59 protein-coding genes and 2 pseudogenes (2 of these 61 cut by a window edge) are annotated in these 55,748 nt (G+C 58.2%); 37 read left to right on the forward strand and 24 right to left on the reverse strand.

Annotation, left to right across the window (positions count from 1 at the left end; translation table 11 throughout):
- Together NKI21_RS23720 and NKI21_RS23725 are read left to right on the forward strand one after the other, a co-directional pair.
- Positions 1–273, forward strand: the end of a protein-coding gene (locus NKI21_RS23720; protein WP_245273103.1) for a hypothetical protein. The gene continues 372 nt to the left of window position 1, outside the view; only the last 273 of its 645 coding nucleotides appear in the window; its start codon lies beyond the left edge, outside the window; the stop codon is at positions 271–273.
- Between the two features lie 102 nt (positions 274–375).
- A complete protein-coding gene (locus tag NKI21_RS23725; RefSeq protein WP_245273105.1) occupies positions 376–699 on the forward strand; it encodes a tyrosine-type recombinase/integrase in 324 nt (107 codons plus the stop codon).
- A gap of 832 nt (positions 700–1,531) precedes the next feature.
- Here NKI21_RS23725 and NKI21_RS23735 read toward each other — a convergent pair.
- The 6 genes and pseudogenes from NKI21_RS23735 to NKI21_RS23760 form a co-directional block, all read right to left on the reverse strand.
- Positions 1,532–2,267: pseudogene (locus tag NKI21_RS23735) on the reverse strand (CNNM domain-containing protein); the annotation flags it as partial.
- A gap of 129 nt (positions 2,268–2,396) precedes the next feature.
- A complete protein-coding gene (locus tag NKI21_RS23740) occupies positions 2,397–3,110 on the reverse strand; it encodes a HoxN/HupN/NixA family nickel/cobalt transporter (protein WP_023809575.1) in 714 nt (237 codons plus the stop codon).
- Between the two features lie 21 nt (positions 3,111–3,131).
- Positions 3,132–3,776, reverse strand: coding sequence for a DUF1007 family protein (locus NKI21_RS23745; protein WP_502896768.1), 645 nt, complete (start codon positions 3,774–3,776; stop codon positions 3,132–3,134).
- Positions 3,777–3,870: 94 nt separating this feature from the next.
- The gene (locus NKI21_RS23750; protein ID WP_127292005.1) at positions 3,871–4,305 is read right to left on the reverse strand and encodes a YqaA family protein; all 435 of its coding nucleotides are present in this window, start codon (positions 4,303–4,305) and stop codon (positions 3,871–3,873) included.
- 24 nt (positions 4,306–4,329) lie between these two features.
- Positions 4,330–5,658 carry a cation diffusion facilitator family transporter gene (locus NKI21_RS23755; protein ID WP_127292003.1) on the reverse strand — a complete coding sequence of 443 codons (1,329 nt, stop codon included), beginning with the start codon at positions 5,656–5,658 and terminating at the stop codon, positions 4,330–4,332.
- Between the two features lie 8 nt (positions 5,659–5,666).
- Positions 5,667–5,948 (reverse strand): metal-sensing transcriptional repressor, encoded by a 282-nt coding sequence (locus NKI21_RS23760; RefSeq protein WP_127292000.1) that lies wholly within the window; start codon positions 5,946–5,948, stop codon positions 5,667–5,669.
- Positions 5,949–6,156: 208 nt separating this feature from the next.
- Here NKI21_RS23760 and NKI21_RS23765 point away from each other — a divergent pair, with 208 nt between their 5' ends.
- From NKI21_RS23765 to NKI21_RS23775, 3 genes are read left to right on the forward strand one after another with little or no spacing between them, the layout of a single operon-like run.
- Positions 6,157–6,441 (forward strand): hypothetical protein, encoded by a 285-nt coding sequence (locus tag NKI21_RS23765; RefSeq protein WP_127291998.1) that lies wholly within the window; start codon positions 6,157–6,159, stop codon positions 6,439–6,441.
- Between the two features lie 48 nt (positions 6,442–6,489).
- Positions 6,490–7,224 carry a HupE/UreJ family protein gene (locus NKI21_RS23770; RefSeq protein ID WP_127291996.1) on the forward strand — a complete coding sequence of 245 codons (735 nt, stop codon included), beginning with the start codon at positions 6,490–6,492 and terminating at the stop codon, positions 7,222–7,224.
- Positions 7,225–7,260: 36 nt separating this feature from the next.
- A complete protein-coding gene (locus NKI21_RS23775) occupies positions 7,261–7,908 on the forward strand; it encodes a transmembrane anchor protein (RefSeq protein ID WP_352442498.1) in 648 nt (215 codons plus the stop codon).
- A 157-nt stretch (positions 7,909–8,065) separates the two neighbouring features.
- On the opposite strand, the gene NKI21_RS23780 is transcribed toward NKI21_RS23775, so the two are convergent.
- From NKI21_RS23780 to NKI21_RS23805, 6 genes are all read right to left on the reverse strand, one after another.
- Positions 8,066–9,082, reverse strand: a complete 1,017-nt coding sequence (locus NKI21_RS23780) for an ABC transporter ATP-binding protein (protein WP_127291993.1) — start codon at positions 9,080–9,082, stop codon at positions 8,066–8,068.
- Positions 9,079–10,074, reverse strand: a complete 996-nt coding sequence (locus NKI21_RS23785; RefSeq protein WP_127291991.1) for an ABC transporter ATP-binding protein — start codon at positions 10,072–10,074, stop codon at positions 9,079–9,081. Before NKI21_RS23785 ends, NKI21_RS23780 begins: the two co-directional genes overlap by 4 nt.
- Positions 10,067–10,975, reverse strand: coding sequence for an ABC transporter permease subunit (locus NKI21_RS23790; protein WP_031212634.1), 909 nt, complete (start codon positions 10,973–10,975; stop codon positions 10,067–10,069). The genes NKI21_RS23785 and NKI21_RS23790 overlap by 8 nt, the downstream gene beginning before the upstream one ends.
- A complete protein-coding gene (locus tag NKI21_RS23795; RefSeq protein WP_023809586.1) occupies positions 10,966–11,901 on the reverse strand; it encodes an ABC transporter permease in 936 nt (311 codons plus the stop codon). Before NKI21_RS23795 ends, NKI21_RS23790 begins: the two co-directional genes overlap by 10 nt.
- Before the next feature lie 12 nt (positions 11,902–11,913).
- Entirely contained in the window at positions 11,914–13,491 is a 1,578-nt protein-coding gene (locus tag NKI21_RS23800) for a nickel ABC transporter substrate-binding protein (RefSeq protein WP_127291988.1), read from the reverse strand.
- A 122-nt stretch (positions 13,492–13,613) separates the two neighbouring features.
- Positions 13,614–14,834, reverse strand: coding sequence for an amidohydrolase family protein (locus NKI21_RS23805; protein WP_352442496.1), 1,221 nt, complete (start codon positions 14,832–14,834; stop codon positions 13,614–13,616).
- 169 nt (positions 14,835–15,003) lie between these two features.
- Here NKI21_RS23805 and NKI21_RS23810 point away from each other — a divergent pair, with 169 nt between their 5' ends.
- Positions 15,004–15,684: a GntR family transcriptional regulator gene (locus NKI21_RS23810; RefSeq protein ID WP_352442495.1), complete on the forward strand. Its 681-nt coding sequence runs from the start codon at positions 15,004–15,006 to the stop codon at positions 15,682–15,684.
- Between the two features lie 39 nt (positions 15,685–15,723).
- Positions 15,724–16,416: a flavin reductase family protein gene (locus NKI21_RS23815; RefSeq protein WP_127291983.1), complete on the forward strand. Its 693-nt coding sequence runs from the start codon at positions 15,724–15,726 to the stop codon at positions 16,414–16,416.
- Between the two features lie 138 nt (positions 16,417–16,554).
- Here NKI21_RS23815 and NKI21_RS23820 read toward each other — a convergent pair whose 3' ends face one another.
- Positions 16,555–17,625, reverse strand: a complete 1,071-nt coding sequence (locus tag NKI21_RS23820; RefSeq protein WP_127291980.1) for an NAD/NADP octopine/nopaline dehydrogenase family protein — start codon at positions 17,623–17,625, stop codon at positions 16,555–16,557.
- 232 nt (positions 17,626–17,857) lie between these two features.
- On the opposite strand from NKI21_RS23820, the gene NKI21_RS23825 reads away from it, so the two are divergent.
- From NKI21_RS23825 to NKI21_RS23860, 8 genes are all read left to right on the forward strand, one after another.
- Positions 17,858–18,829, forward strand: coding sequence for a LysR family transcriptional regulator (locus NKI21_RS23825; RefSeq protein WP_127291977.1), 972 nt, complete (start codon positions 17,858–17,860; stop codon positions 18,827–18,829).
- Positions 18,826–20,295, forward strand: a complete 1,470-nt coding sequence (locus NKI21_RS23830) for an NAD(P)-binding domain-containing protein (protein ID WP_352442494.1) — start codon at positions 18,826–18,828, stop codon at positions 20,293–20,295. Before NKI21_RS23825 ends, NKI21_RS23830 begins: the two co-directional genes overlap by 4 nt.
- 8 nt (positions 20,296–20,303) lie before the next feature.
- Positions 20,304–20,774 carry a CMD domain-containing protein gene (locus NKI21_RS23835; RefSeq protein ID WP_206535270.1) on the forward strand — a complete coding sequence of 157 codons (471 nt, stop codon included), beginning with the start codon at positions 20,304–20,306 and terminating at the stop codon, positions 20,772–20,774.
- Positions 20,771–21,334 (forward strand): peroxidase-related enzyme, encoded by a 564-nt coding sequence (locus NKI21_RS23840; protein ID WP_023809595.1) that lies wholly within the window; start codon positions 20,771–20,773, stop codon positions 21,332–21,334. Before NKI21_RS23835 ends, NKI21_RS23840 begins: the two co-directional genes overlap by 4 nt.
- Before the next feature lie 56 nt (positions 21,335–21,390).
- The gene (locus NKI21_RS23845) at positions 21,391–22,131 is read left to right on the forward strand and encodes an amino acid ABC transporter ATP-binding protein (RefSeq protein WP_023809596.1); all 741 of its coding nucleotides are present in this window, start codon (positions 21,391–21,393) and stop codon (positions 22,129–22,131) included.
- Positions 22,132–22,155: 24 nt separating this feature from the next.
- Positions 22,156–22,983 carry a transporter substrate-binding domain-containing protein gene (locus tag NKI21_RS23850; RefSeq protein ID WP_023809597.1) on the forward strand — a complete coding sequence of 276 codons (828 nt, stop codon included), beginning with the start codon at positions 22,156–22,158 and terminating at the stop codon, positions 22,981–22,983.
- A gap of 66 nt (positions 22,984–23,049) precedes the next feature.
- Entirely contained in the window at positions 23,050–23,766 is a 717-nt protein-coding gene (locus tag NKI21_RS23855) for an amino acid ABC transporter permease (RefSeq protein ID WP_352442493.1), read from the forward strand.
- A gap of 17 nt (positions 23,767–23,783) precedes the next feature.
- Positions 23,784–24,476, forward strand: a complete 693-nt coding sequence (locus NKI21_RS23860; protein WP_023809599.1) for an amino acid ABC transporter permease — start codon at positions 23,784–23,786, stop codon at positions 24,474–24,476.
- Positions 24,477–24,963: 487 nt separating this feature from the next.
- Here the strand turns inward: NKI21_RS23860 and NKI21_RS23865 are convergent, their stop codons facing one another.
- Positions 24,964–25,374, reverse strand: coding sequence for a helix-turn-helix domain-containing protein (locus NKI21_RS23865; protein WP_023809600.1), 411 nt, complete (start codon positions 25,372–25,374; stop codon positions 24,964–24,966).
- Positions 25,375–25,812: 438 nt separating this feature from the next.
- Here NKI21_RS23865 and NKI21_RS23870 point away from each other — a divergent pair, with 438 nt between their 5' ends.
- The 6 genes from NKI21_RS23870 (at position 25,813) to NKI21_RS23895 (ending at position 31,437) form a co-directional block, all read left to right on the forward strand.
- The gene (locus NKI21_RS23870; RefSeq protein WP_127291972.1) at positions 25,813–26,736 is read left to right on the forward strand and encodes a hypothetical protein; all 924 of its coding nucleotides are present in this window, start codon (positions 25,813–25,815) and stop codon (positions 26,734–26,736) included.
- A complete protein-coding gene (locus tag NKI21_RS23875; protein ID WP_127291969.1) occupies positions 26,733–27,110 on the forward strand; it encodes a hypothetical protein in 378 nt (125 codons plus the stop codon). Before NKI21_RS23870 ends, NKI21_RS23875 begins: the two co-directional genes overlap by 4 nt.
- Before the next feature lie 301 nt (positions 27,111–27,411).
- Positions 27,412–28,791 (forward strand): site-specific DNA-methyltransferase, encoded by a 1,380-nt coding sequence (locus NKI21_RS23880; protein ID WP_352867571.1) that lies wholly within the window; start codon positions 27,412–27,414, stop codon positions 28,789–28,791.
- Complete coding sequence (locus NKI21_RS23885) at positions 28,788–29,234, forward strand: DUF5681 domain-containing protein (protein WP_127291965.1); 447 nt, start codon at positions 28,788–28,790, stop codon at positions 29,232–29,234. Before NKI21_RS23880 ends, NKI21_RS23885 begins: the two co-directional genes overlap by 4 nt.
- Positions 29,231–30,685 carry a phage terminase large subunit gene (gene terL / locus NKI21_RS23890; protein ID WP_127291963.1) on the forward strand — a complete coding sequence of 485 codons (1,455 nt, stop codon included), beginning with the start codon at positions 29,231–29,233 and terminating at the stop codon, positions 30,683–30,685. The genes NKI21_RS23885 and terL overlap by 4 nt, the downstream gene beginning before the upstream one ends.
- Positions 30,686–31,137: 452 nt before the next feature.
- Positions 31,138–31,437 (forward strand): hypothetical protein, encoded by a 300-nt coding sequence (locus NKI21_RS23895; protein ID WP_127291960.1) that lies wholly within the window; start codon positions 31,138–31,140, stop codon positions 31,435–31,437.
- A 95-nt stretch (positions 31,438–31,532) separates the two neighbouring features.
- Here the strand turns inward: NKI21_RS23895 and NKI21_RS23900 are convergent, their stop codons facing one another.
- Positions 31,533–31,883: a response regulator gene (locus NKI21_RS23900; protein WP_245273111.1), complete on the reverse strand. Its 351-nt coding sequence runs from the start codon at positions 31,881–31,883 to the stop codon at positions 31,533–31,535.
- 490 nt (positions 31,884–32,373) lie between these two features.
- On the opposite strand from NKI21_RS23900, the gene NKI21_RS23905 reads away from it, so the two are divergent.
- Positions 32,374–33,120, forward strand: a complete 747-nt coding sequence (locus tag NKI21_RS23905) for a Crp/Fnr family transcriptional regulator (protein WP_023809607.1) — start codon at positions 32,374–32,376, stop codon at positions 33,118–33,120.
- Positions 33,121–33,580: 460 nt separating this feature from the next.
- Here the strand turns inward: NKI21_RS23905 and NKI21_RS23910 are convergent, their stop codons facing one another.
- Together NKI21_RS23910 and NKI21_RS23915 are read right to left on the reverse strand one after the other, a co-directional pair.
- A complete protein-coding gene (locus NKI21_RS23910; protein WP_023809609.1) occupies positions 33,581–33,823 on the reverse strand; it encodes a DUF982 domain-containing protein in 243 nt (80 codons plus the stop codon).
- Positions 33,823–34,053 carry a hypothetical protein gene (locus NKI21_RS23915; RefSeq protein ID WP_023809610.1) on the reverse strand — a complete coding sequence of 77 codons (231 nt, stop codon included), beginning with the start codon at positions 34,051–34,053 and terminating at the stop codon, positions 33,823–33,825. Before NKI21_RS23915 ends, NKI21_RS23910 begins: the two co-directional genes overlap by 1 nt.
- Before the next feature lie 1,457 nt (positions 34,054–35,510).
- Between NKI21_RS23915 and NKI21_RS23920 the strand changes: the two genes are divergently transcribed.
- Together NKI21_RS23920 and NKI21_RS23925 are read left to right on the forward strand one after the other, a co-directional pair.
- On the forward strand, positions 35,511–35,810 hold the full coding sequence (locus NKI21_RS23920) for a hypothetical protein (protein WP_127291957.1): 300 nt from the start codon (positions 35,511–35,513) through the stop codon (positions 35,808–35,810).
- Between the two features lie 407 nt (positions 35,811–36,217).
- Complete coding sequence (locus NKI21_RS23925) at positions 36,218–36,391, forward strand: hypothetical protein (RefSeq protein ID WP_023809614.1); 174 nt, start codon at positions 36,218–36,220, stop codon at positions 36,389–36,391.
- A 488-nt stretch (positions 36,392–36,879) separates the two neighbouring features.
- On the opposite strand, the gene NKI21_RS23930 is transcribed toward NKI21_RS23925, so the two are convergent.
- Complete coding sequence (locus tag NKI21_RS23930; RefSeq protein ID WP_023809615.1) at positions 36,880–37,068, reverse strand: DUF3606 domain-containing protein; 189 nt, start codon at positions 37,066–37,068, stop codon at positions 36,880–36,882.
- A 135-nt stretch (positions 37,069–37,203) separates the two neighbouring features.
- On the opposite strand from NKI21_RS23930, the pseudogene NKI21_RS23935 reads away from it, so the two are divergent.
- Both NKI21_RS23935 and NKI21_RS23940 read left to right on the forward strand, forming a co-directional pair.
- A pseudogene (locus tag NKI21_RS23935) lies at positions 37,204–38,042 on the forward strand (ATP-dependent DNA ligase).
- A complete protein-coding gene (locus tag NKI21_RS23940) occupies positions 38,042–38,269 on the forward strand; it encodes a hypothetical protein (RefSeq protein ID WP_023809616.1) in 228 nt (75 codons plus the stop codon). The pseudogene NKI21_RS23935 and the gene NKI21_RS23940 overlap by 1 nt, the downstream one beginning before the upstream one ends.
- On the opposite strand, the gene NKI21_RS23945 is transcribed toward NKI21_RS23940, so the two are convergent.
- Positions 38,266–38,511, reverse strand: a complete 246-nt coding sequence (locus NKI21_RS23945; RefSeq protein WP_023809617.1) for a hypothetical protein — start codon at positions 38,509–38,511, stop codon at positions 38,266–38,268. The two genes, NKI21_RS23940 and NKI21_RS23945, sit on opposite strands and share 4 nt — an antisense overlap.
- 11 nt (positions 38,512–38,522) lie before the next feature.
- Positions 38,523–38,756, reverse strand: coding sequence for a hypothetical protein (locus tag NKI21_RS23950; RefSeq protein ID WP_023809618.1), 234 nt, complete (start codon positions 38,754–38,756; stop codon positions 38,523–38,525).
- A gap of 80 nt (positions 38,757–38,836) precedes the next feature.
- Between NKI21_RS23950 and NKI21_RS23955 the strand changes: the two genes are divergently transcribed.
- On the forward strand, positions 38,837–39,556 hold the full coding sequence (locus NKI21_RS23955) for an SOS response-associated peptidase (protein WP_023809619.1): 720 nt from the start codon (positions 38,837–38,839) through the stop codon (positions 39,554–39,556).
- Here NKI21_RS23955 and NKI21_RS23960 read toward each other — a convergent pair.
- On the reverse strand, positions 39,553–39,741 hold the full coding sequence (locus NKI21_RS23960; RefSeq protein ID WP_023809620.1) for a hypothetical protein: 189 nt from the start codon (positions 39,739–39,741) through the stop codon (positions 39,553–39,555). The two genes, NKI21_RS23955 and NKI21_RS23960, sit on opposite strands and share 4 nt — an antisense overlap.
- Before the next feature lie 167 nt (positions 39,742–39,908).
- Between NKI21_RS23960 and NKI21_RS23965 the strand changes: the two genes are divergently transcribed.
- Together NKI21_RS23965 and NKI21_RS23970 are read left to right on the forward strand one after the other, a co-directional pair.
- A complete protein-coding gene (locus NKI21_RS23965) occupies positions 39,909–40,094 on the forward strand; it encodes a hypothetical protein (RefSeq protein ID WP_245273113.1) in 186 nt (61 codons plus the stop codon).
- Complete coding sequence (locus tag NKI21_RS23970) at positions 40,091–40,378, forward strand: hypothetical protein (RefSeq protein ID WP_023809622.1); 288 nt, start codon at positions 40,091–40,093, stop codon at positions 40,376–40,378. The genes NKI21_RS23965 and NKI21_RS23970 overlap by 4 nt, the downstream gene beginning before the upstream one ends.
- Positions 40,379–40,700: 322 nt before the next feature.
- Here the strand turns inward: NKI21_RS23970 and NKI21_RS23975 are convergent, their stop codons facing one another.
- Together NKI21_RS23975 and NKI21_RS23980 are read right to left on the reverse strand one after the other, a co-directional pair.
- Positions 40,701–41,423, reverse strand: coding sequence for a Crp/Fnr family transcriptional regulator (locus NKI21_RS23975; RefSeq protein ID WP_023809623.1), 723 nt, complete (start codon positions 41,421–41,423; stop codon positions 40,701–40,703).
- 561 nt (positions 41,424–41,984) lie between these two features.
- The gene (locus NKI21_RS23980; RefSeq protein ID WP_031212654.1) at positions 41,985–43,427 is read right to left on the reverse strand and encodes a LuxR C-terminal-related transcriptional regulator; all 1,443 of its coding nucleotides are present in this window, start codon (positions 43,425–43,427) and stop codon (positions 41,985–41,987) included.
- A 192-nt stretch (positions 43,428–43,619) separates the two neighbouring features.
- Here NKI21_RS23980 and NKI21_RS23985 point away from each other — a divergent pair, with 192 nt between their 5' ends.
- Both NKI21_RS23985 and ligD read left to right on the forward strand, forming a co-directional pair.
- Positions 43,620–43,994, forward strand: coding sequence for a hypothetical protein (locus tag NKI21_RS23985; RefSeq protein ID WP_031212655.1), 375 nt, complete (start codon positions 43,620–43,622; stop codon positions 43,992–43,994).
- A 424-nt stretch (positions 43,995–44,418) separates the two neighbouring features.
- Positions 44,419–46,191, forward strand: coding sequence for a DNA ligase D (ligD, locus tag NKI21_RS23990; RefSeq protein ID WP_023809626.1), 1,773 nt, complete (start codon positions 44,419–44,421; stop codon positions 46,189–46,191).
- Between the two features lie 50 nt (positions 46,192–46,241).
- On the opposite strand, the gene xth is transcribed toward ligD, so the two are convergent.
- Complete coding sequence (gene xth, locus NKI21_RS23995) at positions 46,242–47,039, reverse strand: exodeoxyribonuclease III (protein WP_023809627.1); 798 nt, start codon at positions 47,037–47,039, stop codon at positions 46,242–46,244.
- Positions 47,040–47,590: 551 nt separating this feature from the next.
- Here xth and NKI21_RS24000 point away from each other — a divergent pair.
- The 6 genes from NKI21_RS24000 to NKI21_RS24025 all read left to right on the forward strand — a co-directional run.
- The gene (locus NKI21_RS24000; RefSeq protein WP_352443095.1) at positions 47,591–48,760 is read left to right on the forward strand and encodes a fasciclin domain-containing protein; all 1,170 of its coding nucleotides are present in this window, start codon (positions 47,591–47,593) and stop codon (positions 48,758–48,760) included.
- Between the two features lie 914 nt (positions 48,761–49,674).
- The gene (locus tag NKI21_RS24005) at positions 49,675–51,312 is read left to right on the forward strand and encodes a methyl-accepting chemotaxis protein (RefSeq protein WP_023809629.1); all 1,638 of its coding nucleotides are present in this window, start codon (positions 49,675–49,677) and stop codon (positions 51,310–51,312) included.
- Between the two features lie 23 nt (positions 51,313–51,335).
- Entirely contained in the window at positions 51,336–51,803 is a 468-nt protein-coding gene (locus tag NKI21_RS24010) for a chemotaxis protein CheW (protein WP_023809630.1), read from the forward strand.
- Positions 51,800–53,038, forward strand: coding sequence for a CheR family methyltransferase (locus tag NKI21_RS24015; RefSeq protein WP_023809631.1), 1,239 nt, complete (start codon positions 51,800–51,802; stop codon positions 53,036–53,038). Before NKI21_RS24010 ends, NKI21_RS24015 begins: the two co-directional genes overlap by 4 nt.
- The gene (locus tag NKI21_RS24020) at positions 53,038–53,742 is read left to right on the forward strand and encodes a chemotaxis protein CheW (RefSeq protein ID WP_127297588.1); all 705 of its coding nucleotides are present in this window, start codon (positions 53,038–53,040) and stop codon (positions 53,740–53,742) included. Before NKI21_RS24015 ends, NKI21_RS24020 begins: the two co-directional genes overlap by 1 nt.
- Positions 53,739–55,748, forward strand: the 5' portion of a protein-coding gene (locus NKI21_RS24025; RefSeq protein WP_352630559.1) for a hybrid sensor histidine kinase/response regulator. It continues 264 nt past the right edge of the window; only the first 2,010 of its 2,274 coding nucleotides appear in the window; its start codon is at positions 53,739–53,741; its stop codon lies beyond the right edge, outside the window. The genes NKI21_RS24020 and NKI21_RS24025 overlap by 4 nt, the downstream gene beginning before the upstream one ends.

A 55,748-nucleotide genomic window follows, 5' to 3' on the forward strand; every position in this document is an offset into this window, starting at 1 on the left:
AAGCTCTTGTGGGTGGGGATCGAAATTGAGAAATGGATCAAACCGCAGAACGAATCCTCACTGTCGATCCACGTCCGGATTCCTAATCGACCGCCAATCCCGCGTGGCGGGTCCCCATTCGGGAAAAGTTCGAGGCGCGCCATCCGATTGGCTCCCCGCCCCGCACCTGCTACGCGCTCGCGTTCTGGCTCGGCAACCGTCGAGGCGATATCGCCTCGTTGGAATGGGACGATTTGGTTTTCGAGGAGATCGAACTGTTCGACGGGTCTCTAGAGGTGATCGAGGCCTTCGATTTCCGGCAGAAGAAAAACCGCAACCATCACGGCGGGCGCGAGATGTTTATTGGCGCCGCTTGATCGTTCGAAAGGCGGCACGGTGCTGAAGAATGCCTATGGGCACCCATTCGCGGAAAAGAGTCTCACCGGCATGATGGCACATTGGCACAAGCAGGCCGGCATTCCGGAGGGCTACACTCTGCACGGGCTACGCCGTACCTTCGGCACGTATCTCGCCGAATGCAACATCCAAGCGCGCGCTATCATGGAGGCGATGGGGCATTCTTCCATGACGGTGACGGACGAATATGTCCGAGAGGCCAACAAGAAGCGAATGGCTGTCGACATAGCCCGCGCCATCAATGAGCGCGAGGCCAAACGCGATGCGATGAAGCAGCGAGCGGCCCTGCGCGTCGTCAAGTAAGTGAAATCAACCGACCATGCGCAGCGTGGCCATATCAGCGGCCCTTTTTTTGGGGCCCACAATGGGTCCAAAACGTTTTGGACCGAGGCATATTTTTATCAATGAAATCAATGGTTATGGTGGTGCAGGCAGTCATTGGCGAACCAATCTCTGTCTGATTTTCCCTATTAGAGCCCGAAAAACAGCGAATTTCTGGCGATTTTGAGCGGCCGAGCCAATTCCGGCCTGAAATCTCACAGTAGTTTCAACGCGTTGTCCAGGAATTCCCTATTCGCCCTAACAGGGAAATGAAAGTAGTCCAACAGGGAAACGCCACGTGCGTCAGGCGCGGGAAATGCGCATCGCTTGCTTGACTTTGAGCGGCCTAGCGACTGGGTTGTCTCACCCACCGAATCCGTCCCCAAGCCAAAAATGCCGCACACCTTCACCCGCCAAGAATTGTATGACCTCGTTTGGTCGACCCCTATCGTCACGCTTGCTGAGCGGTTCGACATATCGGACGAGGGCTGGCGAAGACTTGTGCTCGCTATCAGATACCCGTTCCCGGCCGCGGCTATTGATCGAATGGGCCAAACAGCGGCTGGCTCACATCGAAGCGCAGAACCAACTTGATGTGCTGACTTCGAACCTGCGCGAGCAAAATCTCTTTCCCGACCCAGACGATTTGGATAATCCTGAGGGTGATCCGCCACCGCCAAAGACCCTGTGGGGCTAGCAACGCATTGCAAACGACCTGCTCAGACGGTGGGCCAGCGCCCTGCATCCCGTCGGCCCAATTGAGTTGCAGGTTCGAGGTGAGCTGTGCCTTGCGAAACAGGTCTTTACCTTCCGGGCTGTTTGCGGACGACACGCCGATCCAGTCGATATCGCGCCGCGGCGTCATGATATCGGCGATGCGCCGATCGCCAATGTTGAAGACGCGCTCGACGAGCTCCTGCTGGGTCTGGTGAAGCAGCCCTGCCTCCTGGCTCGCCGCGACAAGCAGCTTCAGCTCTAAGCGAATGCAGGGACTCCTCGCCCGTCCCTAGCCGCAATCCTCAGAGACGCAACACCAGATTGCCAAGACCGTTCAAAGCGAGGATCGCCGGCCTGAGCAGGAACAGGAACAGGCCTAGCGGCCGCACCACCCAGAGTGCCGTGCCCTCGCTACGCTGAAGCGCCAGGCTTTTCGGCGCCAACTCGCCCAGAACGATGTGGAGAGCAGTGATGATAATAAAAGCAATTGCTACGGCGATTATATGGGATCCGGCGGTGGCAAGAGACCCCATCGCTCCGACCAGCAGTGGCTCGATCAGATGGGCGAGTGCAGGTTCGCCAACCCAGCCAAGCGCCAGCGACGAAATGGTGATACCCAGCTGGGTCGCGGCAAGATTGGCATCGAGATTCGCCAAGGCTCTTTGAAGCAGCCCGGCATTCAAGCGTCCAGCGGTAGCAAGTTCGTCGACTCGGCTCCGCCTGACCGCCATCAACGCAAATTCCGCAGCGACAAAGAAGCCATTTGCGCCAACGAGTACTAGAACCAACAGAATTCCAAGAATGTCGCGTAGACTACCATCGTCCGCCGGCATGATATCCTCTGCTGGATCTGACTGGCGGGATCTGTGAAGCGTATTTGGCGCTATTGCGCAACCGCATTGGGCTCAGAATTATCACGCGGAGCTGCTGCCCCGACGCGGGGACTCTGGCTTTGGACAGCGTTAGGAAGAAGTGATTTGCCAGACCGCTACGCCGGCTAGAACAATTCCGGCAGCGCCTTCGATCGTCCGCGAAATGGCATCGAACAGGCGTGGCCGGCTGTCGAAGAAATGCACTAGGCGCTCCCGAAACAGGATCGACAACACCGCAACGCAAGACAGCGTCAGCGCCACGCCGGCCATCATGGTGATTGCAAACAGGATACCGGCGAGCGGAACGCCTCTGGATATTGCGAAGGTCATCACGAAAAGCGTCAGCGGGCATGGGATCAAGCCGGCCATGACGCCGACGGCCTCGCCCTCATGCTTGTGGTGATGGCCGTGGCTCAATGCGCGCCAGAGCATCCAGACGCCTATGAGTCCAAGCAGCCCGCGACTGACGTCTTCTAGTAGCGGCGCGCGGCCAACACTGCCCAGGGCAATAGACACCAACGGTAGCGAGAGCGCCGCGATCAGCACGGCAATCGTCACATGCGTGAAGGAAAGTGTCAGTGATACCCGAAGACCGCGCGAAACCTTTGCGTCCGAACCGGCCAAATACGTGGCCAGTAGGGCTTTGCTGTGACCCGGCGTCAGCGCATGCGCTGCACCGAATAACACGCCCATCGGCAGAAAGGCCGTGAAGGCCAGCCAATCGCCGCCGGCCGAAAGCAGTTTGATCTGCTCGGCCAGCGCCAGGTAGATCGTGCGTTGGAAGTCGACCAGCGTCTGGAACATGGCCATCGAACCGGCTCCGGGTCAGCCGCAGGTCAATTCGAGGCGTGTCGCGAAAATCTTGCCGAGATCGGTCCCTGTTGGGTCACTGAAGAACGCGTCTGTCAGGCTTTTCTGGTTCTGTGCGATGGCCGTGTCCGGATCTGGACGGACGACCGCGCGTGAGCAGCCTACAGGCAGGCCAGCCACAGCAATCTTGTCGTCGTCGGTAAAATCGATCGCCGTGTAGAAGGTCGGGTCATATACGCCGATGCTGACTTTTCCAGCAAGAGCCAACGGGTCCTTCGGCTGCGTTTCGAACTGGACAACGAGCTGATCATTCTCAAAGCTGACGCTGAACTTCGGTGGCGGCGCCATCGTCACGTCCTTGCCGTTCAAGGTCACCATCTGAAAGTAGTTGTACCCGGCCAGCGACGCATGGACGGTGAGAGCAACCTCATCGAGTTCTTTTGTATCAAGAACAAGGTCGGAATTCTTGTCGAATTCCATCAGCACAGTGCTGGAAAAGAGGTCGTCGAAACGCCAGAGATGCCGAAGTGATTTGACCGTGCGGTATTGACCGACGGTCATGTCCAGCTTCGCTTCGGCAAAGACATGGGGATGGGCACTCGCCGCCGCGGCGGAAGCGAGCAACAGCGCGACGCCTGATACCATGCCCGTCAGTCGCATTTTCACTCGCACTTCATCGTTTCCGGTCAGGCAGCACGTCTGGCATTGCAAGCAGGCCGAAATGGGACATGCGGTTAAGGTGGGCCGCTCAAGATCAAATCACGCTCAGCGTCATGGCGGCAAGAACAAGATAACGGCCGACCTTGGCCGCAGTGACCAGCAAGAGGAAAACCCGAAAAGGCTCGCGCAGGACGCCCGCGACGACGGTCAGCGGATCACCGACAATTGGCAGCCAACTCAGCAGAAGCGACCACTTCCCGTAACGGCGATACCACACTTGTGCGCGGTTTAGTTGCGTTTGGTTCGCCGGAAACCACCGCCGGTCCCGAAAGCGCTCAATGCCTCGGCCGAGCAACCAGTTAATCACCGACCCAAGCACGTTGCCGACGCTCGCGACTCCGACTAGCAACCAGGGCGAATAATCCGCAAGCAAGAGCCCGATCAGCACCGCTTCCGATTGCATCGGCAAGATCGTCGCGGCGATGAAGGCTGCCAGGAAAAGACCAGCGTAGGCTGCGAGATCGGTCATTGAACAGCGTATCTGTCTGTCGACCTAATGATGGTGACCTTCGGGTTCGACCATCTTGAACGGTAGCACCTGTTCGCGATCCTTGGCCTTCAGGACCAGTCTTGCCTCGAATTCATGCGGCTCGGCAGGGGTGACTGTGCTCTCAAGGCGATGATGATTGTCGGCGACAGGATCGAGGTGCAACGTCTCCGGCCCCTCTGGCCGGTCGATGATCACCGTCGCCGTCAAATCGTCGGCATGCCGGTCGATCGTCAGACGCATCCGCTCGCCAGCCGGTGTATCGACGATTTCCAATGTCCCTTCAGCCAGATCACAGGCGACCTTGAAGGGCTCCGGCGCATGATGGTGAGCATGAGAGGTTTCCGCGCCAGTGACGGCCGGGCTCACCAAGCGAACGTTGGCTTCGGCCAACGCCGGCAAGTGGGCGAACAGCTCCTGTTTGAGGGCTTCAGTTACACCCAGCACGTCGTTGGCCGTCGCCATCTCCGGAACACTGATGGCCACGTCGGCATGCAGGCGGTGGCCGATCCAGCGCGCCTGCACGCTTTGGACACGCTCGATGCCGGATACATGCTTGGCGGCATGATGGATTTCATCGACGATGCCAGGCTCGACGCCGTCGAGCATGCGGGTCAACACGGCTTTCGACGACTGCCATACGATGGCGAAGATCGCCAGCGTGATCAACAGTCCGATGATCGGATCGGCAAGCGGAAAGTCTAGCCACACGCCAATAGCGCCAAGCACGACCGCCAGACTGGTAAAGCCGTCGGTGCGGGCATGGTAACCATCCGCGATCAGCGCCGCGCTGTTGATCTCGCGGCCGACACGGATACGGAACACAGCGACGGCCTCGTTGCCTAAGAAACCTATGATGCCGGCTATGGCGACCCAGCCAAGAAATGCGATCGGCTGCGGATTGATCAACCTGTCGATCGCCTCGTAGCCGGCAACGATGGCGCTGAACAGGATGATGAGGACAATCAGAATGCCGGCCAGATCCTCGACGCGGCCCAGCCCGTAGGTGAACGTCTCGCTCGGTTTGCGACGGGCCAGCATGAAGGCGACCCACAATGGGATAGCGGTGACCGCGTCGCCGACATTGTGGATCGTGTCGGCCAGCAGTGCCACGCTGCCGGAGAGGAACACGACCACGAGCTGAAGCGCCGCCGTGATGGCCAGAACGACGAATGACCATTTGATCGCCCAGATGCCGCGCGTCGTCGTGGCGATCGTCGGGTCGATGACGCCATGGGTGTGACCATGGCCGCCCTCGCCGTGATCATGTCCGTGGCCGCCCATGCCGTGCGTCATCGGGCCGAATCCGAACCAATCGCGAACTTTGTCCATCATGGCGCTTCTCACAGGTATTTGGTGATATCCTTGAACTCGTCGATCGAGCGGCGCTGCTCGAGCGCCAGCGGTCCGACGACGTCCTCAAGGCAGTGGTTGAGGTGGTCTTGGATCAGCGTCTTCTTGGCCTGGGCGATGGCCCTCTCCACGGCATGAAGTTGCTGGGCGATGTCGAGGCACGGTCGACCGGCCTCGATCATCTCGACGATCCCGCGCAGATGGCCGTCGGCGCGCTTCAGCCGCTTGATGATGGCAGGATGGGTTTCGTGGACGTGGGGACGCTCATTCATACCTTGATGCTATCCCCCCAGAGAGGATATTCCAAGCCTCAAAGTGGCCTCGATTCTGGTGCACGCAACCATTCGTTAGGATTTTAGAGAATAATCGTTAAGCATGCCGAATTGGATCCATAGCATAGCCTTTCGTCTCATCGTCGCTTTCGCGATGACTCTCGGCGTGCTGGTCTCCCCAATGGGTGGTTCGGCCTCGCATAGCCCGATGGCGCTCGCTGCCGCCGAGGCAGCGCGTCACGCAGAGCTGGCAGCACAGATCGAAAAACACGGCCACAGCCATGACGATGGCGAAGCCGATGAGCAGAGCTTTGGTCATACCCACGGCCACAATCCGGCCGACCACACCCATGAGACGGCGAGCACGCTTCCGGGCTTCGCGCAGCCAGCACCGCCGATAGGCCGGAGCTGGCTGGTTTACCCGCCTTCGTTTGCCGACCTCAAAATCCGTTTCCGGCTTGAGCGCCCTCCCAGGCAGATCGTCATCGCATGATCGCGGCCGCACGCGCGGCCATCCTCAACGACGACGATTGGAATTCTCATGCAAGGATCCTTCTACGAGGGTCCGCCACGCACGCCTTGCGCGCGCTGGCGGTTGGCCCTTCCTATGCTCATTGCTCTCCTGACCCTTCCATTGCTTGGGGCGGTTGCCCTCGCCCATGCCGTTGCCGAAGGCGACAAGGGCTATATCCAGGAGATCACGGGCATCAATCTGCTGCCCTTCATCTATCTCGGCGCCAAGCACATGGTGACGGGATACGACCACATCCTGTTCCTGTTCGGCGTGATCTTCTTCCTCTACCGGATGAAGCACATTGGCATCTATGTGAGCCTGTTCGCGCTCGGCCATTCCACGACCATGCTGCTTGGCGTCTATTTCAAGGTGGGCATCAACAGCTACATCATCGACGCGATCATCGGCCTGTCGGTCGTCTACAAGGCGCTCGACAATATGGGCGCTTTCCAGAGGTGGCTCGGTTTCCAGCCGAACACCAGGATCGCGACGCTGATCTTCGGCTTTTTCCACGGCTTCGGCCTGTCGACGAAGATCATCGAATACAACATCTCGCCCGACGGGCTAGTGCCAAATCTTCTTGCCTTCAACGTCGGCGTTGAGATTGGCCAGCTTTTGGCGCTCGCTGCCATCCTTATTGTCATGGGCTACTGGCGCCGGACCGACAGTTTCTGGCGCCACGCATACACCGCCAACACCATCATGATGACCGCCGGGTTTGTGCTGATCGGCTATCAGCTCACCGGCTGGGTCGTCTCCTGAGCCTCCAAGTAAAGATCCCAAAAAAGGAATTCTCCTATGTACAATACCGACATCCCGACCCGCGCCGAGCTGCCGACATCCATGCAACTCCTTCGCTCTACCGTCATCGCAATTCTCGCGGCAGCTGCCATCCTTGTGACCATCGTGCTGCCGGCCGAATACGCCATCGATCCCACCGGCGTTGGGCGAGCGCTCGAGCTCACCGAGATGGGCGAGATCAAGACACAACTGGCCGAAGAGGCCGAGCATGACCGCCTTCGCGAACTGCAAAACGGCACTCCGATCGCCGTGCCAGCCCGAGATCAGCAGTCGAGTCTTCTGGAGCGCGTCTTCGCTGAACTGGTGATGGGTTCCGCCTCTGCCCAGGAACTCCGGACAGACGAAATGTCGGTCACCCTGAAGCCCGGCGAAGGAGCTGAGATCAAGCTCGTCATGGCCAAGGGCGCACAGGCACAATACTCTTGGACGGCCAATGGCGCGGCGGTGAACTTCGACACCCATGGTGACGGCGGCGGCGAAAACATTTCATACGAGAAGGGCCGCGGGGCTGCAGAGGACGAGGGCGTACTTGAGGCAGCGTTTGACGGCAATCACGGTTGGTTCTGGCGTAACCGCACCGATGCCGACGTCACCGTGACGCTGAAGACGAACGGTGCCTACACCGACATCAAACGGATGATGTGAACGATACGTCAATTTTATCCGGCGCCGTTTGGCGCCGGAGTGACGCGCTGTTCATTGCCACGACCTCACTGTTTGGCGCACCACCGTCCCGTGAGCATTCGTGTCGAGGTAGGCGGCGGCGTGGTGAATTGGTGCGCCGCTAGGCTGTGTCAACGTGTCATGCCGCATTGGCTGTTGGCGAAATCAGCGCCGAACGTTTGCCGCGATGGAGATCCTTGGCAAACACGCAAGCCGAACTGTGCCCAGGAGATAGCTTCAAGGCCGGTGGCATCTGTTGTTTGCATTCTTCGACCACCAAGGGGCAGCGAGTCCGGAACCTGCAGCCGGATGGTGGATTCGTAGGGCTCGGCACCTCCCCGATCATGACCGGAACCCTGCGCTGCTTTTCGGCGATCGGATCCACCTCCGGTGTCGAGGCCAGCAACATCTGCGAATAGGGATGGCCTGGGTGATCGTAGAGTTCCTGCGATGGCCCGTGCTCCACGATCTTGCCGAGGTACATCACGTAGACGCGCGATGCAGCCTGCCTGACCAACGCAAGGTCGTGGGCAATGAACAGGCACGCCACCCCAAAATCTTTCTGCAGGTGCAGGAAAAGGTTCATCACTTGGGCTCGGATGGACAAATCCAGTGCGCTAACTGGTTCATCGCAGATCAGCACTCTTGGATTCACGGCGAGGGATCGGGCAATCGCAACGCGCTGGCGCTGCCCTCCGGACAGTTCCCGCGTGTGCCGATCCTTCAAAGCGTCCGCCAGTCCGACCTGATCCAGGAGCGCCTTGGTACGATGGTTGCGGTCGGATTGTGATTTCAACCCGCTGATCAGCAACGCTTCATCGATCGTCTCACCGACCGTCTGTCTGTCGTTCAGGGACGAATATGGATCCTGAAACACGTATTGGAGCGCCCTGCGGCTTTCGCGCAGTGCTGCACCGGAGAGTGTGGTGAGGTCCACTCCATCAAGCAGGACTCGTCCCGCGCTCGCCTTTTCGAGACCCACAATGGTGCGGCCCAGCGTCGACTTTCCGCAACCGGACTCGCCTACCAGACCGACGATCTCGCCCGGATAGAGCTCGATCGAGACGTCGTCGACGGCATGGATGAACTTGCCTCGCTGAACGCTTTTGAAGCGCGTCTGCAGGTTTTCGACTTTCAGAACAGGACCGTGCGTCATGCTGCTGCCTTCCTTTGGTTGACAACCGCGCAGGCCACGACAACAGCGCTGTCGACCGACCGCGCAAGTGGAGGGCGGCTTGCGGTGCATGCGGGAATTGCGAGCTCGCAGCGCGGGGCAAAGGCACAGCCTTTGAATGGCGCGCCCAGCGTTGGCGGTATCCCGGGAAGACCGCGAAACTCCGAACCGATCGGGTCTTCCCGCCGTGGGATCGCGTTGATCAGCCCTCTCGTGTACGGATGGCGTGGGGTAACGAGGACCTTGTCCACGGGACCTCGTTCGGCGGCCCGAGCCGCATACATGACAACGATGTTGTCGGCCGCTCCGGCGACTACCCCCATATCGTGGGTAATCAGCACCATGGCCATGTTGAGCCGCCGCTGCAGGTCCTTGAGCAGGCGCAGGATTTGAGCCTGGACCGTCACATCGAGAGCGGTCGTAGGCTCGTCCGCGATCAGAAGTTTTGGCTCGCCGGCCAGCGCAATGGCAATTACGATGCGTTGCCTGAGACCACCCGACAGTTCGTGGGGGAATTGACGAAGTCGCGCTGCTGGATCCGAGATGCCGACCAGCTTGATGAGTTCCAACGCCCGCTCCTCCGCAGCGCGTGGGGTCATCTTGAGATGGAGCTCCGCCATCTCGGCGATCTGCCTTCCAACACGGCGGACGGGGTTCAGCGCGCTCATCGGATCCTGGAAAATGAATCCGATCGACTTGCCTCGTACCTTACGGATCTCGGATTCCGGCAGGCCGATCAATTCACGCCCATCGAAGCGCACCGATCCCGACAAGTTCGTCGTCACGCCGGTCGGCATCAGACCGAGCGGCGCGAAGTTCATTACAGTCTTGCCGCTGCCGCTTTCCCCGACGATGGCAAGGCATTCTCCTTGCCGGACGGTGTAGCTGACGCCATCGACGGGGCGTACCGCGGCCTTCGCGGTCAGGAGATCGACCGTCAGATTGCTGACGTTCAAAAGGGGTTCGTCATGCATCCGAATTCTCCTTGGCCCAGCCGGCGACCTCAATTCTGCGCAAGGCAAGCGTCCGCCTCGAAAGCGGCTTGGGAATGCGATTAAGTGCTATGGATTCGCCGAGGATGTTGAAGCCGATCACCGCAGCGGTCAGGGCCAGGCCGGGCAGGATAACCTGTCGCGGATCCGACTCGAGATACGGCAAAGCATCAACAAGCATCTGTCCCCATTCCGGCGTGGGCGGCTGAATGCCCAGACCAAGGAAGCTGAGTGTTGCGACAGCCAAAGCGGCTGTCCCGGCATCCGCCGTCGCATAGACCATGACCGCGCCGATGGTGCCGGGGAGCAAATGGCCGAAGTAAATGCGCCATGGGCTGGCGCCCAGCACACGCAGGGCTTCGATATGCGGCTTGCTCATGATGCTGACCGCCACGGCCCGGCTGATACGACCGCTCATCGGCCACCATGCCAATGACAGAGCCAGTACCATGGTCCAGTAGCCCGGCCCGACGATCCCGATCACGGCAAGGGCAGTGATCAGGCTTGGGATGGACAGTCCGACGTCGACGATGCGCATCAGCAGGTCGTCTACCCAACCGCGGTGGTAGCCAGCGATGGTCCCCATGGCGACACCGACCGTCATTGCAATGATGAGGACCGAGCCAACGCTGACCAACGACGTATTCGCCGCAATGATCAGGCGGCTGAGCGTATCGCGCCCGAGATGGTCGGTGCCGAGCCAATGTGCGGCAGTTGGTCCCAGGCCGGTCTCCAGTAAGTTCTGTGCGCTGGGATCTTGTGGAGCGAGCCATGGCGCGAAGCTGCCCAGGGCGAGGAAGAGGCCGATCACGATCAAGGCCACGCGGGGCAACTTGTTCAACCGGGCGAATGCAGGCTTTAATCTATTCATGGTCAGCTCCATTGGCGCCGGACACGTGGATCGGTCATCAGAACTGCGAGATCGACGATCAGATTCACCACGATGAAGAAGGCGAGGAAGATCAACAGGCAGGCCTGCACGACCATGAAGTCCCGGAACTTCACGCCTTGGAGAAAGTAGTCGCCCACGCCCTGCCAGGCGAACAGCGGTTCAACGATGATAGCAGTTGCGGTCATCAGGCCGACCTGGGTTCCCAGTGCGTTGATGAACACAGGTATGATGTTTGGCAGCGCGTCCCGGAACAGGATGGCGGTCCGTCCCAGACCTTTGCTTTTGGCCGTCAACACGAAGGGGCTGGCCATGGCCTCTTCCAGTCCCACACGAACGACACGGCTGAGCACGGCGGCGGGCAGCACCGCGACAGTGACCCATGGCAGCACCCAACTTTCCGGACCGCCGAAGCCGAAGGATGGAAAGAGCTGAAAGGTGACAGAGAAACCATAGATCATCAGCGCCCCGACGAAGAATGTCGGTGTCGATGCGCCGAGAAGAGCCAAACCGCGCGAAACGCGGTCCGGCAGTCTGTAGGGCCAGAAGGCACCCAGGAATCCGAGAGCCAGGCCGAGCAGGGTCGCAACCACGGCGCTGCCAACGATCAGGGTACCGGTGACCAACATGCGCTTTGGCAAGTCCGCACTGACTTCCTGGCCCGTTCTGTAGGAGATGCCAAAATCTCCTCGGACTGCATCGCCGAGCCAACCCGCGTAGCGCATCAGCAGGGGCTTATGCAGTCCGATCTCTTCGGCAACCTTTTCGACGTAACCCGGGGTTGCAACTGCTCCTCTGAGTTCAGCGATGAGAACAGCGACATTTCCCGGAGCCGAAACAACCAGGGTAAAGCAAACCAGAGACGCCATGAACAGCAGTACGAGGGAGTGCCTCAGCCTCTTGCTGATGAAGTGGATCAACGCGCCCTCCCTCTACTCGGCCAGCACGATATTTTCGTATGGCATATCGTATTCGGTGACCGGGCTGGTGAAGCCCTGGACCCGCTTGGAGTGCGCCCAGATGCTGGGAACGTAAACCAACGGCGCTATCGCGTCGTTGTCACGCAGCCAGTCGTAAACCTTTTGGATCGATGGCGCGATCTGATCCCCGGTTGCCGCTGTCGCAGCGTTGATCAGCGGGTCCAGGTTGGCCGGATCGGTGAACAGCTTGCCCTCGACATCGTTTTTGAAGGTCGAGAGGCACAAGGCCACCACCGTGCCGAACGGATCGTAAGGAGCCCCGTAGGTCAGGAAGAAGCCGAGATCGTATTTCCGTTCGAGCATGTCGGTGTGCTTAGAAGCGTGGTCGACAGAGCGGACGATCAAATTGATGCCGATTTCCTTCATCTCGGATTGTATGACTTCGGCCACGACGCGAGAGCCGGGAACGGCGTCGGGACTGACGACAATCTCAAGCGTCAGTGGCGTGCCGTCCTTGGAACGCACGGGACCACCCGTCCAACCCGCCTTCTCCAGGAGCGCTGATGCGGCCGCAACGTCGCGAACTGGGGCATCATGCTGGGTGCCAGCAAATGGCAATGCATCGGAGAACAGGTTGCCCGCCGGTCGGGCAAAGCCTTGGTAGAGCGCCTGGGAAATCGCCGCGCGATCGATCCCTATGCTGACGGCCTTGCGCACTTGCGGATCCTTGAGCGCTTCGGTGCGATCGGGATTGAAAGCCATCACCAGTGTGACGTTGCCGGGATCGATGACCACGTTGAGCCCTGCGGCCTCGAGCTGCTTTGCCTCAACGGGGGTAAGCGGCGCGATCCAAAACCCGCCGACGAGATCGATCTCGCCAGCGCGCAGGGCGGCAACCCGCGCGCGCGGATCAGGGATGACCTTGGCTTCGAGACGCTGATAAGTCGGCTTGTCGCCCCAGTAGCCGTCGTAGCGCTCGAAAACACTTTGTGTATCGTCAGCGCTAAGTTGACGCCAAGGACCGGTGCCGACGGGTTCGACAAATTTGCCATTCGCATCGACCGATTTGGGGCTAAGGAACCTCGGCGGCCGTGTGTAGGAAAGCTCCTGCATGAGCGCCAGCGGCGGTTCTTTGAAATGAACGGCTATCTGGTGCTCATCGATCACTTCCAACGATTGAAAATACTTGGAGCAGTTCATCCAGCTGAACTGATCGAGTCCTAGCCAACGCTCCAGATTCCACTTGCAGCTAGCTGCATCGAACACTGCGCCGTCCTGGAACGTTACCCCCTGGCGCAACGTAAGATGCAACGTCTTGCCCCCCTCTTCGATCTTCCAGTCGGTCGCAAGGCAAGGCTCGATCTGGCCGCCCTTGCCGTACCGCACCAGCGGCTCGAACATCAGGTCCTGAATGGCCCAGATCGCGTAGTGGCTCTGCGGATCAAGATTGCCCGCGGGTTTGGCGATCGCCACTCGCAATGTGCCCGCCGCCCCCTCGGCAAAGGCAAATTTGGTGAAGGTAGCATCGGTTATTGCGAGTCCTAACGCCCCTGATCCGATCTGCAGAAATGTACGCCTGTTGAATGACATGATTGCTCCTCTCGTTGCTTATTGTTCCCTGGGGCCTAGGTTGCCTCGAAAGGCACTGGGGCCTTTTTTGTATAGACATATCACATTATTGTATACAATTTAATTTAGACATCGTATCCCTTCTAATAAGTTTTTGTGCTCATTTGCGCAGGTGAGGTCTGCACCGCAACCCCGCCTCGCGCGACGACCTTGCCGCGCTTGACGACCAACGCGCGCGGCCGGTGGGACACGACGGCATCGGCGAGTGTCTCGCCTTCCACCAAAACCATGTCCCCCCAGCAGCCGGGCATCAGGCCGTACCTTTCCAGCGCAAGAACTCCGGCACCGCCGCGCGTGCAGACGTCGAGGGCCCATTCGAGTTCATCGTCGCGGCGAAAATTGTTGCGCAAGCCGACAAACATCGCGCGTTCCAGCATGTCACCACTGCCGTAAGGTCCCCAGATGTCACGGATGCCGTCATTTCCGGCGCCGACGACCACTCCAGCAGATCGCAATTTGGCGACCGGAGGCGACGGCTGCGATGCCGGCCCGGTGGTAAGAATATGGATCGAAAGCTCCGCCAACTCGTCGATTAGTCGGCCGACATAATCGGCATCGTGCATGCCGAGACAGAAGGCATGGCTGACTGCCACCCTTCCCTGCATGCCGAGTGCACGGGTGCGTTCGATGATGAGTTCGAGCGAAAAGGCGCCAAGCTCTCCCGCTTCGTGCAAATGTATATCTATGGGCCGGCCAAAGCGTTGAGCGAGGTCGAAAATTGCATCGAGGTGCCCTTTGGGATCGCGATCAACCCCAGCAGGGTCCAGCCCGCCGACCACCTCGGCGCCCATTTCCAACGCCCGTCGCATAAGTTCGACAGTGCCAGGCCGGATCATCATACCGCCTTGAGGAAAGGCGACGATCTCAATATCGACGAGGTCTCGTAGCTCGTCACGAGTGCGCATGACGCCCTCTACACCGGCAAGGCCGTGCACGGTGTCGATATCGACGTGGCTACGGATATGGGTGGTGCCTTGCGCCACTGAGGCAAGCGCCTGTCGACGCGACTGGCGGACCGGATCGATACCCAAGCGGATCTTGGCTTCACGCTCGGTCTCGATCTTGTCTATCAAGCGAGGGCCGACTTCATTGCGATACCACGCCATTCCGATCATCGATTTGTCGAGGTGGGTGTGCGCTTCGACCAAGCCCGGAACGACGATGCGACCTCCGCCGTCCTCCACCAGCCCGCCCAAAGGTGAAAGCTCCGGCTCGACGCGGGTAATGCGGCCATTCTCAATAAGAATATCCACATTGGAGCCAGCCATCGGGCGCACATTTCTAATCAACAAATTGGTTGTCATGCGGTGCGCTCCTCCCAGAGGCAGCCTATCGTCTGCGGCACGGCGACGGCCGCCTGCAGGTCGTGTACGTAACTACCGCATAATTGTATACCTATTTCAAGATAAATCGTATCCCATATTGACAAAAATATATCTTGATCGATAAGTTGCGGGAGCTTAGGGGGATGCGATGACCAAATCGAGTCGAGCCGAAAACGTCTACTTGTCGCTGCGTCGCGCCATCATTGAGCAGGCGCTTCGCCCCGGTATGAAATTGCCCGAAGACGCCATCGGCGAGCAGTTCGGCGTTAGCCGGACCAGCGTACGAAACGCGCTTGTCCGACTGAGTGCCGAAGGCCTGGTGGAGGTGAGGAATAATCGCGGAGCCTGCGTCGCCGAACCGACGCTCGAGGAAGCGTTAGATATATTTTCCCTACGACGCTGCCTGGAGCGCGAGGTAGTGGACCGGCTTTCGCGAAAGATCACACCCGCTCAATTTGCGGCACTTGAGGGCCACGTCAAACTTGAAAGGGACGCAGTAAACACGAGCGGACCATTATCGATACGGCTGGCGGGCGAATTCCACATTCTGCTGGCCGAACTCACGGGATCGAAGCCGCTGACCCGTTATGTCAGCGAGATTGTATCGCGCTGTTCGCTGATCCTAGCCTTGTACAGCCGTCCGCACTCCGATCAGTGCGGCGTCGACGAACACGTCGAAATCATTCAGGCGCTGCGCCAACACAATCCCGAGCGCGCCATGCATGCGATGGAACACCATCTCGAGGCACTCGAGGCTCGGGCGCAAATCAGCGATCAAACTGAGCCCGACGTTCGCTCCATCCTGAGTACATACGCTCAGGCAGGGTGACCAACTCTCAAGCAGCTTGGCAAAATTCAGGAGGATATAATGCTCAACCCCCAGCCCGAGCCGGTGGGGCAGCGGAGCCGCGTGAGCATCGACTTCGCCCGCATCTCGGCACGCGAACGCTACAAGCTGCTGATCGGGGCAGTGGTGCCTCGGCCAATCGCTCTGGTGACCACACGACACCCCGACGGGACTGTCAATGCTGCGCCCTACAGCTTCTTCAATTGCCTCTCGGCCGATCCTCCAATCCTAGCCCTGGGTGTGGAGAACCATAATGACATGTCCTTCAAAGATACGACGCTCAACATCCGACTGACTGAGGAATTCACAGTCAACATCGTGGACCATGCGCTGGTTGACGCCATGAACGTCTGTGCCGTCCCATTTCCTTCCCACATTGACGAACTGGCCGAGGCCGGACTGACGCCTGTGCCCGGTGAGACGGTCCAATGCCCCTACATTTTCGAAGCGCCTATAGCCTTCGAATGCCGCCGACATTTGACGCTTGGCCTGGGTAAGTCGCGCGAGATTGTTCTTGGTCAAGTTATGCGGATGCACATTCGTGAGGATCTTGTTGACCAGGAGCGTTTCTATATCGATCAACTCGCGCTAGACGCCGTCGGCAGAATGGGTGGACACGGTTATTCGACCACCCGCCACCAGTTTGACCTGCCAACGATGTCGCATGAGCAATGGTTGGCAATGAGGCCTATGCCACCCAACACCGATGGATAGCGCCCTGATCGCGCAACGCGCTCGTCGCTTCAATCATCCTTCCTGATCGTGCAGAGACGCTGCCTGCGGCCAAGGACCCTGCCGATGCCGGGCTGGGAGAATATTCACTGCAGCTGGGCTACAGCGCACTGGAAGCTGTTATAACCCTTTGCGGCAAAGGGTTTCAAGATCCGCCTTTGTCATTTCCTCGATGCCGAGCGCAGGAAGAATATCATTATCTCCCTTGAGATCCCGGCCATAAGCCGCCGACAAGATGGAAATTCCGGATTCATGGAGTGTCGCCGGATTTCCGCTGATCTTCCCCAGAACGGCAGTCGGTAGCAGGCCGAACGGAACATCCTCGAGAATATAGCGGCTCTGGATGGTTGTCGGGCCAAACCCGCCGCGGCCTAGACGATCCATCTCCTGGTTCATGTCCGAAACAGTGCTCATGGGCACATGAAACGACAATGAAAAATGTTCCTGGACCGTACGAACCGCGATACCGAAATGGGCAGCGATGGCCAACCGTTCGGCATCCAGAGCCTCGATCAAGCGACCAACGGCAGGAGTGACATTTCCCCCTTGGCTCCACTGCTCGGCCTTTTCCATGCGTGTGAGATTGAGAAGGGCAATTCCCAGATGGTTCTGCGGATTGAGGTTGCTGAGCGCAATCGCCAGCAGACCATCCCGCTTGACGAAACGATTGCCGAACAAGGCCGTGCAAAGCTCGTACCCTTGGTCGAGCGCATCGAAAGGCAGCGTCGCAACATCAAGCTTCTGGCGAATGGAAGTGACATTGACTTCGGTTGATCCGAGCTGGCGGCCAGTCAGTAGCGTTGTGCCCCAAACGACGATCGGCAACCTGACCTTGCGCTCGGCCAACCGCTTCCAGAGATACAGAGCCCCGAACGAACTATGCGAACTGATGATGACCGGAATTCCATCTGCCAGATGAGGGACGGCGGCGTCCATCACCATCTTGTGGCCGTAAGCCGGAAGCGCGATCACCACCACGTCCGCGTGCTCGATAGCATCTCTGCAATCCTTGGCAATGCGCACCGGCACCGTCGCCTCGATATCCCCCGTCGCCTTCAACAATTCGCCAGTAGCCAACGTTCTGGTGCGGTGTCCCGACGGTGACCAAAGTGTTGGCGAGTGTCCCGATTGTGCCAAATAGGCCGCAAGGCCATAGGCAATTGCTCCGGCGCCCAGAATACTCACGCGCATAACATTCCTCCTGTTGCAGGCTTTATGGTTCGAGAATCCTTGTAGTCCCGGCCTACAAGTTTTTTCATCACGAGGTTTCGAATTGGAGTCACCTCGGTTGCCCCCAGCCGTTTCGATCAAGGGCTCCGGCTCTGAGCCGGCAAGCGCCGCTGAGAACATTAGTTTCCGCTTGACATATATCAAAAATGAATGAGACGATGTCAATCATACGTATTTCACATGTAGGGAGAATATGGAAACTCGGGACCTTCAGACCTTCCTTGCGGTGGCTGCCAGCGGCAGCATTACCAAGGCGGCTGACATGCTCGGGCGTTCCCAACCTGCGGTGACACGCACCATTCAGGATCTTGAGGGCGAACTTGGCTTCGAATTGCTGCACCGGGTCGGTCGACGGGTGCAGCTATCTGAAGAGGGTGTCGCATTTGAAGAAGAAGCGCGGCGACTGCTGATGTCCTTCACCGAACTCGCGGCGCGGGCCAAGATGATCGCCGCCGGCCGGGGTCGGATCCTGCAGATTGTCACAACCTCCGCGATCGGCACTGGCCTGATCCCGACGGCCATGGCCGAGCTCAAGGGTATCGAGCTTCCGCACGAGACACATCTCGGACAGTTTCTTCCCTCCATCGTGGCCCAGGAAGTGCGCAGCGGTCGTGCCGAGATCGGCTTTTCAAGCCTGCCGCTCGATACACCCGGCCTGGATGTCCTGCGGCTCTATTCGGCGCCCGATGTTGCTGCTGTGCGGGAGGACGATCCGCTGGCAGAACTCGACGTCATACCGCTTTCGGCCTTTGCCGGCCGTCGCGTCGCTACCTTGCTCAACCCGCTGCGTTTCCAACTGCACGTCTCCAAGGCATTGGCCGCCAGGGGTATCGACACCGGGCCAGTGATCCGGACGAATACTGCCTATGGCGCGTTGCAGCTTGTGCGCCGGACCGGCGTTGCCGCTGTCATTGATCCCCTCACCGCCTATGGCGTGGCCTTGCCAGGGGTCGCCATCCGCCCGATTGACGCGACCGTTCTCTTTTATTGGGGGGTTGTGGCTGCCGAAAAACGTCCCCTTCGTCCAGTCGCACAGGCGTTGATGGAGGCGGTCGAAGCGGTGGCTGAACGATCGATAGTCGGCTTCAAGAAACTCGATCCGGCCTTGGCCGGCCAACTGGTGACCGATCCTGCATCCGCCACAAATCACGGAACGGGGATATGAAGCATTCCCCCACCGCGCCAATTTTGACAAGTCTTGCCGCGCTCGAGGCACAGCTGGCGCAGGATCTCGACTTCCTCGAACTGCCTGCCAGGCCATGGGTCCCGGCACGTTCGCACGATGGTGTCCCTGTCCGTGACGTCGTGGTGATCGGCGCCGGCATGTGTGGACTTGCTGCCACGGCAAAGCTGGTGCTGACGGGGATAACCAATGTCGTCGCCTATGACGCGGCTCCGGCAGGGCTCGAAGGGCCGTGGGTAACGTTTGCCCGCATGCAAACGCTCCGGTCGCCGAAAACCCTGCACGGTCCGTCGCTCGGCCTGCCGCAATTGACGTTCCGCGCCTGGTTCACGGCGCAATGGGGCGTTGAGGCCTGGCGGTCGCTGGACAAAATCCCCAAGGGCCAGTGGATGGATTACCTGGTCTGGTACCGCAAGGTCCTGGCTCTGCCATTGCGCAACAGCGTGCGCATGACCGCCGTCGAACCCGTTGGTGATCTGATTGCGATCGATATCGAAGGCGCGGAATCCGGCCGGGTTCTCACCCGTCGTCTGGTTCTGGCCACCGGTCGCTCCGGTCTGGGCGGTATTGCCGTACCCGATTTCCTCAACGGGATCGATCGCGCCTATTGGGCCCATTCTGCCGACGACATCGATTTCGATGCGCTGAAAGGCAAGCGTGTGGCAGTTATCGGCGCCGGTGCCTCTTCCATGGACAATGCTGCGACCGCACTCGAGGCGGGCGCCGGTTCTGTCGACATGTTGATCCGGCGCAAGGAGATGCCGCGCATCAACAAGCTGACCGGCATCGGCAGCCCGGGTGTCGTACTCGGCATGCATGAATTGCCCGATGCCTGGAAGTGGAAGTTCTTCGACTACACCGCCTCCACCCAGACGCCGCCGCCGCGTTCATCCACGCTTCGCGTGTCTCGCCACGCGAATGCCCGGTTCTTTCTCGACTGCGGCATCGTTGCGGTAAGGGAAGATCCGGAGGGCCTGCTGATCGAAACCACACAAGGGCTGATGCGCTACGACTTCCTGATCGCGGCAACCGGTTTTTCAAATGACTTCAACGGCCGCCCGGAATTCGCGGCGATCGCCCCACATATCCGCACCTGGTCGGATGGCCGATATAGGCCGGATATGGGGCCGGGTCGTGCAGGCATGTCGGACGCGCCGGATCTCGGTCCTGCCTTCGAGTTTCGCGAACGCGTCCCCGGCTCCTGCCCGATGCTTGCACATATCCACTGCTTCAACGACGCCGCCATGCTAACGCACGGCAAGGTCTCCGGCGACATCCCGGCCGTCAGCGCCGGTGCCGACCGTCTTGTGCGCGGCATTGCCGCATCGCTGTTTGCCGAGGATGTCGAAACCCACTTCGCCAATCTGATCGCCTACGACACGCCCGAACTTCTGGGCGACGAGTGGGTCGATTCAACACCCTTGTTGCACAAGGAGGCCGCGCTGTGATTGACGCAATGGACAAGGCAGCGGGTCTTTCACCGGACGATGCCCTTTTCGCTGCACGGCGGTTTCGGCCCGAATTCGTGCGAGGGGCCGAGGAATGTCGCCTCTCGGTGCTGCACCCGGCAAACGATCAGGGGCTGGCGCCGAATTTGCGTGTTGCTCTTGCCCGTCGCATGGCCGCCCTGAATGCCGATCCGGTCCTGGTGGCCGAATATGATGTTCAGCTGGATCAGCTTGATCCTACAGAGCAGCTTCTGGCTGTAGCCCAGGGCGAGACGGCTCTGGAAGAACCATTGGCGACTATCGCCCGGCACGCCGACCTGGTCACGGTGACGCCAAAAAAGGCCGAGGCGAGCGACATCGCCCTGCTCGCCCAGGCCGGATTGAGCAATCCTCAGATCGTCGCGCTCTCCGAACTGATTGCCTTCGTCAACTTCCAGACGCGGGTAGCGACCGGCTTGCGATTGATGAGGTCGGCATGATTTCCTCGGTGCGCCTGAAGCCGCTGAACTGGCAGCCATACATCGCGCCGGTCAAGCTATCCGAAGCCACGCCGGAACAGCTTGAAGCGATGAAGGTTACGCCTTCGGCCAAGAAAGTTTCGGAATATGTGCGCACCCTTGCGCATGACCCAGAGAGCTATCTTGCCCGCACGGTTCTGTTCAACGCAATCATGTATGTCGAAGGCGGGCTCGCCCGTCCCGACCGCGAACTTGGCGCATTGGGGGCCTCGATCGTCAATGGCTGCAAATTCTGTGCCGTTGTCCACGCCCGCCGGCATGCGGAGTTGACCAAGAGCGACCAAGTGGTCACCGCACTTTATCTCGACAAACCTGAAGCGCTCGGCCAACGCGATGCGGCAATCTACAGCTTTGCCCGCCGCCTGTCGGCGGCGCCGTCGGAAGCGACGGCAGACGACATCGCCGCGCTTCGATCAGTTGGCATGGATGACCGCGAGATCATCGATCTGATCCACGCCATATCGATCTTCGGCTGGGCAAACCGGCTGATGCACGTTCTCGGCCATGCGGAGAGCGGGTGATGATGTCGCATGCGGTCAAGGCACTCCGTCCCACACTGTGAAGGGCACCAACCAGAATGCTTGAACTCAAAGATATAAAGCTGTCCTACGGAAGCACGCAGGTTCTGAACGGCGTCAATCTCTCGGTAAAGCGGGGTGACGTGGTGTCGATCATCGGCCCCAGCGGCACCGGCAAGACCACGTTGCTGAAATGCATCAACTACCTTGCCAAGCCGTCCTCAGGAACCATCGCGTTCGATCAGATTCGGATGGATTACCAGCGTGCCGACAAGACCGCTGTCCAGGCGATCCGGTTGCGAACGGCGATGGTCTTTCAGCAATTCAACGTCTTCAAGAACATGACGGTCCTGCAGAACGTGATGGATCCCCTGGTGATCGTGCAGCGCAAGTCCGCAGATGAGGCGCGGGAGATCGCCTTGCGGGAGCTCGAGCGGGTCGGCCTCACCCCGAAGCGAGATAGCTATCCCTCCCAACTGTCGGGCGGCCAGCTCCAGCGCACCGGCATCGCGCGCGCCCTGGCGGTTCGCCCCGACGTGATACTCTTCGATGAGCCTACGTCATCGCTGGATCCCGAGCTCGTCGGTGAAGTTCTAAAGGTGATCAAGGATGTCACCTCGTCAGGGATCACTTCGCTGCTTGTGACCCACGAGATGCAATTCGCAAAGAACATCTCCAACCGGATTGTCTTCATGGATCGTGGCGTGGTTGCCGCCGATGGCAGCCCGGCTGAAATCTTCGATGCACCTTCCAGCCCGCGACTTGCCCAATTCCTGCAGTCGGAACTCGCTTTTCAATAGCTCAACAAGAAGGGAACCTAAGAAATGTCTGCAATCACATCCAGTTTTTCTCGCCGCTATGCCCTGGCCATCGCTGGCGGCATCGCAATTGCCCTTGCAACAGCGGGGATCAGCCATGGCCAGACCGTTCGGACGATCAAGATCGCCACCTCTGCCGAATCCAAGCCGCTGGCATGGGGCGCGATCGGCGTCGAGCCGCAAGGCTATGAGCCCGATCTTCTGAAGGCGATCAACGCAAAGCTGCCGCAGTATAAGTTCGAAATGGAAGGCGTCTCCGACATTGCCCAGGAAACCGGCCTCGCCACGGGCAAGTACGACATCGCGGTCGGTGGCTACTACAAGTCGCCCGAACGCTCCAAGCAGTTCCTCATTCCGGAAAATCCCATGGGCGCCAGCCTGATGAAGATTTACAGCAAGAAAGACAGCGGCATTAAGGAAATGAAAGACCTGGTCGGCAAGAGGATCGTTCCGACCACGGCCGGCGGTGGAACCTACAAGTTCATCATGAATTGGCAGAAAGAAAACCCGGAATACAAGCTCGATGTCACGGCATCGAGTGCCGGTATCCCCTACCCGAACCGGCTGGACGAAGTTCAGAACGGCAAGTTCGACGCTCTCGTCCTGCCGTCGAATCTCGGTGAGCAGACCGTCATCGAGCAAAAGAAACTCGATATCGTGGCGTCCGAGCCAGTGTTCAGCAACAACACCTACATGCTGATCCACCGATCTGACGAGAACAAGGTTCTGGCCGACGATGTGAACAAGGTTCTCAAGGAATTGAAAGACGACGGCACGATCGAAAAGCTCTCGCAGAAGTGGTTCGGCGAGGGCATCGTCCAGTACATGAAATAGCACGGCCGTCGGCGACCATATTCGCTAGTCAGCGGCAAGGCTGAATTGCAAGAAGGAGCGTTCAAAGTGGATGTATCTGCTATGATTCCCGAGTTGCTCTCGGCACTGCCGCTGACGCTCGCCATCACGTTTACAGCCCTCATTTCCGGGTTCTGCCTGGCTCTCATCGCGACAACCCTCCGGGTCCGCAGGGTGCCAGTCATCAGTCACCTGGTGGACCTCTACGTGTCCTATGCCCGGAGCGTTCCTGTCGTACTGCAGTTGTTCGTCGCGTTTTATGGGCTTCCGCTGTTGGTGATCCTGTTCGGCGCCAAAGATTTTATTTCGGCGACGATGGCTGCCATGGTGGGGTTGAGCCTCTACCACGGCGGCTATCTGTCGGAAGTCATGCGGCCTGCATACCTGGCCGTCGATCGCGGCCAGCACGATGCGGCCGACAGCCTTGGATATACGTTCCGACAGAAAATTACTCGCGTCGTCGGCCCGCAAGCGGTGCACTTCGCTTTGCCGGGCTATGGGAACTCCGTCATCTACCTGATCCATAACGTTGCGCTGGTCATGTACATCGGGGCGGCCGACATCATGGCGACTGCGCATCTGATCATGGAGCGAGACTACAACCAATTCCAGTTCGAAACCTATCTCGTCCTGGCGGTCATCTATTCGCTGATGTGCCTGGTCGCATGGCTCATCGTGCGCTTCTTCGAGCTTCGATCACCGATGCAAGCGCCTGAGGCGACGCCAACAACCCCGATCAAGAACCAGCTCCTCGCGAGCGTCTGACGTAAGGGTATTCAACCATGTTTGATACCGATATTTTGCTCCAGGACACGCAGGAAATTCTGAGTGCCGTACCCGTGACGATTGGAATGGCGCTCATGATTTTCGTCCTGTCGACGATAGTCGGCAGCATATTCGCACTTATCGAATACAGACGGGTACCGGTGCTGCGAGAGCTCATCATGACTTACAAGATCGTCTTCAAGGGCGTTCCGATGGTCATCGTTATTTTCCTCGCCTATTTCGGTCTGCCGCCCGCATTCCAGTTCCTGTTCTCATTGCTTGGTATCAACTTCAACGCCCACGAAACCCCCAATTGGGTCATCCTTGTAGTTGCGATTACCGGCTGTGTCGCCGCGTTCCAATCGGAGATTATCAAGGGAGCCCTGAATGCATTCGACACCGGTCAGTCGGACGCAGCCCATTCGCTGGGCTATACGGGCGGCCAACTGTTCCGACGTATCCTATTTCCCCAGGTGGCCCTCACGGCAATTCCTGACCTGACGACTTCGATGATGGTCATCATGAAGGCCCTTTCTCTCGGATTCGCCATCGAGGTTGTCGATATCTTCGCCCAGTCCCAGTTGACCGCCGCGCTGAACTACTACTACCTCGAAGCCTTCGTGATTGCCGTCGTGATCTATATGGTGATTGCCTATATCGTCACACAGATTGCCGACAGGCTGGAGCAGGCGCTGAGGGTGCGGACATGAGGTGGATGTGGGATAGAATCGTCAAGCTTCGGATATCGAGCCGTACCTTGGAGGCAATTCTGTTGGCCATGAAAAGCCCGAGGAGAAGCCCAAGTAGCCGATGTATGTATCGATAATTTTGAGTGCCTGCCGGTCGACCCCATGCCGCCTGGAGCGTGGGCAAATAGACTGAGCTTGCATGCCGACTTGCATTCTCTATCGGCAGCTGCAGATGACACATATTTGTTGAGGTGGGTTCTCCCCCGTCTGGAGGGCTTCCCCTTAGCGGGCGCCGGGCTTTGGACGACAACGAGCCCGCCCGCAGTCTAAAGTATGATTGCGATCAGCGTCGCCCTTACGATCTTGCGCGTGACGCTAATGACATCGACAGCGCCGATAAATTGGGTGTCAACGCCAACCGCAGCCACGCGCCAAAGATTCCCCCAACCCTTGCTACCCAAAATCCCGTGTAGAACATCGGGCGCTGGCACCAGGCCCGTTGTCAACGTCAGCCCAACTGCCTCAGCGCCTTGACCTGCTCCACCGCAACTTTGATAAGCCGAGGTGTCAGTTGGCGCGCCGTCTCGAGGAGCTCGGCCTCAAGTTCCGCCCGCTCGCGCGAAAGCGGGCGTGTCTTTTCCAGACCATCAAAAAAGTCCATCAATGGCATCTTGAGGATGCGCGCTAACTCGGCAAGCGTCTCAATGCTGGGTAGCTGTTTGCCGCGTTCGATATTGGAAATGCTCTCAGGGGTGCGCCCAACACGGTCAGCCAACACTTCCTGGCTCAGCTTCGCCCCGCGCCGCGCAGCCTGAACTCGCGCACCTATAGCCTGCTTTAAAGAGTCGCTCATACTTGAAGCGTGACTTCGGCATTTCTCGTTGACAACGAAGTCAGCTTCAGCATTGGTCATCATCATGAAGTTTACTTCAAGTCACGTCAGAAACATCACCGAACCAGCGGTGACCGCGTCCAGTGTGAAGCCGGCACATCCTTTCAGAAAGAGCGTCATACCCGAATGAGTGCATTGCTCCTATCATCCCTGCAAGACATTGCCACGCCGCTGCGTCGACACCCTCTGGTGCGCAATGCACCGAGCGTCGGAGAGTCTCCCACCAGCGTCTCAGCGCCGGCTTATGACGAGCGCTGGCTTCGCGATCTTCTATTTCGACATCCCGAACTCATCGTCGCCGACCGCGATCACGGCCTTGGAGATATCGTTCCCCTATGCTGCGAACTCCCTCTGCCTCGCGCGGGCGGGACAGTATTTGCGGACCTCCTGGGCGTTAGCAGAAGTGGCCGGCTGGTCGTCATCGAGTGCAAGCTTTGGCGAAATCCCCAAGCACGACGAGAAGTGTTGGCGCAGATCCTCGAATATGCCGCTTTGCTACGACACTGGAGTTTTGGCGATCTATCCTCGACCTTGAGGCGCAAGCTGACCTTGGTTGATCCCAACCCGATCTTCGCCGCGGCGAAGCTTCGGTGGCCAGACCTGGAAGAAGCTCCGTTCGTCGATGCGGTAACACGATCGCTAAGACTCGGAGATTTTCAGCTCATCATTGCCGGTGACGGCATCCGATCGGACACTCACGCGATTGCCGAGCACCTCAACGCGCAGGGCGGCGGACTAGCCCAACTCGCGCTACTTGAAATCCAGATTTGGCAAACGACTTCTGGAAATATTATCGTTATGCCTACGGTGCCGCTGCGGACCGAAGTCCTGCAGCAGAGAGTTTTGGTCGACCTCGCCGGTATGCCGCTCTATTTGGAAACGCCAGAACCTATCAGCGCCCCGCCCGCTGACACCATGGAGAATGTTGTCGATCCCGACCGAGTAAACCGGCGGGGCATCAACCGTGCATTCTGGCAGCGGTTCATTGATGAGGTACAGTTCGACCACGCAGACCAACTGGCACCACGCCACGGCGGCGACAATTGGGTGAGAGTTCCCCTGCCCGACCCGCTAGGATGGCTGACTGCCTTTCGGTCGACTGGCAGCAGAGCCGAAGTCGGCCTGTTCCTGACCTTCCGCGAAGAGGATGGTCAGGCTCTCTTTGATGAATTCCACAACGACATTGCAGAATTGCGCGGAGAAACCGGCCTTGATTTGGTCGCGCGGCTGAAATCGGACAGGCCATTTCATGCGGAGTTGGGCGTGTTTAGGCCAAGGTCAGACTTCGCAGACGAAGGCCAGCAGCTCGACTGGCTCTGCCATGCGGCTAATCGCTTTGTTTCGTTGATCCGCCCAAGGCTCAGCCTGATGGCGGAGGCTGCCGAATGACAAGGCTGCTCAAATGGGAACGGCTGGCCCTGGAGGGCGACTTCTCAACCATGCCCGCGCCCCTTAAGTGGGATCAATCCGGCCGCTTCGCCCATTTCCTCAACGGGTACGAGGTCGCCGGAGGAATGGACGCTCTAGCCGGCCTTGCCATCGCAATGTCGGGGCAAGCTCGCAAGACGGGCAAATGGCAAGGCAGCGCGCTCGACCTTTGGCTCAGCCTGTTCTTCCAGCAACGCGCCCATCGCCATACCGGATCAGAAGACAATGACCCAATTCTCGACGAACTGTGTGAAGCGCTTCGTGTGGCTCTCAATCAACTGACGCCGGAAGAGGCCAAGGCATTGGCTCTGCGGCTCAAACAGGAGGCCCTTTAGCTCAGCATTTTGCGAATCAGCTTGCGACGCTGAGGTCGCTGAAAAAGCATGTATTGGCTCGGCTTAGATATAGGCCAACAAAATATTTTGTCGGCCTTCGGCATCACTTTTGCCGAGCGACAAAATATTTTGTTGCAATCTCAAGTCGTGATAACACAAAGAAAAATGCATTTAGTTCAAGTTTCGTTCGATGGATCCGAAGATTTGGTATTTTGCGCCAAGTCAATGGTCGCTATTCTCTGGGTAATTCTCAGGAACATACCGATGTCGGTCGTTCCTGGGCTGGCATTCAGAGGATCTCATGGCCACCAACATCACCACAGTTTCGATCCACGCACTCACCCCTTACCGCAACAACGCTCGCACCCATTCCAAGAAACAAATCCGACAAATTGCCCACAGCATCGAAAAATTCGGCTTCACCAATCCGGTCCTGGTCGACGAGAAGAACAACGTCCTTGCCGGCCATGGCCGACTCTCAGCAGCGCGCCTGCTGGGATGGAAGAACGTTCCAACCCTCTCGATCAACCATCTCAGTGAGGCGCAGAAGCGCGCTTACATCCTCGCCGATAATCGGATCGCCGAGAAGGCCGGCTGGGACAAGCAGATCCTGGCCATCGAGTTGCAGGCGCTGGTCGATCTCGACTTCGATGTGAGCCTCACCGGCTTCGACATCCCAGAGGTCGATCTGATCATCAGCGAGTTCTCGCCGGACAATCAGGATGATGAAGCCGAAGGGGACGAAGCGGAACATCTGGAGCAATCGGCGGGGCCAGCAGTAACACGGCCTGGCGATCTATTCCTACTTGGCGATCATCGACTGCTTTGCGGCAACGCGCTTTCGGCAGAGCATTTCGATATGCTGATGCAGGGCGAGAAGGCATCCGTCTGTTTTACAGACCCGCCCTACAATGTTCCGATCGGCGGACACGTCAGTGGTCTTGGCAAGACAAGCCACCGGGAATTTGCAATGGCATCCGGCGAGATGTCCGACGATGAGTTCGCAAGGTTCCTGGAACAGTCGTTCTCACTGATTGCTGGGTCGAGCAAGCCGGGCGCTATCGCCTTCGTGTGCATGGATTGGCGTCATATCGCAGAGACCACATTGGCGGGTAAACAGACGTTCGGCGATCTGCTCAATCTGTGCGTCTGGAATAAGACTAATGCCGGCATGGGCAGCCTCTACCGCTCTCAGCACGAGCTGGTGCTGGTGTTCAAAAACGGGAAAGAGCCGCATCGCAACAACGTCGAACTCGGCAAACACGGACGTCACCGCAGCAATGTCTGGACCTACCGCGGCGCCAACAGCTTTGGCACGACGCGGATGGAAGAGCTCGAAGCCCATCCGACCGTCAAACCTGTCGCTCTGGTTGCCGACGCACTGCTGGACGTCAGCCGCCGCGGCGACGTCGTGCTGGACCCATTTGGCGGCTCGGGGACCACGCTACTCGCGTCGCACAAGACAGGGCGCCATGCACGCCTTATCGAGATCGATCCTCACTATTGCGATCTGATCATCCGCCGCTTCGAAAGGCATACGGGCAAGCAGGCAACGCTCGCCACCACGGGCGAGACGTTCGAGGAACTGTGCGAGCAGCGTGGAAGCCTCGAATCTTCCGACGCACGCGCCAAAACAGCGTCCGCGACCCCGGCGCCTGAAACTGTGGGAGGCCTGCTGTGACACGGAGAAAGAAACCTGCCGACTACTCGATAGGCTACGGCAAGCCTCCAACTGAAACCCGGTTCCAGAAAGGAATGTCAGGCAATCCGAAAGGGCGACCGAAAGGCAAAAAAAACATGAACACTATTGTACGTGAGACGCTCTTTGGGCCGATCCAAATCCAGCAGAATGGCAGGACGACGACGGTGACGGCACTCGAGGCCATCCTCCTCAAAATGCGCAACAATGCGCTTTCAGGCGATTTCCGGTCGGCGGCCCATGCTCTTCAGCTCGCATCCCGTTGTGCCGAACTTGAGGAAAGCCGGCAACCCGATGCAGAGGTCGACGTGTTCGATCCGCAAACAATGGTCGACATGATGCGGGATTATCTCGACCACAAGGACTCGCCAGAGAATGATACCGAGACCCGTTCCAAGACCGGCGACGAGGGAGACGAGGAATGAACGCTCCACTCCCCCTACCGGGCCGACCATCCTCCTCGCCCGTTGCACCGACTGCCCTTCAGCTGCTGTTGGGCGCGGCCCGCGATGACTTGGCGACCTTCGTGGCGCTGGCTTTCTCCGCTGTCGATCCAGGTGCCAAGTATTTGCCCAACTGGCACATCCGAGCGATTGCGCATCAGCTCGAGCGCGTCTCAGCGGGCAAGTGCAAGCGCTTGATCATTACGATGCCACCGCGATCGTTGAAGTCGGTCACCAGCTCGGTCGCGTTCCCGGCATGGATTCTTGGCCGCGATCCGTCGAAGAAAATGATCTGCGTCTCTTATGCTCAACCTCTTGCGGTCAAGCACGCCAACGACTTTCGAACAGTCGTCAACACCGCCTGGTACCGGTCGATGTTTCCGACCTTCAAGGTTAGCCCGCGCAAGAACACTGAAAATGAGCTGCAGACCACGCTCGGCGGTGGGCGCCTGGCGACCTCGACCGGTGGTCAGCTAACCGGCCGCGGTGGCGACATCATCATTATCGATGACCCCTTGAAGGCAGATGAAGCGCATTCGGAATCGGCTCGCAATAGGTGCGCCGACTGGGTTCGCACGACATTGATGTCGCGCTTCGACAATCCCGCTGCCGGTGCCGTCGTCCTTGTCATGCAAAGATTGCATGTCGACGACCTGGCAGGCGTGCTTCTGGAGACTGGCGGCTGGGAGCATTTGAACCTGTCGGCGATTGCCGAGCAGGACGAACGCGTCCAGACAAGTGTAAATCGCTGGCACGATCGCAAGTTTGGCGACTTGCTCCACCCCGCGCGTCTGGGACACGCGGAACTGGACGGTCTAAAGCGCCTATTAGGATCGCTCAACTTTTCCGCGCAGTACCAACAATCCCCTGCCCCACCGGACGGCAACATGGTCAAGAGGGTGTGGTTTCGCGACTACGATCCGCATCAGTTCGACCGTCGGTCGATGACCATCGTTCAAAGCTGGGACACCGCCCTTAAGGGCGACCCCTCCAGCGATTACTCCGTCGGAACGACATGGGCCAAGGATGACAACAACTATTATCTCCTTGATCTCGTGCGCGTCAGGGCAGCTTATCCAGACCTCATCAAGTCCGTCAAAAACTCCCTTTTGGAGCACGACCCTGACATCATCCTCATTGAAGATGCCGGCTCTGGCTCAAGCCTCATCGCCGACTTGGAAAGCCAAGACATCAGCACGACGCCGGTAAAAGCCAGAACCGACAAGGAAAGTCGGCTGTCACGCGTTGCCGCGATGATCGAAAACGGCAACGTCAATCTTCCGAAAGACGCACATTGGAGAGATGACTTCCTGCTTGAGGTGCTCGCATTTCCGCATGGCAGGCACGACGACCAAGTCGATTCCATGACGCAGGCGCTGATCTGGATGAAAGACGACAAGCCTACGGGAAGGTTCTATATCGGCAAATTTTGAAGTCCTGCTCCAAAATCTGGGCGCTTTCGCGAAATGTCAGCTTTGCGCCCACATAACGACGTTGAGCAGAACCCGGCCGCATCCGAGGAGCGGACATTAAAGCGAACGGACGATGTAGCACGCCGATGCCGCTAGACGATCCGAGATACTGAGGTTGTCGGCTCAATGATCGCAGCTTGTAGCAGAGCGCGAAAGGCTACGGTCAGGACAGCCGCCGCGATCTGCACCCGGAGGGTTCGTTGCCATTGTTTTCGGGCGCCCACACCATCAGTTACGACCTTCGAAGCGTTCGGGGTTTTGAGACGCCCGCAACGCCGCCGTCGATTTTCTGTATTTCAAACCGAGACAAAACCCGAAATGTACGTCCTTAACCATTCATTGACTCGCGCCCCTTGCAATCTCTAAATCGGTTCTGAGGGAACGTTCTTGCACGTTGCGTTTTGAGGCGCTTGATGTTGAACCGACTCGATCACCCAAACCTTTCCCCCGATGATTTGCAGACCTGCAAACGGGTCTTCGAGCGGCTTTGTTCCGAGCGAAATTTCGACCATACGAGCGAAGAAGCAGAGCACATCGCTCCGGCGGTGATCCGTCACTTTCAAGAAGGCCACATGGACGAAGGCGATCTTTGGCTTGCCGTTCGAATGTGCCGCACATTTCGGGAGGCCTTGGCAATGCATCGCAGTGTCGGTCGGCTGGCCTACTATCAGGGCGCCCGACCTGGCTCGGATTTGCTGAACAGCCTGGCATAGACTTCGAGTTGGCCATGAAAGCTACGGCCGTACCGATACGCCTGACCGACGCGGCTGCGCGAAGACCCTATGACTAACCAGCTACCACCTCGCAGCTATTCTGAGGCAGGTAGCTGCTTCACGCTCTCTTGATTGAGGAGAGTTGCCAGCCCGATAATGATCTGCGGCATAACAAACGGCTTGGTGATCATCAGGCTGTTGGGCACTCCAAGCGACGGCCAGTCGTCCGCGCCATCGCCGCTCATGTATATCACTGGCATAGTGGGATTGACGGTTCGGAGGTGTCTGGCCACATCCCACCCGGTTCGGCCGTCTCCAAGCCTGATATCTGTGAGCAGAGCCGCAACTCGCTCCGGCTCACGATCAAAAATTGCAATGGCTTCAAGGCCCTTTGAGACGGGAATCACCTCAAACCCGGCCTCCCGGAGGGAGCTTTCGATGTCCAAGAGAATGATGCTTTCATCTCCACAACCAGTACGGAAACCGACGGCATTGAAAGGTATGCCTCCCTGAGTATTCCTCGGCAATTCAACGGCCGCAGGCCCGAAAATGCTCCTTAGACAATAACATATGTTAATGCGGCGAAAGCGGGCTGGGACTCGGAGGGCGCAGCCGAAAGGGAGGAGCCTCACGCAAAACAGTCATTTAGATAGGAACTTATAAACATATGTTATAGTTTGGAGGGTTCTGAGTGGTAGGTCATAGGGGAGCACGATTTGAGGTCTGACTCGAGCGTCGCCTTGTCCCAAGGCTTATCGGAGAGACAGACATTACAGAGGCGCAAGCCCTGGAGTTGATATCGCTTCTAGGAGCGAATTGGTCCTCCCTGATGCGGGAGGCCAAAGGCATCAAGCACAATCTAAGGTCACCAACCATGCCGCCCTCGAGAACATTAGCGCCCCCAGCAAGTTAGGGCCAACCCCAAACAGGTTCTTGATGGCACAGGCTCCCTCTTCGAACATTTTAATCCGCAAGCTCCAGACCATCTCGGAACTCGCACCGTCAGATATTGCGCTCTTGGGGAACATCTCGATTCAGGAGAAGGAATATCATGCCAACGAAGACATTCTGCGCGAGGGCGACAAACCGACCCTTTCCTTCGTCGTTCTGGACGGCTTGATAGGCTCGACCAAACTAACCGGCGACGGCAAGCGTCAGATTTCCTCCTTTTTTGTTCCGGGCGACATTCCCGACCTGCATGGTTTGCATTTGTCGGTCATGGATTCCACTTTCACACCTTTCATGCCGACGCGGGTGGGCTTCATGCGGCATGACGCTCTTCACGATATTTGCGACCAGCACCCTTCGATAACGAGAGTGTTTTGGCGCTCGACGGTGATCGATGCGGCGATTTATCGAGAGTGGGTCACCAACGTCGGGAGACGCGACGCCTATGCTCGTATGGCTCACCTTCTTTGCGAACTGATAGTCCGCCTGCACTCCGTGGGCCGCATTGAGGATCGTGTGGCCCACCTTCCGATCACGCAGGCTGCACTTGGCGACGCACTTGGGCTTTCCACCGTGCACGTGAACCGGGTGCTTCAGGAACTTAGACGCGACGGTCTGATATCCACCGTTGGCTCGCGTTTTCATGCGACCGACTGGGCAGGGCTCGTCCGCGCTGCAGATTTTGACTCTACCTATCTGCACCAAAGGGCTGCGCAAACAGGTGCCGATTTCTGAGCCTGCTGGCTCGCTCATAATCCGTTCAGCCAAGCCCTTCGCGATCCGCCGGTCACAGCTTGACGAACCCGACCGCAGACATAAAATAGCGACGGCATGACTTCTCAAAGATACGACCTCAGGAAGGAGCCCGACGAAACCTGGACGGTGTTTGACGTGTTCACTGGGCAGCCAGCAGACGCGTGGGGCGCTCCGGCGGAGTATCTTGACGAGGAGTATTCCCGCGATCTCGTCAGCGTTCTGAATCTTGTCGACCTGAAGCGAAGGGCCGCCCCAGGTAACCTCTAAGTACGACTGCCTAGGAGCGCCTGATAGCGTCGAAATTCCGCAAAGTCACCGTTCTGCGGGCGCCACCTGACATGGTGGAGAGGCTGAGCGGGCCGTGCTAAGGGCGAACCCGAAGCCTTAAAGGCGCTGGTCAATTCGCCGCCGCCATAGCTACCAGACCCGCATAACGTTGTTAATCCGGCAGCAGCATCTCCTCTTGGTCGGCCGCAGCCTCGAACAGTAGCCGGAAGTCACCAATCGGCATTTTGCCATCCATCGCAGACAGACATGCCTCCGCCGCCGACCGCCACTTTGGGCCACGGTTGGACCACTTCAATAGTTCCTCGGCGGCAGTGCCGATACGGCTGATCCCAAGGCGGAATCCCGGTCGGTCGGTTTTGACGTAGACAGGCGGGTTGAACCAACGATGGGGCATCAGGGTTCGCGCACGTCGAACGCGACGAATAGCTGCCAAATGGAGGCTGTATTGACGATCATTTCGACTAGTTGGCAGTCGGTTTCACGAAGGTCACGGCCGCGCTCGCGCACCAATGCAATGGTCGCCTTCACGGAAATTATGTCGCCCGGTAGATAGCCCAACAGGGCCTCGCGAACCAGCTCCTTGGCCGCTAGCTGCGCAGGCCAAACAGGTGCTTGAATGTCCATCCCATCCTCCCAGAGAGACAGAACCTCAATGACCCATTCTGTGGTGCACTTTCCGAAAAAGGCAAGGGCCGGAAACGTACAAAGCAGGTTCTGAAGGGCGCCAATCCCTTAGATCTGCGCCTTGCGCTTGAGGGCATTGCTGGGCGCTCTTGATCGTGCCGGCACACGTGCGGAGGGTCGGCATTTCGTATCTCCTAGCGGTTTGTTCGGCCCTGTGAGAGCCTGGGCCACTGGTCGGATTGAGGGTCGTGCCGGTGATCTGCCAAACATTTACCCGGACGGAGAATGCTCCCCTTCGAGATGTGTAATCCGAAAGATCGTCGGGTTACGGTCGCAAAGCGCGCCGCCAAACTGCGCCCACAAGCGTTCGCACTCTCTTGCCCTAGACTCGGGGTGCCCGGTTCGCCATAGAAGATCATGGCTCCGCGAACATCGTATCCAAGCACCGAAGCGTTGGCCACCAACTGAATGGCCATACCCAAGGTGATGGGACCGATTTTGGCCTCAGTTTTAGTGGAGAGGTCGACCACACCAAACACTTCCGCATTGACGCCTCTGCCAGCCAAAACGGCCGTCGAGATCGCATTATTCGCGGAAAGAAGCATTCGATTAGTCGCCCGTTGAAACGGCTCTACCAACTCTCAAAGGCAAGGTTTGCTCCCGATCACCCGACCTATCGCAGGTGGGGCGCCTTCGGCTGCAACAATCAACTGAATCAGGCGGCATCTCTCATTTCTGCGTCGTTGACGGGAAACTCCTGGAAAGACAGGCCACTCCGTCGAGCCCAATTCCGCTCAACATCGAGGAGTTCATTCTCACCAGTCAAGCCGTTCATAAACAGTCTGAGTACGTGTGCAGCTATGCGCTCACCGTCCTGCGAAGCAACACGTACACCGCGCTCTTTGCAGACCGTCCGACAAACATGGGCAAGCACCATAATATCGCTCGGCTCCAAAAACCGACCTGGATATAACATACCGTCCTCCCTGGGAAAGCTACATTGAGCTTCTGATTACATAGGGTCACCGGCAGCCACAATTAACTATGATAGTCGTTTACTCGACTCTGCAGAAATTTGAGCTGCCCACCAAAACGCATCGGGCATAGCGCCACTACGGCACCGAGGTACGGGCTATTCAGGACACGCGAGGTGCCTCCGAGCTTAGAATTTTAGGCAAGCTTCGCTTCTTCGCGTGAGAGATCCACCATAATCCGCAGGCAGTGCACTGTGAACTCTCCCCCGAAAGACCGATAGCAGCGGCGCAATTGTGTGGATCCGCGCTGTTTAGCCCATTCACTCGACGATGTTCAGGACGCTCGTTCTATGACAGCGACGCGCTTGGCCTCCCCTCATCGCTCCGCAAGCGGGGCGGGCGCCTTGATTAGTCATTTTTCTGGGAACCGTCGTTTCGCAGCGAAGTTCGGTACCGAAGGGACGTTCCGAGATGGAGTTGATCATGAAACAGGTTCTTTTCGCTTCAGCCATTATGGCACTGTCAACTGGCCTCGCCTTTGCGCAATCGACCACCACGACCACAGGCGGATCGTCGAGCTCGACAACCAAGACAATGCCGAGCACTACGACCGATCAGGGGACGGATTCGACCACCACGAGTGGAACGAACTCGAACTCCGCCAAGGACTGCGCTCCGGGTCAACAAACTGGTAGCGCCAAGCAGGCCGCGCCAGGTCAACAGGATACCGATGCTAACTCGGCTGCTCCTGGCCAGGTGAAGAAGACCACGGAAGGCTGCTGACCTGACCTGTCCCAGGTTGATGCATAGCGGTCGATTCTCAGGATGTCGCCGCATTGGAAAAACCCGTCGTGCTAGGCCGGCACGGCGGGTGGATAGCAGGACTATAGTCTTGCATTTCGCAGCGAAGGTCCAAGCTGTGCCAGTTGGTTCTCTGCTTGTCCAACGGCCGTTCCATTACATTAGTTAGTCGACATATATGTTATCGCCGCCTGCAATCTGTGCCATGTTGGTTCACCCTAGTGGCACCTGTTTTGCATCGCCCGCGACAGCAGGGGAAAACCAACACCCCAGCGAGTCCCGTTATCCCTGGGACGGCCTGCCGCTGCCGTGAATGGGGCGGCGGGCTTTTTTCTTATTCGATGAAACGAACGGTCATGCCGTGAGTTGGCTTCCCAAAGGAGGAGCCGATGAAAAAGGAAGGCGATGGGCGTGTAGACAAAGGCAATCAGCAACTGCTTGCCCGTCGTTTGTCTGAAGAAGTCGGCATTTCAGAACCTGAGGCGCGCGCTCTGATCAAGCTTATCGGCACGGACTGGAATTCGCTGCTTCGTGAAGCCCGATTCTTGAAGGAGCGTCATTAGAAGTCCGCCGCCTATTGGGCGCCGGCGGCGGACCTGTTAAGCGGCTACATCCTTGGGAATCGACCGCTCGTAGGGTTAATGTGCCACTTGGAGGCCAGTTCCATGTAATTGCACAGCGGCAAGAGCATGCGACTTCCGCTTTATCCGGCATAGGCCATCAGGCGTAATTGTAGCGACGCCATTGTCTAGTATCATATGGGGCCTGGTCATTAGGCCCACCCTCGTGCCCAGCATGGTCGGCACGGTCACTCACTCGATCCTTCGGCTGCTTGATCGTGCCGACTACTGCCGACGTCTGCTACTGCCGGTGGAAAGAGCCGGTTCCAAGGGCTGGTGCCCTGGCAATTCATGCCAAGCGACTTGGCGTAGGTCGCGCATGTCGACCTGCTGGCCGCACGTGGGGCAGGTGTAGAAATTCTCCCGCTCGTCGGCTGGCTCGCCGCCGTGCTGCCTGCCGGGGATGGGTGGTCCAAGGTCGGATAGCTTGGTCATCTACTGCCCAGCGCTTTTGCTTCTCGTTCTAGCGTCTCACGGTCGTTGCCGTGCTTTTTGATAAGTTCACGCACCTCGGGGATCGTAAGCTGAAACTTGCTGGCGAGATAACCGACCTCATATTCTTCGTCGCCTGATACCCGGTCGCGGTCGCGGAAATCACGCTTGCTTTTGTCGTCGGCCATTGGTGTTGCTCCTAGAGGTTGTTGATCCGCAACGCGCACCGGGTCGCATTGTTCATCCTTCTTGGAACTATTTTAGCTAAAGCTGATTGAATCGCGGGTGTGGGTCAGTTGATGCGTTTGAAGTTCATCAAGCCGATGGAGCCGGAGCTTGTCGATAACCCGCCAGAGGGTGACGACTGGATTCACGAGATAAAGTTCGACGGCTATCGCACGCAGATCATCAAGGACGAAGACGGCATCCGAGTGCTGACGAGGAGAGGGTACGACTGGACTGCACGCTACCAGATCCTTGCCGACCAAGCCGCCGCGATTGAAGCCGACGACTTCATCATTGAGGGTGAAGCCATCGTGGTTGATGAGGCTGGACGCTCCGATTTCCATGCGCTGCAGTCGGCGGTCAGCAGCCGCGAGACCTATCAGGACTATTATCTCGTCGCCTTCGATTTGCTGCACCTAAACGGCACGACCTCCGCAGCATGCCGCTCGAGGATCGGCGCGAGATCCTGCAGGGAATGATCGAGGCCGGCGGCCGCATCCAATTCAGCGAGGCGATGCCCGGCACGGGCGACGCGGTTTACTACCTTGCCGACCAGACTGGACAAGAAGGCATCGTCTCGAAGCGCCGGGACAGTCTCTATCGCAGCGGCCCGACGATGAACTGGCGCAAAATCAAGTGCTACGATGAAAAGGAGATGGACATCATCGGCGTTCAGCGTGATCCGGGCCAGGCGGCAAGGGTTCTTATGGCTGACAACGGCCGCTATCTCGGCACCGCCAACGTCAATTTCAAATTCGACAAACGCAAGCGCCTCTGGGACCGCGTGCAGGGCAAGGTGGGCGGCCCTGTGCCGAAAGGCCTGAAGAGAGACAAGGCGGAATGGCTGAAGCCGGGTCTTGTCGGCCGCGTGAAGTTCCTGAAAGGTGAGGAGCAACTACGCCACGCGAAGCTGCTCGATTACCGGGAGGAGGAATAATGGCGGTCGCCAAGAAAGATCAGGAGCGCATCACCTATGCCTGGATGTATGGCTCCCAAGCGCGCAAGGACGGTAAGGAGCGCTCAGTGCCGGAGTATTGGGAAGAACAGGCCGACGCTTGGCTGCAGGGTTTTGATGACCATCCTTTGGCCGACGCCGGCAAGGTCAAGCCTGTCAGTGAGCAGATGGAAGCGGAAGTCGATGAGGCCGGCGTCAGCGAGCATTAGAGCGGCTTGCCGGCGCGCATCATGGCCCGCGCAATCGCGAGCTGCGTTTCCGTCCTGGCGTTCTCTTTCTGCGTCATGTTGTCGGCGGCGATGAGCCGTTTTAATGCCCGCAATATCTCGCCCCGCGTCCATCCCGCCTCTATCATGCAATCGACAATCGCCTGAAATCCGGGCTCCATTGCCTCCTGGCAGTCAATTGCCCGGTCCTGATATTCGTCCTGTCTCCTGGGTGGATTGATCATGCGCTGCATTCTCAGTTGGCGGGGCCTTTGGGCATCGTCTCGGACGTAGTTCCGTCGAGAAGATCGAGAAACGAGTGCATCGCCTTCACCATCATCCGCGCACCGTTTTCGTTTAATGTGAAGGATCGCTTCCCCTCATCAGTCAACAGCCCGACCAGGCAGACCTTGGGATTGTCGCGGTCGTCGATATCGATTGTGACGCCCGATACCCCTGGCAGCATCACGTCCTTTTGCTTCTTAGGCATCACTACGACAGCCTTGACTCGTTCTCACTCTGTTCCCATTTTGGGCAGGCCTCGATCCTTGTCAATGAGACGACCCTAAAATGTGTGGACGCGTTTTCGTAAAATCGACAATCCCGGACATGGTGCGGCGCTTCGAGTTCGCGCACCCCGGCGACATCGAGCGCTTGGGCAACGGGTTCCCGATCTGGAACGGTGCGCCCAGCCTGACCTATCCAATCATTAGCCGCGAAGAGCTTTCCACGAGCATGGCCGGTTTCGTTTCTGCGAAGTGGGGACTTGTTCCCGGCTGGGCGCGCGATGGCGGCGGCCGTCCGCCGCCTGTCAATGCGCGCTACGAGACCATTGCCAGCAATGGCATGTTCCGAAAGGCATATGCCGCGCGCCGCTGCCTGGTGCCTGTCGACGGCTATTTCGAATGGCAAAAGCTCGACCCTTCGGGCAAGAAAAAACAGGCTTACGCTATCGCCATGAAGGATGACGATCCTTTTGCCATGGCTGGAATCTGGGAAGAATATGCCGACAAGGCGACCGGCGAGTTGATCCGGACCTTCGCTGTCGCCACCTGCGAGCCAAATACGTTGATGGCGACGATCCATGATCGCATGCCGGTTATTCTGGCGCCGGCCGATTACATGCGCTGGCTCGGGCCGGAAACAGATCCTCGCGACCTCATGAAGCCCTATCCATCCGACCTCATGAAGATGTGGCCGATCGACAGCAAGGTCGGGAAACCAAGCAACAACACGCCCGACATCATCGACGAGATCGGTTTGGGGCCGACCGATTTGTTCGACGTCTAGAGATACTGATCGCCGTCGCCGCGGTGCTCATAGCAGAACCAATGTGATTCCCTGCGCGGCCGGGCAAAGCCCCAGCCGGCGACCTTGCCACAACCGTTACGCTCACATGTGTGGCCAAGCACCTTCACGTGGTCGCGCTGTGCCGGCGTCATGCCTTCGGCTAGTCTCGCTGGTTCGTCGCTCATGGCAGAAAGATTCCACAGTCAGACTTGACGGGCAAGGAAAATGTTCCTTTTCTGTTCTCATGGCACACGAACCGATCGACACGCTGGGCAAAGCGACCCGGCACAACATGCTTGTGAAAGCGGAATGCAGCTGCGGCAATGTCCGCTACTGCCGATCGGCCGACCTGATGATGGTCTACGGCGGCGGCGTCGATCCGCAGACGCTGAAGTTCAATTGCAGCCGGTGCCAACCTCAGATCAAGATCACGCTGCTGGAGGTGCATCCAGAGCACTTGCCGAAGCGTCTGCTGATCCACAAACCGATGAAGATCGACGGCAAGATCACCTGGCATACCGAGCGCTTCAAAGGATGACGAAGACCCTCGCCGATACGTTGGCCGCGCGCGAATGCCTCTATGTAAATTGCGGGCATGCTATGTGCTGCAAGTCCATCAAGCTCGACATCCATGCGCTGATAGATCGCCTCGGGCCAGATCACGGATCGATGCACTGGGACCTGGTCGGGCTTTTTGGCTGCTCGGATTGCAAGGCTGCGGGTCGCGACCATCGACCGGTGTTCTTCACATGTATTCCCGATTACGAGGGTCAGCAACGGAAGCGCAATCGCGAATGGGAGCCGACTTTCGATGGTGAGTAACAGGTAGCCGCGCGGCAGGGCATGGGAGCGTACCGGCAGCATGTGGAGTTGTTGGGCTGTGCGGCGCTGGCCAAGCAGACATCAGGTCCGCCGCCTAACACACACATGGCCATTCTTCCAGGCGCAGTTAAGGTGTGGTCCCGGAAGCCAAGGCCTGTGTGTGCGTCCGTCGGCCATTCCCTACGGTTGGGTAGAGTCATTGTGCTTGGCAATTTTCTCCAAGAGCTTACGTGAGGCTTCGAGGATAAGGCGTGTTACGGCGACTCGTCGGCAGGCTAGCCGCTGTGCTGGTCGGATAGCTTCGTCATGGCTATTTAGTGGTTTACGTCCGGCATGCGATGGTCTTAACGAGCAGTACGTATTCGGCCTCTGGCTTGCCGTAGGTGCCATTTGAGCAGGCCGCAAGGCCGCTGCGGTCCCTAATACGCACTTCGCCCCGCCGAGAATAGATGAGCCCGCGTCCTTCCAGCATTTGAAGCCCAACGGTAACTCCTGGCCGTCTTGCTCCAAGCATGACGGCGAGAAACTCATGGGTGATCGCAAGGCGTTCGCCGTGGATCCGATCGTCACACATCAGAAGCCAACGCGCCAAACGCTCTTCAAGGTTTGATTTGGCGTTGATCAGGGCCGTATAGCTGGTCTGAATGTGGAAGTAGTGGACATAGCGTAACAGGAACAGGCGCAATGTTGGGCTGTTCGCAAGAGCATCCTTGAAGGGCTCGGTTCCGATCCGGAAAGCGCTACCGGGCGACTGAACGTAACATTCATGCGGGGCATAGTCAGCGCCCATCACGAGCGCGGCACCGGTCATTCCCTCAAAACCGACAAGTCCAACCTCGGCCTCCTTGCCTGAAGCCGTCGCGACCACAGAAGCGATGCCGTCCTCCAGGAAGTAAACCGTCTCGATCTCTGAATCGGCTTTCTCTAAGGTCATCTTCAGCTTGAGGGCACACGGCTCAAGATGTGGCTGCAAAAGCGCCAGGTCACCAGGGTTAAGCCGACGCAGCAATTCGTTTTTATAGGAATCGTTCTGTGGATTGGTCATAGCTCAATCCCACTTGGGGCAAGAGCTTTCCAATCTCCTTGCCGTCCGCGCCCGTAAACACGTGCAGACGATTTGGCGAACTTACGCCCTCTGGCGCGCGATTGACAGTGAAATGCAAACTGATGCACGGCGTCCCCTCAGCCGCGGAATTACAAAACAGGGTGTACAAATTTAAAGGGTTGGAATCGTACAGAACTCTGCTTCGTACGAATCCAACAATTTGCGATAGCGGCCAACGAGCCGGCTTGATGTGCACCGGGAAGGAAGCAACTCTGGGGCGGCCTCGGTTTTGGCGGCACGATCAACTGGGCCGACGACAGGTTCTCGGCTTTCGGCGAAGCCATCGCCCGGACGGGCCTCAAAGACTTCGGTGACAGTCATGTACTGACCGGCTCGCTCGGCTTGCGCGTCAAGTGGTGAGTTGCTTGGCTCTTACAAGCTGATGTAGATCATCGTTGAGCGTCGGCTGTTTGGAGTTGCAGAGCTGAAGCTGCCATTCAGCTTCCGGCCCCAATGCTGCCGAGGAGCAATGCGCCTCTGAGGTGACCAGGAGTGAAGAAGCTATGCCAAACCCGCACGACGGGCGCCTTCTCTGATTGCAGCAGTGGCGACAGGATTGGTAACCGGATAGGTTCTGATGAACACCTCAGCCGTGAAATTCGGGAACTCGTCCTTCAGTCGCGAATTGATCCTGGCGACCTGAGGCGTTTCATTGAGCATCGCATGAGCCATTGCCACAAACAGAAGTGTGGCGGGCGAATCTGGCGCAGATTGACGTAGCGCGACCAGGGATTCACGGTAAAAGCCTAGAACGTAGCTGCATCGCGCAAGCATTCCATAATACCAAGGAACATAAGGATTTAGCCGGACCGCTCGCTTGGCCAGTTCGTAGCCACGCTTCGGGTCGCTACCAACAAGAGCAAGGCTACCCGCAAGAAAGGCAAGTGAGTCCGCGTCATTTGGAGCAGCCACCGACACTCGGTCATGTTCTTCGACAGCAGCTTCGACATCGCCCTGCAATGCCCGAAGATCGGCAAGCATTATGCGGGCGTAAATGTCGGCCGGATCGAGCGCCAGCGCTTGCTTGACACATTTGCTCCAGCTCTCGATCGAGCCGGAAAGGTTGTCGGTAAACCCGTTGATGGCTTCCACAGCATGCGCAAGTGCCAGCGCGGTCCAAGCTCTTGCTAGACCCGGGTCGAGTTCGATCGCACGCGCCAGTAGCCGTATCGCCTCCTTGTTCGACTCACGGGTGAAAAGGTGCTTCTGCTCAAGCCCAAGCAGATAGCAGTCATAGGCCTGCAAACTTGCTGGAGCCTTCCGACGAGCAGCATCGCGTCGCAGATTGGCGAGCTGACCGTGGCAAGTTGCAAGGACATTGATGACGTTTTCGGTCACGCTGTCCAGCATCGCAAACAGGTTGTTCGCGGAACGATCGTAACGCATCGTCCAGACATCGACCCCTGTGTGGGCGTCGACGAGTTGGACGCGGATGCGCACCCGCTGCCCGTCCACTTGAAAACTTCCCTCGATCACATAGTCGGCATTCAACTCTCGTCCGAGAGCTCGCACGTCAACACGCCGTCCCTTGTAGGAAAGCATTGTTTGGCGGGCGATCACCGCAAGGTCCCGGTAGCGAGAGAGATCAACTATGAGGTCCGCCGACAAACCATCAGCGATACGAGTCCAGCGTTCTTCTCCGCTTAGATTGTCGAACGGGAGAACTGCGAGGACCGGCGGACCCGGCTCGTCGGTCGAAAGACTTCCGGGTGGTGCATGGCTGCGGTCCTGCTGGCGGTGATCGGCAAGTAACCCAGCAAGCGCCACTTTACTGCGAACATCGAGCTTCCGATAAATGGCCGAAAGATGGGTCCGAACGGTGGTAGGCGCTATGAAGAGTGTTTCGCCAATTTCGCGATAAGTCATTCCCTCCGCAAACTTTGCCGCGACCATCAACTCCCGATCCGATAAGCCGGCGAGAGGATTGCCTACGGGGCGAAGCATCGTTCCATTTTCCTTGCTGCCGACCTGTGGCCAGAACCCGATGGCCTTACATCAGGATGAAAATACTACAGATGCGATATCGAAAACACTGCATTTGCACGATTCCATGCGACGGGTCAGCATCCTAGTCTCTGCAGGTGGGCAGGTTAGGTTGCTTGGCAGGCCTGGTCGATTTAGAACACGGAGGGCTCCATGACAAAGTTGCCTGTCTTGACCGTACTACTGGTGCTTTTGGTGTCGGCGGGGCCATGCTTGTCCGAAGGTACCCAAACCGACAGCAAACTGACTTCGGAAGAAACGGTGAAAGCTGCCAGCGCTGAACTGTATTCCGACATTCTCGTGCGAGCATGCAGGAACGGATGGCGGTATCCGCGCAGCTACATTGAAAACGGATTCAGGCGCCACCTGGCGGAGCTGAAACTGCAGCTTGTCGATCAGGGTTACACTGTCGTACCCGACATGACCGCGAATGATCCGCAGGTCCAAAGAACGATATCGAGGACCAAACGCCGTCTGGTTGGCTCGCGCCAATTCAGCTGTTCCCACCCATACTGGCGCGATGAATGACTCCAACGCGACGGTGTGCAATCTGATAGCCTGATTTCCGGCGGTTCTCCCCAGGTTGGAAGGATGGCGTTGACGAATGGCAGGTTGTTATTCCGGGAGGAGTGACACTCCTCCTGGGGCTGTAAACAACTTCATGGAATGACCGCTCTTCGGCTGCGTGGCTCCGCAAGCTGCCGATCCGCTCCCGGCCCAAAAGCCGAGCTAGCCTCAGTTGGCCCTTAGTAGGCGAGTGATAGCCCAATTTTCCTGCAACGAAGACCCGCTAGGCCCGCTGACCGACGAAGAAAGTGCGATTTCTCCTGTCGTTGATCTCCCTTGCAGCCGGCTGGCCCAGGATTGCCGGTGCAAGCAGTCGAACATACTATTTCGCTAAAACCTGGAACCTATTGGTGCACTGAGCCTTGAGTCGCGGTTCGGAGGGTGCATGAGTAAGGCAGCAAACGGGCTCTCTTTCGTCGAGTTTCAGTCGCCGACTCTGGTCGCAACGGCGCCCGAGGGCAGCGAATGGATTCACGAGATCAAGTACGATGGCTACCGCACTGAGCTGATCATGCAGCGTGGCAAAGCACGGGCCTTCACGCGCCGTGGCTACGACTGGTCGCATCGATACCGCCGGATAGTTGAAGCAGCGGCGGGCTTGCCGGTGAGGACCGCGATCATCGATGGGGAGGCTGTCGTTCTCGGCGACACCGGCCTTCCGGATTACCAAGCCCTGGAAAGAGAGTTGGGCAATCCAGATTCCGCGAGACTCATCTTTTATGCGTTCGACCTGCTGCACCTTAACGGGCGCGATCTTCGGCAACTGCCATTGGTGAAGCGCAAGGCAGCCCTGGAGAGGCTACTGGAGAACACCGCGCCGACACTGACCTATGCCGAACATCTGGAGGTAAGCGGCAAGGATGTGTTTCAACATGCCTGCCGGATGGGGTTGGAGGGGATCGTATCCAAGCGCGTCGATGCGACCTACGGCTCGGGGGTTCAGACCAGTTGGTTGAAGGTAAAGTGCATCAAGAGCGACACCTTCCCTATCGTGGCTTTCGTAGAGAAACTCGGTGCTCACCCGCGCCGCATTGCATCGCTTTATATCGGGCGCCGCGAGGGCAACCGACTGCTCTATGCCGGGAAGGCTCGCAGCGGGTACACCTTGAGCGCTGCGAAACTTGTGCGAGAGCGGCTTGACCCGCTGATCATCAGCAAGTCGCCTTTGTCAGAGCCGATTGTGAAGCCGAAAGCGACTTGGGTGAAACCACACGTGCTGGCCGAGGTCCAGTTCAGCGGCGTCACCGATCGCGGGGTGCTGCGCGAGGCAGTGTTCAAGGGTTTGCGCGAAGACCTCGTGCCAATCCCGGCCAAGCCTCAAGCGCCATCAAAGCGACGCGGGCCAACCCGGAAACATGGCGTTCCCAGTGAAAACATCCTGCAACTGCTGCCAGACGCTGTCTCGCCCTCCAAGGACGAGCTTGCGCGTTACTGGGAGAGGGTTGCGGATCATGCCCTGGTTCATCTCGGCCACAGACCGCTGAAGCTGGTCCGCCATGCTCATGGCGCGACCTTCTATCACAAAGGCGCACTGCCGCAGATCCCGGCGGCAGTGCATCAATTGCGGCTGCAGAAGCGCGAGGGTGGCGAAGGTGTGCGCGTGTGGGTGGACGACCTTGCCGGTTTGCTGGGACTGGTCGAGATGGATGCGGTAGAGCTGCATCCCTGGAACGCCACCGTCGACGATATCGAACATGCCGACCGTATTGTTCTGGACCTTGACCCCGGCGAGGGCGTGGAGTGGGAGCAAGTCATCGAGGCCGCACTGGCGCTCCGCGACATCCTGGAAGCGGAAGGGCTGGAGAGCTGGCCGAAGGTTACTGGCGGCAAAGGCATTCACCTGATGGTCCCGCTGGAGAGCAAGATCACGCACGACAGCGGCCGCCTCTTGGCCAGGTCCTTCGCCAATCGGCTCGCTGAAGCGCATCCGGACCGCTATCTACTTTCGGCCTCGCCGTCGGCTCGAACAGGCCGCATCTTCATTGATTACCTCCGCAATGGTCGGGGCAGCACTGCGGTGGGCGCCTTCTCGCCACGGGCGCGCCGCGGTTTTCCAATCGCCCATCCGGTGACCTGGAGCCAGGTTGAGGCAGCCATCCGTCCAGATGCCTTCACGATCGACCGTCCGTTCAGGGCGGCCCTCAGAAAAGCTGCGTGAGCGCAAACGCCGGAAATGAAGAGTGCTCGCCGGAGACATCCCGAATGAGATCACGTCGTGTCTTTGCCGGACCGGCCGAGTTCTATCCAGGCTGGCGCATGATCACTCGGCTTTTCCCAACCGCGCACGTCAGCGTCAACGCCGGCGTCACACAACCTGTCCGAAAGGGATGGGCTGACCAGAAGATGATCCATCCTCAGGCCGGAACTTCGATCATAGCGACCCTGGTAGGAGAAGTTCCAATAGGTGTAGACGCCTTTCTCCGGGTGGATGCGGCGGACGCCATCGGTCCAGCCGCCATCAAGCATTTCGGCATAGGCTTGCCGGCTCTCCGGAAAGTAGACTGCATCGCCTAACCAACGTTGCGGCACCACGGCATCGATCGGGGTGGGCACGACATTGTAGTCGCCGCAGAGAATGCTTGGGACGCCTTCCCTGAGCAGCAGCTTGCCGTAGCTGATCAGGCGGTCGAACCAGCGCAGCTTATACTCGAATTTCGGGCCAGGAGCGGGATTGCCGTTGGGCAGGTAGAGGCAGCCGACGACGATCCCATCCACCTCAGCCTCAATATATCGGCTGTGCGTGTCGTCAGGATCGCCCGGGAGCCCACGACGGCGCTCCAACGGCTCTTTTCCACGAGCGAGTATGGCTACGCCGTTGTAGGACTTTTGCCCGTGCCAGATTGCGCCGTAGCCGGCGTCCCTGATGGCTTCGGCGGGGAATTTCTCATCCGAGGTCTTCAATTCCTGAAGGCACACGACGTCATAGTCGGTCTGACCCAGCCACTTGATGAGCACAGGCAGGCGGCCGTTCACACCGTTGACGTTGAATGTTGCGATGCGGGTCATCAGGAGCTCTCTCCAAAACTCTTCACGCGGTATCAAGGTGAATGGCTCAGCAGTTGATCCCTCACTACGCTGCACAGGAAGACCGCATGCCGTCGGACCCTCTGCCATCAGATTTCGACATCGTTGATCCTCTCGGCTCCTTTTAACCGCCGAGCGTGGGGAAAGTTCAAGATGACAGCGATAGGATGAGTCCGGCCGAACTCGAGCGAAACTCTCAGGCAGGTGCGATGCGGCCCTCGACTGACTGAATGTCTGAAATGCGCCTCGAAGCCGACATCAAGAGTCGGCGTGCCGAACGTCCTGTCTGGCAGAGAGCGAACAGGCAGCTTACGGTATGATGATCCTCAGACGGGGCCGTTCGCGGCCCCTAAACTCGCGTTGAAAATCCTTGGCGCGCCATTGCAGTAGTGATGTCACCGCCTCCCGCAGTTTCATTGGTGGCGCAATCGTAAGGCCAAACGTCCAAAGAACTGCGCCTTGGGCAAATAGCCAAGGTCACTTATCAAAACTGATGGTTATGATAAATTCGCTCTCTCTGGGCGGAGTTTGGCATGAAGCGTCGACTGATTTTTGCAGTGTGCATCCTGATAAGTCAGGTGGCGGTCGGAAACGCCCAGACGGTTGAGACGGCGGTAGCACGCGCCCAGACGACTTCCGACAACAATATCATCCAGAATGCCGCTCTTTCCAAGGACTACACCACCCTTATAGCAGCTGTGAAAGCGGCCGGGCTGGTTGAGACGTTGGAGGGTAAAGGCCCGTTCACTGTTCTCGCGCCGACAGACGCCGCATTTGCAAGATTGCAGCAAGGTGCAGTGCAGGTTCTTCTTGCGCCCGAAGCTAAAAACGAACTCTCCAAAATCCTAAAGTGTCATGTGATTTCCGGAGATCTGAGTACCGACGCGATCCTCGCTGAGATAGCCGCGAACAACGGAGCCTACTCGGTCGACACAATCGGGGGATGCTCTCTCACTTTTCGGGCGGCAGGAAGCAATATTTCTGTAACGGACCAATTTGGCGACATTGCCAGTCTCGTTGCCAGCGACGTGAAACAGACGAACGGCTTGGTCTACGCGGTCGACAAAGTACTTTCGCCCGGCGCTCCAGACACCTCTCACGAAATTCACGCCTCTAGGATCTTTGCCGGACCGAACGAATATCCACCCACTAATTTCGCGGCTTATGGGATTCTGGCATTCAAATCGAAAGTTACCATCTACGACCAGGAACGGCAAAAGATGCTGTGCGAGGCGTTTGTGAATGCCGTCCTGCCGTCGTCGTCGCTCGTCGTCCCTACAGCGGCCCAAATGGTAACGGTATGGCCGATGGACAGCGCCGAGCATGCAAAGGCCGCAACCAAGGCGAACATAACCAGGACCTGCGACGAAGCCCTTCAGGATTATGGACTGGCTGTTTCGCAAAAGGCAGTCCGCGATGCAGTTGCAAGCGGCGTTGCTGTCGACGGCGACGGGCCTTTTCTGATTGCGTGGGCACCGCCGACGCAAATCGGAAAGCCTGGTGCTGTGGTTCTTAAAGCCGACCTTTCAACAGTGACCGAATACAAGATGGCAAGTGACATCATGCACCGGTGGGTAGTGGAAATTGAAAACAGGCCCGAGCTTTGGAGATCGGGAACGTTCGATAGAAGCTTGATCGCAACAGCTCGCGAGTGGGCGGATCACTACGGGTCCCTGATCTTTTCAGTCGTCGGTGTAAAGTGACGCCCTTCCTAGATTTCATAGCCGGGTTCGGTGTGTCCGGAGTGGTGGGATTGGTGCTTGGGCTCATTGCGATGACGATCATTGCGCCAAACACCACTGGTGGAGCGTTGCTAATCATTTTTGTTGGGATAGCAGTGGGGATTATTTTCGGCGCGATTTACCGCTCATTTAGACCAGCTAAGACGCCACCCGAAACGAAACAGTGAAATTTGCTGAGTACACGAAACGCGCTGGACTAAAAAAAAGATATTGAATAAAAAAGCCGCCGAAGCGGGTTTTTCGTTATCAAATACTAGCCAAAAGCGCGGGGCCGAGGATCATTACCTCCGGCGGCCTGTCTGGAGGCAAAGCGCGGGAATATTCGAGGCCGCCCAGAGCGATCTGCAGGGCATTTGCTGATCCAGCAGAGCCGGGAGATCGGACTGAAGGCACGGATATTTGATGTGATTCTGTACCTCTTCTCAAGCAGCGTTCTGACGGTCGCTGGCGCAGACAGACCGTCAGAACGCCGATCATCACGATGTACGCTTTTGGACGCGGCAAATGTCGACCTTCTGGCCGAAATGAGGCGCATTGCAGACTGGCGACTCTGGGCCGCAAGCGGGAGGTCGGCTTTCGGGCATCGAGCTGACCTAAGCAGTCATTCAACTCATGGCCACAAGTAGCTCATACACGCTCCTCTTGACGCGGCGTGCCACCCTAGCCGATGTCGGGCTGATGTGCGTGGACGGCAGGACGTCCTTGACCACCGCTTCTGGCGCCGCCGATTGGCGAGCCGCCTCTCCATCATTTGCGATGGAACGGAAAAGAAACCATTCAGCATCAGACTGCCGCTTTTCGACGCACCTTTTCGAATACGTCGGAACGAGCGCTTGTCGCGCAGCCCACGATGCCCCCATTGGTGAACCGGTTCCATGAAGAGTCTGACAATACGCCACCGCATCCTCGTCAGTTTCGCTGCCGTTCTGGTGGTCATGTCCGTGATAGCCGTCATGGCGTACGCCTGGTTTCTTCAGGCGGGCCAGGAGGCGACTGAGGTCGAGAAGGGCATCCTACCGGACCTTTATCACAGCACCGAGATCATGACGGGCCAGATGGCGGCCCATAGTCTGCTTCAGGAATTTGCCCTTCAGGAAAACCCGTCGGACAGAAGCACGCTTGAAAGCGCGATCACGACCAATCGCGACCAAGTGCAGCGATCGATGGACGACTATGAGGCAACAATCGTCTCCGACATCGACAAGCAGAATTATGCACTCGTCAAAGAACTCGCCAACCAATTCCGTCTGGCTGAAACTGCTGTGCTGGACACAAGCCGGGCTGCCTTGTCGAAAGGTGAAACTCCCAATGAAAGCCCGGCCCTCAAGAACACCGTAGAGCCGATTTTTGTAAAATTGCAGTCCGCTCTGCAGGCCATGGTTGAGGATCATAGAGGCGAGGCAAACAGTGCGACCCAGCGGATCAGCTCGATCGTTAGAACGGCCGAAGTCGGTTTGAGTGTTGGCTTGTTGGTAGCCCTCGGGCTAGCCCTTCTTTTGGGTTACCAGCTGTTTCGCGCCATTACAGGTCCGCTCACCCGTTTGGTCAACGCGGTTCAATTGATGCGGCAAGGCGACTTCAGCGAACGCCTCGATCTGATGCGCCGAGACGAATTCAGTGTGCTTGCCGACGGCTTCAACGCAATGGCGGACGATCTCACAACCCTCATTGGTCAGGTTCAAAGGTCCAGCATACAGGTCGGCACGTCGATAACTGAGATCGCCGCCACCTCCAAGCAACAGCAGGCAACTGCGACTGAAATCGCAGCGACCACAACAGAAATCCGCGCGACAGCCAAGGAAATCTCCGCCACATCAAACGAGCTGGTCCGCACGATGAACGAGGTCTCCACAGTTGCCGAACAAACGGCTGCCGTCGCCGGCGGAGGTCAAGCCGGGCTGACCCGTATGGAAGAAACCATGCAGCAAGTCATGGAAGCGGCCGGCGCGATCAATTCCAAACTCGCGATCTTGAGTGAGAAAGCCGGCAGCATCAATCAGGTGGTGACGACCATCACAAAAGTCGCCGATCAGACGAATCTGTTGTCGCTCAACGCTTCCATCGAGGCTGAGAAGGCAGGCCAATATGGCCGGGGTTTTGCAGTTGTAGCGACGGAAATCCGAAGGCTCGCGGACCAGACGGCTGTCTCCACCTACGATATTGAGCAGATGGTCAAGGACATCCAGTCGGCAGTCGCGGCCGGGGTGATGGGCATGGACAAGTTTTCCGAGCAGGTCCGCCGGGGTATGCAGGAAATCCAGCAGGTCGGCGGGCAACTCTTCGATATCATTCAGCAGGTTCAGGGGCTGGTGCCACGTTTCGAAGTCGCCAATGAAGGCATGCAAGCACAGGCGACCGGCGCGGGGCAGATCAGCGACACGCTAACCCAGCTAAGCGAGGCAGCTCAGCAAACAGTCGAATCCCTTCAGCAATCGACGCTCGCGATCGACGAGCTCAATCAAGTCTCAGGCGGCATGCGAAGTAGCATTTCGAGGTTCAAGCTGCGAGCATAGCGAGTCGGCAGTAGGAGGTGACAATGCTATTCCTCGCCTTCAGCATGGGTCCGGATCGCTACTTGATCGATGTCCACCAAATTGAAGAGGTGCTGCCCTATTTCGATGTGAAAGTTCTTCCGGGTGCGCCAACTGGTGTGGTGGGTTTGGTCAGCTATAACGGAATACCCATCCCTCTGATCGATGTTACCCATCTTGCGCTTGGCCGGCCATCGGAGCGCCTATTGAGCACCCGGATCGTTGTGACGCGCTATCCGGCGCATGATGGCGAGCAACGCCTGCTGGGGCTGATCGCGGAACGGGTGACGGATACGCTCGAGCGACACCCTGCCGATTTCGCGCCGTTCGGACTTGAACAAGGAACCCCGCCCTATCTTGGGCCGGTGGCTTCCGATGGTTCGGAGATCATTCAGTCGGTCAAAGTGGAAGCGCTGCTTTCGGAAGAGATTCGTACCGCTTTGCTCCGCCAGGCCGCAATAGGTGATCAATGACCGGCGCAATAGAAAAGCTCCTGATGGAAACCATCGGACTGGACAGTGCCAGTGTTGGTCCGACAGTGGTTCGTCAGGCGGTCAGAGACCGGATGGAAGCATGCCGGATAACCAACCCTCAGGCCTATAGGGAACACTTGACCGTTTCCTCGCAGGAGCTGCAGGAGCTGATCAATGCGGTGGTGATCCCAGAGACCTGGTTCTTTCGCGACCGAGAAGCGTTCACGATGCTGGCGCGGCATGCGCGCGTGCACAAGCCTGCTCAGCCGATAAGAGTCCTGAGCCTGCCATGTTCAACCGGCGAAGAGGCTTATTCGGTCGCCATGGCGATGTTCGATGCCGGCTTTGAGGCGCACGAGTTCAAGATCGATGGCGTGGACGTCAGCAGTCGCAATATCGCCACGGCTGAACGCGCCATCTATGGGCGCAATTCGTTTCGCGGGAGCCATCTCGAATTTAAAGATCGCTATTTCGAAGCGGCTGAGGGCGGGTTGCGGCCTATTGCTGGGGTGCTGAAACAGGTTCGGTTCAGGGTAGGAAACCTGTTCGGCTCTCGCGCTTTCGGGCAAGAGGTGTATGACATCCTGCTTTGCCGCAATTTGCTGATCTACTTCAATCGAGAGCTGCAGGATCGCGCATTGAGCTGCCTGAAGGACCTGCTGGCCAAGGACGGACTTCTTCTGGTCGGTCCGGCGGAAGCAGCTCTTCCAAGGTTGCATGGCTTTATTTCCGCTGAATGGCCATTGGCCTTTGCCTTTCTGAAATCGGAGGCCGTCAAGACCACGGCGCCGAAAGTTCCGGCCGCCGTCCCGGTGCGGGCGCCAAGCCCGAAGGTCAACAAGAGCGAGCCTCTTCTTCCGTTCCGACCGACAATTGGCAATGAAGGCCGTAGGCAGGCTCCGACCAAGCCGCTTGCACAGGCCTCGGAAAGCCTCATCGCGGTTGAACGGATCGCCAATGCAGGACGGGTAAAGGAGGCACAGGAGGTCGCCCTGGCGCATCTCAAGGAATTCGGTCCTTCCGCGGAAATCTTCTACCTGCTGGGCCTCGTCCAAGATGCGGATGGTTCTGCACCCGAAGCCGCGCGAAGTTATCGCAAGGCGCTCTATCTCGCACCAAATCATCGAGAAGCTCTCGTCCATCTGGCCTTGCTGCTTAGCAAGCAAGGCGACCATAACGGCGCCGAGGCGCTGGCCGGCCGGCTGGGTCGGGTCCAGAAAAGGAGCGGCGGCTGATGGCGGCTTCGACAAAGATCGCTCAGCCGGTGGAGGAGATTGCAATCGACGACTGCTGGCGGCAAATAGGCGTACGGGGCGACAAGTCATGTCCGCTACTGGAGCAGCATCTCCACTGCCGGAATTGCCCGACCTACAAGAAGATTGCACGACGCCTTCTTGACCGTGCAGCGCCCTCGGCATACCGCGACGAATGGCATGATAACGCTGATCGTGCAGGGATCCATTCGACAGACAGCGACGCGCTGCAGACGGCCGTTCTCTTCCGTTTGGGGGACGAATGGCTTGCACTGCCGGTCGGTATTTTTCATGAAGTGGCTGAATCTCGTCGCGTTCATTCACTTCCACACCGCAGGAACAGTGCACTGCTCGGTATTGCGAATGTCCGTGGTGAATTGCTCATTTGCCTGTCCCTGGCCGAATTGCTCGGGATAGACGAGCGCAAGGAGGGGGAACAAGGCACACGCACCAAGGTATTTCGCCGCCTAGTCGTGGTAGGCGAGCACGACAAGCGGGTTGCTTTTACGGTTGACGAGATCCACGGCTTACATCGGTACCAAGAACGCGACACTCTCGATGTTCCGGCCACGATTGGCAAGGCAGTGTCGGCCGCTACAGTTGCCGTGCTGCCGTGGCAGGGACGAGCCGTTGGCTGTCTCGATCCACGACAACTGCTCACGATGCTTGACCGGAGCATCGCATGACAGATGGAGACTTCAGCCAGGTTTCGATGCTCACCCTCTTCCAGGCCGAACTGGAGACGCAGTCACAGGCTCTAACCTCTGGGCTTCTGGCACTCGAACGCGATCCTATCGCCCCCGACGCCCTGGAAGCATGCATGCGTGCCGCGCATTCCCTGAAAGGAGCTGCCCGCATCATCGACCTGATGCCCGCGGTCAAAGTTGCAAATGCGATGGAAGACTGCCTGGTCGCCGCGCAACGTGGGCAGCTGAGGGTGCGACGGGAGCATATAGATGCGCTTCTGCAGGGCTCTGACCTTTTGAAATTGATCGCATCGGGATCATCGAGCGACAGCGCCAACTCAGAAGTCGAAACCTTTCTCGCGAAGTTCGAGGAATTGTCCCTCCCCAAGGCAAAGCCCGGGCCCCAAGATTCTGCAGCTGATTTCGCAACTCCAGATCATGCCCAGGAGCAACTGGCGACGACCTCTTCAGCGAACCTCCTAGTTGCGGCGGAACCGCAAGCCCAGGGCAGCATCGGCTCTGATAGAATGGTTCGGGTGACGGCAGACAGCCTGAACCGATTGCTCGGGTTGGCTGGCGAGTCGCTGATGGAAGCTCGGCGACTCAGGCCATTCGCTGACGGGCTGCTACGGCTGAAGCGACTTCAAGCGGACCTCGCGAGTTCGTTCGACAATCTTCATGCAATGCTGCCGCCGGTTTCAAACAATGCGGCGGTGGTGGAGGCGCTGGCTGAAGCGCAGCGAAAGCTTCGGTTGAACCAAGCGTTCCTGGCGGAGCGTCTCGATGAATTGGATTCAGTGGATCGGAAAGCGACTGATCTTGCCAACAGATTGTACGATGAAACGTTGGCGAGCCGGATGCGGCCTTTTGAGGACGGCGTGCGACACTATGCGAGAACGATCCGCGACCTCGGTCGTACCCTTGGCAAGCGGGTGCGACTGGAGATCGTAGGCGGCTCGACCGGCATCGACCGTGATATCCTCGAGCAGCTTGATGCCCCTTTGGGGCATCTCCTGCGCAACGCTGTAGACCATGGGCTTGAACCGCCTGATGAGCGCCTCGCGATGGGTAAACCCGAAGAGGGGCTGATCAGGCTCGAAGCGAGGCATAATGCCGGGCTGCTGCAGATAGCCGTGGTGGATGACGGCAGGGGGGTCGAGCTCTCGAAGCTGCGCGAGACTGTCGTCGCCCGGCAACTTGCAACCAGGGAAAGTGCTGACACACTCAGCGAAACCGAATTGCTCGCATTCCTGTTTCTGCCAGGCTTTTCGATGAAAGCGGGCATTACCGACGTCTCCGGTCGCGGTGTGGGGCTCGATGCAGTGCAAGCCATGACGAAGGAAGTGCGGGGAGTCGCAAGCGTCTCCTCAGAATTTGGGCACGGAACCCGATTTCAACTGCAACTGCCGCTGACGTTGTCGGTCCTGCGCACGCTGCTCGTCGATGTCGATGGGGAGCCTTATGCTTTTCCACTCGCTGCCATTTCCAAGACTTTGAAACTGCAGCGGACGCAGATCACTCTCCTGCAGGGGCGGCCACATTTTCGATTGAATGATCGACAGATTGGGCTGGTCACCGCGCGCGAGGTGCTGGATCGAGGTGAGCCCGGATCGGAACCGAACGAACTCTCGGTCGTCGTCGTGGATGCGGGCCGGGGCGATGCGTACGGCCTGATCGTCGACCGTTTTCTCGGGGAACGCGAGTTAGTGATCAGACCTCTCGATCCACGGTTTGCCAAAATTAAGGATATCAGCGCAGCAGCTCTGATGGAAGACGGTTCGCCTGTTCTGATCTTCGACGTCGACGATCTGATCCGATCGGTGGAGAAGCTTGCGTCGTCGAGCGGATTTCGAACTCTTCGGCGCGCCGCGGGCGGTCCCGAAGCGAGCAGGCGCAAGCGCGTGCTCGTGATTGACGATTCACTGACGGTTCGCGAACTCCAGCGCAAGATGCTGGGCAATTACGGTTATGAGGTCGAAGTTGCGGTCGACGGTATGGACGGGTGG

Origin of the sequence: Mesorhizobium sp. M0715 (genome assembly GCF_040320355.1) — a bacterium.
In the GTDB taxonomy this organism is placed as follows: Bacteria; Pseudomonadota; Alphaproteobacteria; order Rhizobiales; family Rhizobiaceae; genus Mesorhizobium.

Coding starts and splice junctions, on each gene's coding strand:
- NKI21_RS23785 (WP_127291991.1), bottom strand. CDS start 10,074: ATGCATGACGAACCCCTTTTGAACGTCAGCAATCTGACGGTCGATCTC.
- NKI21_RS23975 (WP_023809623.1), bottom strand. CDS start 41,423: ATGACCAATCCACAGAACGATTCCTATAAAAACGAATTGCTGCGTCGG.
- NKI21_RS23930 (WP_023809615.1), bottom strand. CDS start 37,068: ATGGCCGACGACAAAAGCAAGCGTGATTTCCGCGACCGCGACCGGGTA.
- NKI21_RS23810 (WP_352442495.1), top strand. CDS start 15,004: ATGACCAAATCGAGTCGAGCCGAAAACGTCTACTTGTCGCTGCGTCGC.
- NKI21_RS23985 (WP_031212655.1), top strand. CDS start 43,620: ATGACAAAGTTGCCTGTCTTGACCGTACTACTGGTGCTTTTGGTGTCG.
- NKI21_RS23965 (WP_245273113.1), top strand. CDS start 39,909: ATGATGGTCTACGGCGGCGGCGTCGATCCGCAGACGCTGAAGTTCAAT.
- NKI21_RS23925 (WP_023809614.1), top strand. CDS start 36,218: ATGAAAAAGGAAGGCGATGGGCGTGTAGACAAAGGCAATCAGCAACTG.
- NKI21_RS23805 (WP_352442496.1), bottom strand. CDS start 14,834: ATGACAACCAATTTGTTGATTAGAAATGTGCGCCCGATGGCTGGCTCC.
- NKI21_RS23970 (WP_023809622.1), top strand. CDS start 40,091: ATGACGAAGACCCTCGCCGATACGTTGGCCGCGCGCGAATGCCTCTAT.
- NKI21_RS24015 (WP_023809631.1), top strand. CDS start 51,800: ATGACCGGCGCAATAGAAAAGCTCCTGATGGAAACCATCGGACTGGAC.
- NKI21_RS23740 (WP_023809575.1), bottom strand. CDS start 3,110: ATGTTCCAGACGCTGGTCGACTTCCAACGCACGATCTACCTGGCGCTG.
- NKI21_RS23895 (WP_127291960.1), top strand. CDS start 31,138: ATGTTGAACCGACTCGATCACCCAAACCTTTCCCCCGATGATTTGCAG.
- NKI21_RS23755 (WP_127292003.1), bottom strand. CDS start 5,658: ATGATGGACAAAGTTCGCGATTGGTTCGGATTCGGCCCGATGACGCAC.
- NKI21_RS23750 (WP_127292005.1), bottom strand. CDS start 4,305: ATGACCGATCTCGCAGCCTACGCTGGTCTTTTCCTGGCAGCCTTCATC.
- NKI21_RS23915 (WP_023809610.1), bottom strand. CDS start 34,053: ATGGACATTCAAGCACCTGTTTGGCCTGCGCAGCTAGCGGCCAAGGAG.
- xth (WP_023809627.1), bottom strand. CDS start 47,039: ATGACCCGCATCGCAACATTCAACGTCAACGGTGTGAACGGCCGCCTG.
- NKI21_RS23950 (WP_023809618.1), bottom strand. CDS start 38,756: ATGCCTAAGAAGCAAAAGGACGTGATGCTGCCAGGGGTATCGGGCGTC.
- NKI21_RS24020 (WP_127297588.1), top strand. CDS start 53,038: ATGGCGGCTTCGACAAAGATCGCTCAGCCGGTGGAGGAGATTGCAATC.
- NKI21_RS23880 (WP_352867571.1), top strand. CDS start 27,412: ATGGCCACCAACATCACCACAGTTTCGATCCACGCACTCACCCCTTAC.
- NKI21_RS24000 (WP_352443095.1), top strand. CDS start 47,591: ATGAAGCGTCGACTGATTTTTGCAGTGTGCATCCTGATAAGTCAGGTG.
- NKI21_RS23980 (WP_031212654.1), bottom strand. CDS start 43,427: ATGCTTCGCCCCGTAGGCAATCCTCTCGCCGGCTTATCGGATCGGGAG.
- NKI21_RS24005 (WP_023809629.1), top strand. CDS start 49,675: ATGAAGAGTCTGACAATACGCCACCGCATCCTCGTCAGTTTCGCTGCC.
- ligD (WP_023809626.1), top strand. CDS start 44,419: ATGAGTAAGGCAGCAAACGGGCTCTCTTTCGTCGAGTTTCAGTCGCCG.
- NKI21_RS23905 (WP_023809607.1), top strand. CDS start 32,374: ATGGCACAGGCTCCCTCTTCGAACATTTTAATCCGCAAGCTCCAGACC.
- NKI21_RS23910 (WP_023809609.1), bottom strand. CDS start 33,823: ATGCCCCATCGTTGGTTCAACCCGCCTGTCTACGTCAAAACCGACCGA.
- NKI21_RS24010 (WP_023809630.1), top strand. CDS start 51,336: ATGCTATTCCTCGCCTTCAGCATGGGTCCGGATCGCTACTTGATCGAT.
- NKI21_RS23770 (WP_127291996.1), top strand. CDS start 6,490: ATGCAAGGATCCTTCTACGAGGGTCCGCCACGCACGCCTTGCGCGCGC.
- NKI21_RS23940 (WP_023809616.1), top strand. CDS start 38,042: ATGGCGGTCGCCAAGAAAGATCAGGAGCGCATCACCTATGCCTGGATG.
- terL (WP_127291963.1), top strand. CDS start 29,231: ATGAACGCTCCACTCCCCCTACCGGGCCGACCATCCTCCTCGCCCGTT.
- NKI21_RS23790 (WP_031212634.1), bottom strand. CDS start 10,975: ATGGAGCTGACCATGAATAGATTAAAGCCTGCATTCGCCCGGTTGAAC.
- NKI21_RS23840 (WP_023809595.1), top strand. CDS start 20,771: ATGATTTCCTCGGTGCGCCTGAAGCCGCTGAACTGGCAGCCATACATC.
- NKI21_RS23820 (WP_127291980.1), bottom strand. CDS start 17,625: ATGCGCGTGAGTATTCTGGGCGCCGGAGCAATTGCCTATGGCCTTGCG.
- NKI21_RS23865 (WP_023809600.1), bottom strand. CDS start 25,374: ATGATGATGACCAATGCTGAAGCTGACTTCGTTGTCAACGAGAAATGC.
- NKI21_RS23800 (WP_127291988.1), bottom strand. CDS start 13,491: ATGTCATTCAACAGGCGTACATTTCTGCAGATCGGATCAGGGGCGTTA.
- NKI21_RS23875 (WP_127291969.1), top strand. CDS start 26,733: ATGACAAGGCTGCTCAAATGGGAACGGCTGGCCCTGGAGGGCGACTTC.
- NKI21_RS23945 (WP_023809617.1), bottom strand. CDS start 38,511: ATGATCAATCCACCCAGGAGACAGGACGAATATCAGGACCGGGCAATT.
- NKI21_RS23835 (WP_206535270.1), top strand. CDS start 20,304: ATGGACAAGGCAGCGGGTCTTTCACCGGACGATGCCCTTTTCGCTGCA.
- NKI21_RS23765 (WP_127291998.1), top strand. CDS start 6,157: ATGGCGCTCGCTGCCGCCGAGGCAGCGCGTCACGCAGAGCTGGCAGCA.
- NKI21_RS23860 (WP_023809599.1), top strand. CDS start 23,784: ATGTTTGATACCGATATTTTGCTCCAGGACACGCAGGAAATTCTGAGT.
- NKI21_RS23955 (WP_023809619.1), top strand. CDS start 38,837: ATGTGTGGACGCGTTTTCGTAAAATCGACAATCCCGGACATGGTGCGG.
- NKI21_RS23850 (WP_023809597.1), top strand. CDS start 22,156: ATGTCTGCAATCACATCCAGTTTTTCTCGCCGCTATGCCCTGGCCATC.
- NKI21_RS23815 (WP_127291983.1), top strand. CDS start 15,724: ATGCTCAACCCCCAGCCCGAGCCGGTGGGGCAGCGGAGCCGCGTGAGC.
- NKI21_RS23825 (WP_127291977.1), top strand. CDS start 17,858: ATGGAAACTCGGGACCTTCAGACCTTCCTTGCGGTGGCTGCCAGCGGC.
- NKI21_RS23745 (WP_502896768.1), bottom strand. CDS start 3,776: ATGCGACTGACGGGCATGGTATCAGGCGTCGCGCTGTTGCTCGCTTCC.
- NKI21_RS23920 (WP_127291957.1), top strand. CDS start 35,511: ATGAAACAGGTTCTTTTCGCTTCAGCCATTATGGCACTGTCAACTGGC.
- NKI21_RS23845 (WP_023809596.1), top strand. CDS start 21,391: ATGCTTGAACTCAAAGATATAAAGCTGTCCTACGGAAGCACGCAGGTT.
- NKI21_RS23780 (WP_127291993.1), bottom strand. CDS start 9,082: ATGACGCACGGTCCTGTTCTGAAAGTCGAAAACCTGCAGACGCGCTTC.
- NKI21_RS23960 (WP_023809620.1), bottom strand. CDS start 39,741: ATGAGCGACGAACCAGCGAGACTAGCCGAAGGCATGACGCCGGCACAG.
- NKI21_RS23760 (WP_127292000.1), bottom strand. CDS start 5,948: ATGAATGAGCGTCCCCACGTCCACGAAACCCATCCTGCCATCATCAAG.
- NKI21_RS23775 (WP_352442498.1), top strand. CDS start 7,261: ATGTACAATACCGACATCCCGACCCGCGCCGAGCTGCCGACATCCATG.
- NKI21_RS23830 (WP_352442494.1), top strand. CDS start 18,826: ATGAAGCATTCCCCCACCGCGCCAATTTTGACAAGTCTTGCCGCGCTC.